Origin of the sequence: Paraburkholderia sediminicola (assembly GCF_046027355.1) — a bacterium.
Lineage (GTDB): Bacteria > Pseudomonadota > Gammaproteobacteria > Burkholderiales > Burkholderiaceae > Paraburkholderia > Paraburkholderia sediminicola_B.
The window spans coordinates 1-55,332 of the sequence record NZ_JAQQEK010000045.1; the positions used below are offsets into that span (position 1 = coordinate 1).

The 55,332-nt window shown below is 62.3% G+C and carries 54 protein-coding genes (1 of these 54 only partly in view); 26 read left to right on the top strand and 28 right to left on the bottom strand.

Going from position 1 to position 55,332, the window contains the following annotated elements; genetic code table 11:
* Positions 1-1,002 precede the first annotated feature (1,002 nt).
* Complete coding sequence (locus PQR42_RS40755) at positions 1,003-1,479, top strand: hypothetical protein (protein WP_408385528.1); 477 nt, start codon at positions 1,003-1,005, stop codon at positions 1,477-1,479.
* Between the two features lie 252 nt (positions 1,480-1,731).
* Here the strand turns inward: PQR42_RS40755 and PQR42_RS40760 are convergent, their stop codons facing one another.
* Positions 1,732-2,487, bottom strand: coding sequence for a sensor histidine kinase (locus PQR42_RS40760; RefSeq protein ID WP_408210100.1), 756 nt, complete (start codon positions 2,485-2,487; stop codon positions 1,732-1,734).
* A 469-nt stretch (positions 2,488-2,956) separates the two neighbouring features.
* Complete coding sequence (locus PQR42_RS40765) at positions 2,957-3,589, bottom strand: class I SAM-dependent methyltransferase (RefSeq protein ID WP_408210103.1); 633 nt, start codon at positions 3,587-3,589, stop codon at positions 2,957-2,959.
* Positions 3,590-4,338: 749 nt separating this feature from the next.
* On the opposite strand from PQR42_RS40765, the gene PQR42_RS40770 reads away from it, so the two are divergent.
* Positions 4,339-5,742 (top strand): GGDEF domain-containing protein, encoded by a 1,404-nt coding sequence (locus PQR42_RS40770; protein WP_408385530.1) that lies wholly within the window; start codon positions 4,339-4,341, stop codon positions 5,740-5,742.
* 322 nt (positions 5,743-6,064) lie between these two features.
* Here PQR42_RS40770 and PQR42_RS40775 read toward each other — a convergent pair whose 3' ends face one another.
* The 3 genes from PQR42_RS40775 to PQR42_RS40785 all read right to left on the bottom strand — a co-directional run bounded on the left by PQR42_RS40775 (position 6,065) and on the right by PQR42_RS40785 (position 9,783).
* Positions 6,065-7,384, bottom strand: coding sequence for an MFS transporter (locus tag PQR42_RS40775; protein WP_408385532.1), 1,320 nt, complete (start codon positions 7,382-7,384; stop codon positions 6,065-6,067).
* Positions 7,385-7,540: 156 nt separating this feature from the next.
* Complete coding sequence (locus PQR42_RS40780; protein ID WP_408210107.1) at positions 7,541-8,299, bottom strand: SDR family oxidoreductase; 759 nt, start codon at positions 8,297-8,299, stop codon at positions 7,541-7,543.
* Between the two features lie 44 nt (positions 8,300-8,343).
* Complete coding sequence (locus PQR42_RS40785) at positions 8,344-9,783, bottom strand: aldehyde dehydrogenase family protein (protein WP_408385534.1); 1,440 nt, start codon at positions 9,781-9,783, stop codon at positions 8,344-8,346.
* A 253-nt stretch (positions 9,784-10,036) separates the two neighbouring features.
* Between PQR42_RS40785 and ppa the strand changes: the two genes are divergently transcribed.
* On the top strand, positions 10,037-10,564 hold the full coding sequence (gene ppa, locus PQR42_RS40790) for an inorganic diphosphatase (protein ID WP_408210113.1): 528 nt from the start codon (positions 10,037-10,039) through the stop codon (positions 10,562-10,564).
* Positions 10,565-10,840: 276 nt separating this feature from the next.
* Positions 10,841-12,940 carry an FUSC family protein gene (locus PQR42_RS40795; RefSeq protein WP_408385536.1) on the top strand — a complete coding sequence of 700 codons (2,100 nt, stop codon included), beginning with the start codon at positions 10,841-10,843 and terminating at the stop codon, positions 12,938-12,940.
* A gap of 41 nt (positions 12,941-12,981) precedes the next feature.
* Here PQR42_RS40795 and PQR42_RS40800 read toward each other — a convergent pair whose 3' ends face one another.
* Positions 12,982-13,311, bottom strand: coding sequence for a GIY-YIG nuclease family protein (locus PQR42_RS40800; protein WP_408385538.1), 330 nt, complete (start codon positions 13,309-13,311; stop codon positions 12,982-12,984).
* A gap of 9 nt (positions 13,312-13,320) precedes the next feature.
* Entirely contained in the window at positions 13,321-14,490 is a 1,170-nt protein-coding gene (locus tag PQR42_RS40805; RefSeq protein ID WP_408385540.1) for a GNAT family N-acetyltransferase, read from the bottom strand.
* Positions 14,491-14,623: 133 nt separating this feature from the next.
* Between PQR42_RS40805 and PQR42_RS40810 the strand changes: the two genes are divergently transcribed.
* Both PQR42_RS40810 and glnK read left to right on the top strand, forming a co-directional pair.
* Complete coding sequence (locus PQR42_RS40810; RefSeq protein WP_408385542.1) at positions 14,624-16,312, top strand: NAD+ synthase; 1,689 nt, start codon at positions 14,624-14,626, stop codon at positions 16,310-16,312.
* A 125-nt stretch (positions 16,313-16,437) separates the two neighbouring features.
* A complete protein-coding gene (gene glnK / locus PQR42_RS40815; protein WP_006048444.1) occupies positions 16,438-16,776 on the top strand; it encodes a P-II family nitrogen regulator in 339 nt (112 codons plus the stop codon).
* A 258-nt stretch (positions 16,777-17,034) separates the two neighbouring features.
* Here glnK and PQR42_RS40820 read toward each other — a convergent pair whose 3' ends face one another.
* The 5 genes from PQR42_RS40820 to PQR42_RS40840 all read right to left on the bottom strand — a co-directional run bounded on the left by PQR42_RS40820 (position 17,035) and on the right by PQR42_RS40840 (position 22,089).
* On the bottom strand, positions 17,035-18,186 hold the full coding sequence (locus PQR42_RS40820; RefSeq protein ID WP_408210126.1) for a porin: 1,152 nt from the start codon (positions 18,184-18,186) through the stop codon (positions 17,035-17,037).
* Between the two features lie 600 nt (positions 18,187-18,786).
* Positions 18,787-19,566 carry an ABC transporter ATP-binding protein gene (locus PQR42_RS40825; protein ID WP_408385543.1) on the bottom strand — a complete coding sequence of 260 codons (780 nt, stop codon included), beginning with the start codon at positions 19,564-19,566 and terminating at the stop codon, positions 18,787-18,789.
* A gap of 46 nt (positions 19,567-19,612) precedes the next feature.
* Positions 19,613-20,326 carry an ABC transporter permease gene (locus PQR42_RS40830; protein ID WP_408210130.1) on the bottom strand — a complete coding sequence of 238 codons (714 nt, stop codon included), beginning with the start codon at positions 20,324-20,326 and terminating at the stop codon, positions 19,613-19,615.
* Positions 20,323-21,012, bottom strand: a complete 690-nt coding sequence (locus tag PQR42_RS40835) for an ABC transporter permease (RefSeq protein ID WP_012432163.1) — start codon at positions 21,010-21,012, stop codon at positions 20,323-20,325. The genes PQR42_RS40830 and PQR42_RS40835 overlap by 4 nt, the downstream gene beginning before the upstream one ends.
* 300 nt (positions 21,013-21,312) lie before the next feature.
* Complete coding sequence (locus PQR42_RS40840; RefSeq protein ID WP_408385545.1) at positions 21,313-22,089, bottom strand: ABC transporter substrate-binding protein; 777 nt, start codon at positions 22,087-22,089, stop codon at positions 21,313-21,315.
* Between the two features lie 595 nt (positions 22,090-22,684).
* On the opposite strand from PQR42_RS40840, the gene PQR42_RS40845 reads away from it, so the two are divergent.
* Entirely contained in the window at positions 22,685-23,395 is a 711-nt protein-coding gene (locus PQR42_RS40845) for a pirin family protein (RefSeq protein ID WP_408385547.1), read from the top strand.
* A gap of 190 nt (positions 23,396-23,585) precedes the next feature.
* On the opposite strand, the gene PQR42_RS40850 is transcribed toward PQR42_RS40845, so the two are convergent.
* Positions 23,586-24,113: a Spy/CpxP family protein refolding chaperone gene (locus tag PQR42_RS40850; protein WP_007175816.1), complete on the bottom strand. Its 528-nt coding sequence runs from the start codon at positions 24,111-24,113 to the stop codon at positions 23,586-23,588.
* A gap of 220 nt (positions 24,114-24,333) precedes the next feature.
* Between PQR42_RS40850 and PQR42_RS40855 the strand changes: the two genes are divergently transcribed.
* Together PQR42_RS40855 and PQR42_RS40860 are read left to right on the top strand one after the other, a co-directional pair.
* On the top strand, positions 24,334-25,059 hold the full coding sequence (locus PQR42_RS40855) for a response regulator (protein WP_012432166.1): 726 nt from the start codon (positions 24,334-24,336) through the stop codon (positions 25,057-25,059).
* On the top strand, positions 25,043-26,362 hold the full coding sequence (locus PQR42_RS40860) for an ATP-binding protein (RefSeq protein WP_408210142.1): 1,320 nt from the start codon (positions 25,043-25,045) through the stop codon (positions 26,360-26,362). Before PQR42_RS40855 ends, PQR42_RS40860 begins: the two co-directional genes overlap by 17 nt.
* An 87-nt stretch (positions 26,363-26,449) precedes the next feature.
* On the opposite strand, the gene PQR42_RS40865 is transcribed toward PQR42_RS40860, so the two are convergent.
* Together PQR42_RS40865 and PQR42_RS40870 are read right to left on the bottom strand one after the other, a co-directional pair.
* On the bottom strand, positions 26,450-26,716 hold the full coding sequence (locus tag PQR42_RS40865) for a hypothetical protein (protein ID WP_408210145.1): 267 nt from the start codon (positions 26,714-26,716) through the stop codon (positions 26,450-26,452).
* Between the two features lie 150 nt (positions 26,717-26,866).
* Entirely contained in the window at positions 26,867-28,558 is a 1,692-nt protein-coding gene (locus PQR42_RS40870) for a sensor domain-containing diguanylate cyclase (protein ID WP_408385549.1), read from the bottom strand.
* 714 nt (positions 28,559-29,272) lie between these two features.
* Here PQR42_RS40870 and PQR42_RS40875 point away from each other — a divergent pair.
* Positions 29,273-31,024, top strand: a complete 1,752-nt coding sequence (locus PQR42_RS40875; protein ID WP_408210151.1) for an ABC transporter permease — start codon at positions 29,273-29,275, stop codon at positions 31,022-31,024.
* A gap of 19 nt (positions 31,025-31,043) precedes the next feature.
* Positions 31,044-32,390 carry an ABC transporter ATP-binding protein gene (locus PQR42_RS40880; protein ID WP_408180376.1) on the top strand — a complete coding sequence of 449 codons (1,347 nt, stop codon included), beginning with the start codon at positions 31,044-31,046 and terminating at the stop codon, positions 32,388-32,390.
* 100 nt (positions 32,391-32,490) lie between these two features.
* Here PQR42_RS40880 and PQR42_RS40885 read toward each other — a convergent pair whose 3' ends face one another.
* The 3 genes from PQR42_RS40885 to PQR42_RS40895 form a co-directional block, all read right to left on the bottom strand.
* Positions 32,491-33,060, bottom strand: a complete 570-nt coding sequence (locus PQR42_RS40885) for a hypothetical protein (protein ID WP_408385551.1) — start codon at positions 33,058-33,060, stop codon at positions 32,491-32,493.
* On the bottom strand, positions 33,057-33,635 hold the full coding sequence (locus PQR42_RS40890) for a hypothetical protein (protein ID WP_408385553.1): 579 nt from the start codon (positions 33,633-33,635) through the stop codon (positions 33,057-33,059). Before PQR42_RS40890 ends, PQR42_RS40885 begins: the two co-directional genes overlap by 4 nt.
* A gap of 378 nt (positions 33,636-34,013) precedes the next feature.
* Positions 34,014-35,072 carry a sigma-54 interaction domain-containing protein gene (locus tag PQR42_RS40895; protein WP_408210161.1) on the bottom strand — a complete coding sequence of 353 codons (1,059 nt, stop codon included), beginning with the start codon at positions 35,070-35,072 and terminating at the stop codon, positions 34,014-34,016.
* A 384-nt stretch (positions 35,073-35,456) separates the two neighbouring features.
* Between PQR42_RS40895 and PQR42_RS40900 the strand changes: the two genes are divergently transcribed.
* The 6 genes from PQR42_RS40900 to otsA all read left to right on the top strand — a co-directional run bounded on the left by PQR42_RS40900 (position 35,457) and on the right by otsA (position 40,187).
* Positions 35,457-35,774: an ElaB/YgaM/YqjD family protein gene (locus tag PQR42_RS40900; protein ID WP_408385604.1), complete on the top strand. Its 318-nt coding sequence runs from the start codon at positions 35,457-35,459 to the stop codon at positions 35,772-35,774.
* A gap of 46 nt (positions 35,775-35,820) precedes the next feature.
* A complete protein-coding gene (locus PQR42_RS40905) occupies positions 35,821-36,096 on the top strand; it encodes a hypothetical protein (RefSeq protein WP_408385555.1) in 276 nt (91 codons plus the stop codon).
* Positions 36,097-36,404: 308 nt separating this feature from the next.
* The gene (locus tag PQR42_RS40910; protein ID WP_408385557.1) at positions 36,405-37,805 is read left to right on the top strand and encodes a sigma-54-dependent transcriptional regulator; all 1,401 of its coding nucleotides are present in this window, start codon (positions 36,405-36,407) and stop codon (positions 37,803-37,805) included.
* A gap of 107 nt (positions 37,806-37,912) precedes the next feature.
* A complete protein-coding gene (locus PQR42_RS40915; RefSeq protein ID WP_408385559.1) occupies positions 37,913-38,182 on the top strand; it encodes a hypothetical protein in 270 nt (89 codons plus the stop codon).
* A 152-nt stretch (positions 38,183-38,334) separates the two neighbouring features.
* Positions 38,335-38,547 carry a hypothetical protein gene (locus PQR42_RS40920; protein ID WP_408210173.1) on the top strand — a complete coding sequence of 71 codons (213 nt, stop codon included), beginning with the start codon at positions 38,335-38,337 and terminating at the stop codon, positions 38,545-38,547.
* A gap of 212 nt (positions 38,548-38,759) precedes the next feature.
* Positions 38,760-40,187, top strand: a complete 1,428-nt coding sequence (gene otsA / locus PQR42_RS40925; protein WP_408210176.1) for an alpha,alpha-trehalose-phosphate synthase (UDP-forming) — start codon at positions 38,760-38,762, stop codon at positions 40,185-40,187.
* A gap of 160 nt (positions 40,188-40,347) precedes the next feature.
* Here the strand turns inward: otsA and PQR42_RS40930 are convergent, their stop codons facing one another.
* The 5 genes from PQR42_RS40930 to PQR42_RS40950 form a co-directional block, all read right to left on the bottom strand.
* Positions 40,348-41,796: an MFS transporter gene (locus PQR42_RS40930; protein WP_408385561.1), complete on the bottom strand. Its 1,449-nt coding sequence runs from the start codon at positions 41,794-41,796 to the stop codon at positions 40,348-40,350.
* 126 nt (positions 41,797-41,922) lie between these two features.
* Entirely contained in the window at positions 41,923-42,426 is a 504-nt protein-coding gene (locus PQR42_RS40935; RefSeq protein WP_408385563.1) for a YbhB/YbcL family Raf kinase inhibitor-like protein, read from the bottom strand.
* A gap of 162 nt (positions 42,427-42,588) precedes the next feature.
* Positions 42,589-43,035 carry a very short patch repair endonuclease gene (locus PQR42_RS40940; protein ID WP_408177900.1) on the bottom strand — a complete coding sequence of 149 codons (447 nt, stop codon included), beginning with the start codon at positions 43,033-43,035 and terminating at the stop codon, positions 42,589-42,591.
* Between the two features lie 54 nt (positions 43,036-43,089).
* Positions 43,090-44,370 (bottom strand): DNA (cytosine-5-)-methyltransferase, encoded by a 1,281-nt coding sequence (dcm, locus tag PQR42_RS40945; protein WP_408385565.1) that lies wholly within the window; start codon positions 44,368-44,370, stop codon positions 43,090-43,092.
* A gap of 283 nt (positions 44,371-44,653) precedes the next feature.
* A complete protein-coding gene (locus tag PQR42_RS40950) occupies positions 44,654-44,980 on the bottom strand; it encodes a hypothetical protein (RefSeq protein ID WP_408210189.1) in 327 nt (108 codons plus the stop codon).
* Between the two features lie 175 nt (positions 44,981-45,155).
* Here PQR42_RS40950 and PQR42_RS40955 point away from each other — a divergent pair, with 175 nt between their 5' ends.
* From PQR42_RS40955 to PQR42_RS40965, 3 genes are all read left to right on the top strand, one after another.
* Positions 45,156-45,347 (top strand): CsbD family protein, encoded by a 192-nt coding sequence (locus tag PQR42_RS40955; protein ID WP_012432185.1) that lies wholly within the window; start codon positions 45,156-45,158, stop codon positions 45,345-45,347.
* A 196-nt stretch (positions 45,348-45,543) separates the two neighbouring features.
* The gene (locus PQR42_RS40960; protein WP_408210192.1) at positions 45,544-45,765 is read left to right on the top strand and encodes a hypothetical protein; all 222 of its coding nucleotides are present in this window, start codon (positions 45,544-45,546) and stop codon (positions 45,763-45,765) included.
* 228 nt (positions 45,766-45,993) lie between these two features.
* Positions 45,994-46,701, top strand: a complete 708-nt coding sequence (locus tag PQR42_RS40965; protein ID WP_408210195.1) for a glutathione S-transferase N-terminal domain-containing protein — start codon at positions 45,994-45,996, stop codon at positions 46,699-46,701.
* A gap of 108 nt (positions 46,702-46,809) precedes the next feature.
* Here the strand turns inward: PQR42_RS40965 and PQR42_RS40970 are convergent, their stop codons facing one another.
* From PQR42_RS40970 to PQR42_RS40980, 3 genes are all read right to left on the bottom strand, one after another.
* Positions 46,810-47,703, bottom strand: a complete 894-nt coding sequence (locus PQR42_RS40970) for a LysR family transcriptional regulator (protein ID WP_408385567.1) — start codon at positions 47,701-47,703, stop codon at positions 46,810-46,812.
* Positions 47,704-47,752: 49 nt separating this feature from the next.
* A complete protein-coding gene (locus PQR42_RS40975) occupies positions 47,753-47,881 on the bottom strand; it encodes a hypothetical protein (RefSeq protein ID WP_408385569.1) in 129 nt (42 codons plus the stop codon).
* Positions 47,882-47,966: 85 nt separating this feature from the next.
* Positions 47,967-48,575, bottom strand: a complete 609-nt coding sequence (locus tag PQR42_RS40980) for a cysteine hydrolase family protein (protein ID WP_408495401.1) — start codon at positions 48,573-48,575, stop codon at positions 47,967-47,969.
* 165 nt (positions 48,576-48,740) lie between these two features.
* Between PQR42_RS40980 and PQR42_RS40985 the strand changes: the two genes are divergently transcribed.
* The 5 genes from PQR42_RS40985 (at position 48,741) to PQR42_RS41005 (ending at position 54,554) form a co-directional block, all read left to right on the top strand.
* Positions 48,741-49,859, top strand: coding sequence for an acyltransferase family protein (locus tag PQR42_RS40985; RefSeq protein WP_408385571.1), 1,119 nt, complete (start codon positions 48,741-48,743; stop codon positions 49,857-49,859).
* Positions 49,860-50,021: 162 nt separating this feature from the next.
* A complete protein-coding gene (locus PQR42_RS40990) occupies positions 50,022-51,032 on the top strand; it encodes a class I SAM-dependent methyltransferase (protein WP_408385572.1) in 1,011 nt (336 codons plus the stop codon).
* Between the two features lie 204 nt (positions 51,033-51,236).
* On the top strand, positions 51,237-51,455 hold the full coding sequence (locus PQR42_RS40995) for a hypothetical protein (RefSeq protein WP_408385574.1): 219 nt from the start codon (positions 51,237-51,239) through the stop codon (positions 51,453-51,455).
* Positions 51,456-52,709: 1,254 nt separating this feature from the next.
* Positions 52,710-53,438 (top strand): DUF3800 domain-containing protein, encoded by a 729-nt coding sequence (locus tag PQR42_RS41000; RefSeq protein WP_408385576.1) that lies wholly within the window; start codon positions 52,710-52,712, stop codon positions 53,436-53,438.
* Between the two features lie 450 nt (positions 53,439-53,888).
* The gene (locus PQR42_RS41005) at positions 53,889-54,554 is read left to right on the top strand and encodes a hypothetical protein (protein ID WP_408385578.1); all 666 of its coding nucleotides are present in this window, start codon (positions 53,889-53,891) and stop codon (positions 54,552-54,554) included.
* A 40-nt stretch (positions 54,555-54,594) separates the two neighbouring features.
* Here PQR42_RS41005 and PQR42_RS41010 read toward each other — a convergent pair whose 3' ends face one another.
* Positions 54,595-54,843, bottom strand: coding sequence for a hypothetical protein (locus PQR42_RS41010; protein WP_408210221.1), 249 nt, complete (start codon positions 54,841-54,843; stop codon positions 54,595-54,597).
* A 29-nt stretch (positions 54,844-54,872) separates the two neighbouring features.
* Positions 54,873-55,151: a hypothetical protein gene (locus tag PQR42_RS41015; protein WP_408210224.1), complete on the bottom strand. Its 279-nt coding sequence runs from the start codon at positions 55,149-55,151 to the stop codon at positions 54,873-54,875.
* Positions 55,152-55,269: 118 nt separating this feature from the next.
* On the opposite strand from PQR42_RS41015, the gene PQR42_RS41020 reads away from it, so the two are divergent.
* On the top strand, positions 55,270-55,332 hold the 5' end (the start) of the coding sequence (locus tag PQR42_RS41020; RefSeq protein ID WP_408385581.1) for a hypothetical protein. 216 nt of this gene lie beyond the right edge of the window; the window shows 63 of its 279 coding nt (coding positions 1-63); its start codon is at positions 55,270-55,272; the stop codon falls past the right edge of the window.

Sequence of the window (55,332 nt, forward strand, 5' to 3'; positions counted from 1 at the left end):
ACGTATTTCGAAGATCCGAGCGGCCACAATCTCGAGATCATCACGCAGCCGTACGGCAGCGGCGCATAAGGAATCCAGTCGGCTTCCAGGCCGGACCGGGAGAGCGTGTTCGGCAGGATTGGCCTGCGGAGAAGTCGAGGGATTTCTCGGCATTCGCGCGCTGGTCGCCGATCGCACGTTGATCGAGCCCTGGTGTTCTCGCGACAGTCAGCACGCGGACCCTCTGCGGTCATACGCAACATGCCGCCGAATGTCGGTCGTTAAGCCTATTTCGGACAATTGTGAGCAGCCGTTGGTACTCCACCAGTCCGTGTTGGGAACACGTACCTCATCTGGTGGTGAGCCAACTGGACATTCTCGTCGGGACTGAATGTCGATCGTCAATCTCGTGCGCGACACCAAATAGCCCCACAACTGCGATTTGACGCCTCGGGTCGAAGTCATTAACCGTCACCGTACAGACATACCCCGTCAGTCGTGAGAACGTACGGCTACCAACTGTGCGCACCAACGATTTTCGGGCCGTTCTCGCGCGGCAAGCATTTGCGACAGTCGGAGACCGGCGCAACGTAGCACGCCCTTCTAGTGACAGAACGTCAGATGTCGCAAGACTTTTTGCCATTTGGTCGCGACCGACGCGTCGCGCGGCTGATGAAGGGGTATCGAACTTTAGGGAGGGTGTCATGAACAACATCATCTGGCTTGTAGGAGCCGTGGTTATCGTTCTGTTCGTACTCGGCTATTTCGGATTGAGGTAGGGCCTTCGTCGCAGGTGGGAAGCGTGGCCGGCGCGGTCCCATCGCGTGTGGACCAGACTAGGCGAAGACGGGGCCACGACTCACCGCCGGGACGAAGAAACGTCTCGGCCTCGAAGGTGCGCGTCAGTCGCAACTCAGTAAACGACACTGATTCGGGCCGGCGTTCGCATCCTTGGACGCTATCGGACCGTATTTGCATCTGCTGTGGTGCAGCATGAACCGTGGGCTACCGAATCAGGAGAACATGATGAGCGAATTGCATGACTTGAAGCGGGTGTTGTTCGTCGGCCAGGAGCCTGAAACGGTCGACTTCTCGGACCCTGCGCTACCGCCGGGGTTCGACGCGACGAAGATTCATGCCGGGATTTCAGTCGCCATGCAGCAAATGGCGGAGCATGGATGGCGTGCCGATCTTTGCCTGGTGCGACCAGACGAAACCGCCCCCATTGCGCTTGAACGCCAATTAACAACCGCAACTTATGATTGCGTTGTGATTGGCGGCGGGATACGCATTCCGCCAAAGAGCTTGATGCTCTTCGAGGCTCTCGTCAATACCGTGCACAAATGTGCTCCTAATGCGTCCATCGCGTTCAATACGCGACCCGAGGACACTGCGGACGCCGCGGCTCGCTGGTTTAAAAGTGAACAACCGCGGCCGACCGGTTCGCGGAGGTTGCGCAATGCTGTCTCGGAGCGCCAATCGCTCCCACCACCTGGGTAGTCGCGCGTGACGATCAAGTCACTCAGTCAGGTTGGAGGAGCTAGCGTGCACTATGCAAACATCGGGGCGGCGTATAAATCGGCGGGCGGCAACGTGGAGCGCCTCTCTCGCGATGCTATATCAAAGGCGGTCAATGATCCGATATGGATTGTCGACGGTCCAAGTGCCCATGTCGAATGACTGGCCGCGAACTGCCGGAACAGACCTTCAGATTTGCAAATAGCGGCCGTCAAAGTTCGATGAATACCGTCGTCAGACGAGCGCATCAGTCACACTCTGCTCCACCACGATGGGCAAACGGAGAGTGAATTCGCTACCGGCTCCGGGACCTGCACTGACCGCCGACACGGTTCCGCCATGCGACTCCGCCACAGCTTTTACGACGGCAAGACCTATTCCCAAGCCGCCTGCACTCGCTGAGATCGTTCTGCTTGATTGCGCAAAGAGATCAAAAACATGCGGCAGGAGCGCATCCGAAATACCGAGCCCGGTGTCCTTCACTGAGACGATGAGAACTTCCCGGTCTGCCAGCACGTTCACGGCGATGCGACCGTGTTCCGGCGTGTATTTCACGGCGTTATGCAGAAGATTGTTGACCGCCTGAGCGAGACGTATGGGATCGCCTGCAACGCGCAACGTGCTATCCGCGATCTGCACGTCGAGAGTTTGAGCGCGCCCGGCCGCTGCCAGTGCGGCTGCCGCGAGGGGTGCAGCCAGAAAATCGGCGACGTCTACAGAAACCATGCTCATGCGAAGTGCGCCGCGGCCGACCCGGGTTGCGTCCATCAAGTCGTCGGCAAGCCGGGTAATCTGGTGGAGTTGCCTATCGATCATGTCGACCGACCGTAGCACCTCCGGACGATCCGCCGACGCCCTGCGGATGAAATGGCTGGCGAGTTGAATCGGCGTCAACGGTCCGCGAAGTTCGTGCGCCACCATCGCAAGAATTTCGTCCTTGCGCCGTAATGCATCGAAGCGATAGCAGCCAGCTGAAGAGTAATCGGACAAGGAGCCGAACCCGCCCTGTGGGCGTTCCGCAACTCCGTCTGTGACATGCACACGACGCGCGGCGGGCGAGCCAATCGACCAACGGAACAACGATGGATGAGCTGACACAATGGCCTCTGTGTTGCGCCTTTCCGGCCCTGATGTACTTGTAATCTGCAGATTTCCGACGTCAGTACGGGAGACAGCGACATCGGCGATCACTGATACACGCAGATTTATAGGAAGAGCATCCCGCAGTCGGGACGGCAAGTCTGTACGGTAGCGTTCGCGGAAACGGTAAGGACGCCCGCATCGCCGATCCAGGGGCACCGGCACGTCTGCAGCGGCGCCCCGAATACCGACAGAGGCTCGATCCACGCTTGCCCTCGTCAATGGCTGCCCGTTGTGCGTCTGATCGCTGCATCAAAGCGGCTTGAACGCAAGCATCTGCCAAGCCCAACGCGGGCATACGGTGACAGCCCCTGGCGTTTCAGGCGACCGGCTTGCGCCACACGCTGGCTAGCCACGGCTGCCGCTCACGCGGCAAGCCGGCGGGCCGGTAATAGTGCTCAATTTCGACAAAACCCGCGCCCGCCATATATCGGCGCCATGCTTCGAGATCGTGGAAGACGCCGTAGCGGCCGTGGCTCCAGCCTTCCTGATCCGTGCCGCGCGGGTTGGAGCTGAACAGCACTCCGCCGAGCTTCAGTGTCGCGTGCAATTGCCGCAACACGCGCGGCAACGCCTGACTCGGGACATGGAACAGCGCGGCGTTGGCGAAAATGCCGTCAAAGTGCGCCGCCGGCAAATCGAGATGCAGGAAATCCTGCTGCCAGACGTCGCAGCCAGTCGCGTCACGCGCCATTGCAACGAAGCGCTCGGCGCCATCGAGGCCGACCGCGCAATGGCCGAGTGTAGTGAAGGCCTTGAGATCTCGCCCCGGCCCGCAGCCGAAATCCAGGATCGTAAAAGGGGGCTCGACTTCGATATGGTGCAGCAGCGCCGCGATGTTCTGCGTGACGTCGTGGTCGTACGTGCCGTCGCGGAAATCTTCCGCGTGCGCGTCGTAGTACTGCAACGTGACGGCACTGATTTCATCGAGGTCGCGGGGGTCGAGGTCCATGCAGGAAGTATATCTCGGGGCATTTCCCGCACGACTACGTCGTACCTCCGGTGTCATCGGCCGTGGTCGGTTGCGTGCCGAACAGGATGAACAACGCGATTCCGTGTGCGCAACTGATTCCTCTTGGGTTTCCGAGGAACGCGCACGGTATCAGGCGAACGGCTGGAGATGGGCCGTACCTTGCCCATCGTCGTGCGTTCGACCCGTGCGTGCCACGAGCGGCACCACGCGACCCGTTCCCGCCCTTCGACTCAGCGCATCATCGAGGACGGTTTCCAAAGGACAACGGTCATTTGCGCACCGGTGCGTTGCCGTCGATGCACCCATCTCACCAACTGAGTCGTCACCGCCCTGCCGCATCGCAACAGCGAAAACAACTATGCACAGCGCATAGAGGGTGCTCAAGACGCGATGCGTTGACGGCAGGTCGCGCAAGCCATCGCGGCTGGCGACCGTCGCCCAAGCGCCGGCCCCGATGCTGCTTCGAACAACCCCTCGTCGGTAATTGCCGCCATCCTCCTTGTCGTTGCGCTATGGGGGTGCCGTCAAGATTCGGATTCTTGGGTGCATCATTGGACGTCTTGTCAGATGAAACCTGACGCTTATACTTCCAATTGCCTGAAGGTAGTCCGCTGCGCGGTGTACTTGGCTCCGCACGACGGCGTGGTGCCGAGTCCGAGTCGGCCGATTTACGCGTCAAACGCTCGGCGATGCGAAAAACCATAGCAAATATTGTCGGAGACGGGCACATGAGCACAACTATTTCAATCGAAGAGCCGCCCCGCATCATCGGGAATGTGACCAAGGTCTACTCGAGTTTCCTGATCGTTGGTTTCGCGCTCGTTCCCGCCTACCTGATTGCTTATCTGGCTTTCTTTCAGGACCCGAGCCTGAGGTTCGAAAACCACGCGTTCCACGAAATCGCGATCGCCGCGGCGACGCTCGAGGGACTGTTTGTCACCTATGTGACCTGGCGTTGTTATCGGTCGTCGGGTGAACCGCTGTTGCGGTGGCTGACTTTGGGCTTTCTAGGCTTCGTGCTGATCTATGCACTGCACGGCGCGTTCACCGGCATGGCTCACCACAATATCTGGCTGTTCCTGCTCTACGGACCGGCATCGCGTCTGGTGATGTCAGTGCTGCTGCTGGTCGGGCTTCTCTCGTACCACCGCGCGCCGGACGAGGTCGAGCGTCGCTCGAACCCGCGTCCGTGGCTGACGTGGATCGCCGTGTTCGTCCTGATCGACCTGGTCGTGGCACTCATCGCGAACTCGCCGATCGCAGGTAACCTCTGGGTGCGACTGTCGATGGAGGGCGGGGCGCTCATCTTCTCGACACTAAACGTCATCGCGCTGATGCTGCGTCGCATTCGCTCGCCGCTGATGGTGATCTACGGCATCTCGATCACTTCCTTCGCGCTCGCGTCGCTCGCGTTCATTCTCGGTAAGCCCTGGAATCACATGTGGTGGCTGGCGCACACGATCTTCGCCGCCGGCTTTTTCCTGCTGAGTTATGGCGTCGTTCAAGCGTTTCGCACGACGCGGTCCTTTTCGACGATCTACGGCCAGGAAGAACTGATGGCTCGCCTCGCCGAGGCGATGGCACGCACGGAAAGCGCGCTGCAGGAGCTCCAACGCACCAATCACAAGCTCGAACATCTCGCCTCGACCGATCCGCTGACGGGTGCCGCGAACCGGCGCGAGTTTATTCAGCAAGTGGAGGCGGAAATCGCACGTGCCAAGCGAGGCGGTGCGCCGTTTTCGCTGCTGGCGCTGGATCTCGACCACTTCAAATTGATCAACGACAACTACGGCCATCAGGTGGGTGACGAGGTGCTGCAGCGATTCGTGCAGAAATGCCTTGATGCCATTCGCCCCTATGACGGCGTGGCGCGGGTCGGTGGCGAGGAGTTTATGGTGCTGCTGCCCAAAGCCGCGCTAAGCGTGGCCCGTTCGATCGCGGAGCGCGTCCGGGGCGCCGTGGCTACCGAGGAGTTCTATACCGGAACCGGGCGGGCCGTCGCCGTTACCGTCAGTGTTGGCATCTCCGAGTTCGGCCGCGACGGCGACACGATCGACATCCTCCTACGAGTCGCCGATGAGCGACTTTACCAGGCCAAGCACGATGGCCGCAACCGCGTGGTGGCCGGATAGAAGCGTTTAACTATCCACGGTAGCTGTAGCAGCTTGCAATCGGCGGCCATGCTCGCAATCAGCGCAGTTTTCGACTCAGAATAGTTGCAGCTGACATAGTCCGCGCCTGAAGGGCCGGTGTCCGGGGCGCAGCCGACGTTCGACCGTCCGAATGAAAGCACGAGCCAACGACCGCTCCTGGCCGACTACCGCCCCACGCCCTTGGCAGCAGTCGGCCAACATGTGTCGAAACCACCGTATTCAGCGGTGAAGTGGCCGCTCCCTCGCACACAAACGCAAAGCCTCAGCAGTGAATCACCGCCAAGGCCCGCAACTCAACCCCTCACTTATTCACCATCTTCGCCGGCACACTGATCGCCAGCAAACCGCCGAGCACCAAGAATGCCGCCAGCATATACATGCCGGAGTCATTCGCGGCCGTCACCTGTTTGAGCCAGCCCACCGCATACGGACTCAAAAAACCCGCCAGATTGCCGATCGAATTGATCATGGCGATGCCGGCCGCGGCGCCCGTGCCGGCGAGGATCGCCGTCGGCAGACTCCAGAACAGCGGGAGCGTGGTCAGAATGCCCATGGTCGCGAGGGTGAGCGACGCCATCGCCAGCACGGTGTTGTGCGCCCACACCACGGAGAGCACCAGGCCGATCGCGCCCGCGAACGCCGGCAACGCAATATGCCAGCGCCGCTCGCGCTTGCGGTCCGCGCTGCGCGACACGAACACCATCGCCACCACGGCGGCGGCGAACGGAACCGCCGAGAGCAGGCCGATCATGAACGCATCCGTCACGCCGGTCGCCTTGATGATGGTCGGCAGCCAGAAGCTCACGCCGTACAAACCCATCACGAACGAGAAGTACGTGAGGCTCAGCATCAACACGCGGCCGCTCGTGAGCACCTGGCGAATCGGCATGTCGTGCTTGGTGGCTTCTTCGGCGGAGACGTGGCGTTCGAGCAATTGCTGCTCTTCCTTGGTGAGCCACTTCGCTTTCGAGATACGGTCGTCCAGCATGACGAAGACCATGATCCCGACGATCACCGACGGAATCCCTTCGAGCAAAAACAGCCACTGCCAGCCATGCCACCCGTTCACGCCGTTGAAGCTCTTCAGGATATAACCCGACACCGGCCCGCCGATCACACCCGACAGCGCAATCGCCGTCATGAACCACGTGGTCATGCGGCCGCGCCTATGCGACGGATACCAATAGGTGAGATACAGAATGATGCCAGGGAAGAACCCCGCTTCAGCGAGACCGAGCAGGAAGCGCATCACGTAGAACATGGTCGTCGTGGTGACGAACATGGTCAGCATGGAGATCACGCCCCACGACACCATGATCCGCGCGATCCACACGCGTGCGCCGACTTTGTGCAGGATCACATTGCTCGGAATTTCGAAGATGAAATAGCCGAGAAAGAAAATCCCCGCGCCGAAACCGTACACCGCGTCGCTCAGACCGAGGTCGCTGGTCATTTGCAGCTTGGCGAAACCGACGTTGACGCGATCCAGATACGCGACCACGTAACAGAGCATCAACAGCGGCGCGAGCCGCCAGGTGACCTTGCGATAGGTCGCCTCTTCGAAGGTGGAAGGCGGCGCACCCGCGCCGGGATGGTGGAGCGGATTTGCGGGACTAGCCATAGGTGTCTCCTCTTTTCTTGTGGAAATGACGTACCGCCGTCGATCGATTCTATCCGCGCCGGGTGGCTTGCATGACGAATCGATACCGGGGGAAAACACTGACTGCGGCGAGGGCCGCTGCACACGAAACCCTCGCAGACCGGACGCGGCGCGGCGCTACACGCAGCGCCCGCCGTCTACCTCGAGACACACGCCGGTGATGAACTCCGCCTCGTCCGAAGCCAGATAAAGCGCGGCGTTGGCGATGTCCTGCGGCGTCGAGAACCGCCCGAGCGGAATGCCGGCGAGAAAGCGCTGGCGATTTTCCGGCGTATCCTCGACGCCCATGAATTCGGACAGCAGCGCCGTCTCGCCAATCACCGGATTCACGCAGTTCACACGAATGCGGTCCGGACCGAGTTCGACCGCCAGCGACTTGCTCGCGATGATCACCGCGCCCTTGCTGCCGTTGTACCAGACGAGTCCGGGGCGCGGCCGCACGCCGGCCGTGGACGCGATATTGATGAAGCAGCCGCCGCCTTGCTCGCGAAAATACGGCACGAATTCCTGCACGCTCCAGTAGATGCTCTTCACGTTGACCGCATAAACGCGGTCGAATTCGGCCTCCGTCACTTCCAGCACCGGCTTGTTGCGATGCGTGGTGCCCGCGTTGTTGACGACGATCTGCACGCTACCGAAGTCTTCGAGCGCGGCCTCGCGCAGTTTGTGCCAGTCGTCGCGTTGAGTGACGTTGCCCGCCACCGCGATGGCCTTGCCGCCGGCCAGCGCGATTTCGCTTGCCACGCGCTCGGCGGCCGGCCCGTTCAGATCGTTGACCACGACGTTCGCGCCTTCGCGCGCGTAGGTCTTCGCAATGCCTTCGCCGAAACCCGAGCCGCCACCCGTGACGATGGCTGTTTTACCTGTCAACCGCATGATGTCTCCGCTGTTTTGTTGTGGATGGTGATGCGTGTGCCTGACTAACCGTGCTTGATCGCGATGGTCTTGAGCACCGTGAAGCCGTACAGCGCCTCGAAGCCCTTTTCGCGTCCGTGGCCCGAATGCTTGACGCCGCCGAACGGCAATTCGACCCCGCCGCCCGCGCCATAGTTGTTGATGAACACCTGGCCGGAGCGCAGCCGTCGGGCGAGACGCATCTGCCGCGCGCCGTCGCGTGTCCAGATGCCCGCGACCAAACCAAATGGTGTGCCGTTGGCGAGCGCGAGCGCTTCGTCTTCGTCGGCAAAGGACATGGCGGCGAGCACGGGTCCGAACACTTCGTCGCGTGCGAGGCGGTGGCTGGCGGGCACGTCGCGCAGCAGCGTCGGCGCCTGATAGAAGCCGCTTTCGGGCGCTTCGGGAATCACCTCGCCGTGCGCCGCCATGGCGATGCCGTCGTGTTGCGCGTCCGAGAGAAAATCCCACACGCGCCGCTGCTGTTTCGCGCTGATCAGCGGCCCGCAGTCGAGATCGGCATGCGAGGGGCCCACGCGCAAGGCCTGAAACGCGCCGCTCAGCCGGTCGAGCAAGGGTTCGTAAATGGCCCGGTCGATCAGCACACGGCTGCCCGCCGAGCAGGTTTGCCCCGCGTTTTGCACGATCGCCGACACCAGCACGGGCAGCGCTGCGTCGAGGTCCGCGTCAGCGAAAACGATTTGCGGCGACTTGCCGCCGAGTTCCAGCGTGACCGGCACGTGATTCTCGGCGGCCATCTGCGTGACGATCTTGCCGGTTTCCGGCGACCCGGTGAACGAAATGTGATCGATGCCGGGATGACGCGCGAGCGCCGCGCCCGCTTCATGCCCATAGCCGGTGACGATATTCAGCGCGCCGGCAGGCAAACCCGCCTCGGCGGCCAGTTCGGCCACGCGCAACACGGACAGGCAGGCATCCTCGGCCGGCTTGACGACGCAGGCATTGCCGGTTGCAAGCGCCGCGCCCACGCTGCGGCCGAAAATCTGCATGGGGTAATTCCACGGCACGATATGGCCGGTCACGCCGTGCGGCTCGCGGATCGTCAGCACCGTGTAGCCGGTCTGGTAAGGCAGCGTTTCGCCGTGCAGCTTGTCCGCCGCGCCGGCGTAGAACTCGAAATATCGGACGAGGGCGGCCGAATCGGCGCGCGCCTGCTTGAGCGGCTTGCCGGTGTCGCGCGCTTCGAGCAGGGCAAGTTCTTCCTGGCGCGCGGCCACCAGCATGGACAGCCGGTACAGCACGCGGCCGCGTTCGGCGGCACTCGCCTGGCCCCACGCGCCTTCGAAGGCGCGGCGCGCGGCGTGTACGGCGGCGTCGATATCCGCGGCGGTGCCGCGTGCGAGTTGGGTGAAGGGCTGGCCGTCCGAGGGATCGAGCACGGCGATCGTTTCGCCGCCTGAAGCGGCGGACCACTCGCCGCCGATGAAATGTCGAGCTTCTTCCATGCATGCTCCTTGAGGTGTCACGTGAGCCGTGGCGCGGTTACGTGGTGTTCACAAACGAGAGGCACAATCGAGAGACGTCAGATGATTATCGCGCCGATCCAACGAAGGATGCCATCGGCCAATTGGCTATAATGACGTATTCCGCACTGTCCGGCCGCGGCGCCAGTGCTCGAGGCGAGTTTCACGAAGCATGCCGTTCGAGCCAACGCACCGCACGCCGTGTTCCGAATTCCATCCTGATCAGAGAGCGCTCATGAGCTTCAATCACGTCCCCGCAGGCAAAGACCTTCCGCAAGATTTCAACGTCATCATCGAAATCCCGGCGCAAAGCGATCCGGTGAAGTACGAAGCCGATAAGGAAACGGGCCTGCTCCACGTTGACCGTTTCATCAGCACGGGCATGCGCTATCCGGCGAATTACGGCTACATTCCGCAAACGCTGTCGGGCGACGGCGACCCGGTCGACGTGCTGGTCATCACGCCGTTCCCGCTGCTGGCTGGCTCGGTGGTGCGTGCCCGCGCACTCGGCATGCTGCAAATGACCGACGAATCCGGCGTGGACGCGAAGCTGGTCGCCGTCGCGCACGACAAGGTCTGCCCGATGACGGCCGATCTGAAGTCGATCGACGACGTCCCCGCGTACCTGAAGGACCAGATCAAGCACTTCTTCGAGCAATACAAGGCGCTCGAGAAGGGCAAGTGGGTGAAGGTCGAGGGCTGGGCGGGCATCGAAGCCGCGCACAAGGAAATCACGGAAGGCGCGGCGAACTACAAGAAATAAGCTGCGTCACACTGGATTTGCTTGAAAAAAAACCGCGCGAGTCTGCCAAGGCCGCGCGGTTTTTTCATGGCTTGTCGAAACATGAGGCCGTCGCGCGCCGCCTGGCCTTGCATTTGGGCACATAGACGCAGTGCATCGAAAGGATGAACCGAAGCCATTTTTATATCTAGGCGTAAACCCTTATGATTGGCCGCTTGCATGCGTCTGCATGCCGCTGGCTAGCGGCGATCCGCTTACGCGGCGCCAATCCGCGTTTCCTGGGAGCACACCGTCCGGATGCTGAATCGCAAGTCCAACCCGTCGTCTTCATCGCAACGCTGGTCGAACTGGCTGTATGCCGTCGTCAGCGCGATCTACCGCAAGCGGCCGGTATGGATGGTGTCGTTTTCGACCAGCGAGGCCAGTCTGTCGGAAGGCTTGAGGGCGGCCTGCGCCTCGACGGCCATGCTCGCGCTCGGCAATCTGCTGCACGAACCGGCCTTCGCGTGGGCCGCGATCGGCGCGTTCTGGACCTGCCTCGCCGACGCGGCCGGCTCCAACCGCGCGCGCTTTGCATCGATGATGGGCTTCGCCGTGCTGTCCACGCTGTGCGGCGGCCTGACCGCTTACGCTTCCGGAGCCGGGGCTGTGTTCGCCGCGCTCGCGGTACTGGTATTCACGACGCTCGGCGCGTTCGGCAGGATCTGGGGCGCGGCCACGTCGCAGGTGACGATTCTCGCGGCCACCGCATGCGTCGTGATGGTCGACCGGCCGATGCACAGTGTTCGGCAAGGCGTGGCGTTTCTCGGCATCTATCTGGTCGGATGTCTGTTTGCCGTGGCGCTGAGTCTGACGGTCTGGCGCATTCATCCGTTCGGCACGAGCCGCTCGTCGCTGCGCGCCGTGTACCTGCGTCTCGCCGATATCGCGGTGGACAGCGCGCGGCTGCTCGAACGGCGCGCGGCACGCGGCGAATGGGCCACGCATGCCGCGAAATTTCGTGCCGATGCCCGCGCCGCGCTGGAGCGCTCGCGCAAAGTGCTGGCGCGCGTGCCCGCGTCGAGAACGGGCGGCCGCGAAACCTACGACACGCTGCTCGGCTTGCTGACCGACAGCGAAGCGTTGTTCGCGTATCTGATCGCCGTCTCCGGCGCATGTGAACGAGTGCCCGACGACGCATGGCGCGCGAAACGCGCGGCCCGGCTGCTGACGGTCATGGGCGACGTGCTGCGCGGCATCGGCGCGGCCGCCAACGACGCACAGTGGGCGCGGCTCGCCGATTTGCAACTGCGCTTGCGACGTTTTGCGCGGCGGCTCGAAACCGCCTTGATGGAACCCGTGAAGCTGAAGTCCGATTTCGAACTGGTCGATTTCACGCCGGTGCATGCGCAGCCCGAAGGCTGGCGTGACAGCGCCGCGCGGCTCTTCACGCGCATCTGGTCCACGTTCAAGGCCAACCTGTCGGTCGAATCCGTGGGGTTGCGGCACGCGGCCCGCGTCGGCGTGACGACGACCACTGGCTTTCTCGTGATCCGCGCGCTCGGTCTGCCGTTCGGCTACTGGGCCACCATGGCGACGCTGCTGATCCTGCAACCGTCGATTGCCGCGACCTGGCCGCGCAGTATCGAGCGGGCGGCGGGCAGCATCGTCGGCGGCGTGCTGGCGGCGGCTATCGGTTACGCGATTCATTCGCCGCTCGGCATTTCGCTCGCGGTGTTTCCGCTGGTGATGGCGACCATGGCGCTGCGTCCCGTCAGCTATAGCCTCTTCGTGCTGTTCCTCACGCCGACTTTCGTGCTGGTGGCCGACTTCGCGACGCCGGGCGCGAGCGAATTCGCCTATGCGCTCACGCGGCTCGGCAATAACGTGCTCGGCTGCGTGTTGGCGCTGCTGGCCACGTTCTATCTCTGGCCGACACGCGAAAAGATCGACTATCGCGCGTATCTGGGCGAGGCGGTGCGCGCCAATCTCGCCTATCTGAGAGCCGCGCTGGAGTCGCCTCGCCGCAGCGAGAAGGACATGGAGCGCTTGCGCCGCGCCGCGGGTCTGGGCAGCAATAACGCGGAGGAAGCCATCGGCCGGATTCGCCTTGAAAAACTCGAGGACACGATGGTCGACACCGTGACGCTGACGGTGTTGAGTCTGCTGCGAAGAATGGCCGGCACGGCGACGCAACTGCGCCTGAGTACGAACCGGCGCGACATGCACGATGAACTCGGCGCGTGGGTCGCGACCGTGAGCGCGGACATCGACGCCGCGTTGAGTCGAACCTTGCGGCCGGTGCGGATTGCGCTTCCCGCGCGAGATGGGTTGACTTCGTTGGAAGCCGATGCGGTGGGCGAGCTTTCGCTGATGCATCGGCTGCTCAATGAGCGGATGCGCGAGGCGAGGGGATAGCTCGCGGCGGCGCAAAGAAGAAGGACGAAGCCGAAGCGCGTTCAGGACGCGCCGGTTTTTTCCTCAGCTTGCTCTTGTTCGGCAACGGCCTCGGGTTCAGGCAACGGCATCACCGATTCGAGCGTGCGCATGCCCGCTGCAAGCGCACGCTTCTCGGACGGCGACAGCCGCTTGACCCAATACTCCGCGCGCGACGCGCTTGACCGATCCGTCAATTCGAACGACGCCAGCACCTGCACCGGCTTGCGCGAACGCGTATAACGCGCGCCCTCGCCGCTGACGTGCTTGTCGAAGCGCGCCTGCACGTCGACGGCGATGCCGGTGTAGACGCTGCCGTCCGAGCATTCGAGCAGATAGAGAAACCACGCCATGGGTGCGCTTCAGCCTTTGAACGGATTGTGTTCGCGCAGCTCATCCACATACGCGTGGATGCTGTTCTTTTCGTTGTCGAGAAAGTGGCCGACCGCATCGGCGAAAGCGGGGCGCGCGAGCCAGTGCGCCGAGCGCGTCACCGTGGGCAGGAACCCGCGAGCCATCTTGTGCTCGCCTTGGGCGCCGCCTTCGAACGCGCCGAGCTTTTCCTCGATGCAGAATTCGAGCGGCTGGTAGTACGCCGTTTCGAAGTGCAGGCACGGCACGTGTTCGAGCGCGCCCCAATAGCGGCCATATAGCGTGCCGCCGGTTTTTGCGTCGCGCTGATACACCACCAGCGAACTCGCGATCGGCTTGCCTTCGTATTCGGCGATCACAAGTAGCAGATTCTCCGGCATCGACGCGCCGATCATGCGGAAGAAATCGAGGTTCAGATACGGACTCGAAAAGTGCTCGCGGTACGTCTGCCGATAACACTTGCTGAAGAAGCGCCAGTCCGCGTCCTGGATGTCCTCGCCGCGAATCCGGCGCATCGTCACGCCGGCCTCGTGCACTTTGCGACGCTCGGCGCGAATGTTCTTGCGCTTCTTCTGTTCGAGCGTGGAGAGGAAATCGTCGAAGTCGCGATAGCCGTCGTTCAGCCAGTGAAACTGCACGCCTTCGCGTTGCATCATGCCCATGTCGGTGAGCGCATCCGCTTCCGTTTCGGTTGGAAACAACACGTGCAGCGACGATACGTCGGCCTGTTCGGCAAACGCCATCAGCGTCGCGGCCAGGTGCCTGAGCGCATGCGTATCCGCCGACAACAACCGGTTGCCTTGCACCGGCGTGAACGGCACCGCGCACAGCAGCTTCGGGTAATACGGCAAACCGTTGCGCTTGTAGGCGTCGGCCCAGGCCCAGTCGAACACGTACTCGCCGTATGAGTGCCCTTTCAGATACACGGGCGCGGCGGCCACGAGCTTGTCCGTGCGCGGGTCGGTCAGCGTGACGAATTGCGGCGCCCAGCCGCTATCCGCGACCGCGCAACGGGTCGCATGCAGGGCGCTCAAGAACTCATGCCGCAGAAACGGCGTGGGCTGCGACTGCTGCGCGAGAAGGGCATTCCATTCGGCGGCGTCCACCTCGGAGGGCGACGCCAGAATGCCCGTGCGATAATCAAAGCGTTCCTGGTTCAATCTGTGTGACTGTTCCCAATGAGCGGCGCGGCGCTCTGAGCGCCACGCCGTTCGTTTATCCGATTTGTCCATTCCGTCGAGCTAACCAGCCGCGGTACTCGCAAGCCACGTCGGCTTGCCTGTCGATCCTGCCATGAAGACCCGAATCGCTCTTGCTCAAATCAATGTCACCGTCGGCGACTTCGCCGGCAACGTCGCGAAGATCGTCGCTGCCGCGCGTGCCGCGCACAACGATGGTGCGAAGCTGCTAGTCGCGCCTGAACTCGCGCTGTCCGGCTATCCGCCCGAAGATCTGCTGCTGCGTCCCGCGTTCTATGCCGCGAGCGCGGCGGCGCTGGCCGACCTCGCCACGCAACTGAAGCCGTTCGCCGGCCTGCATGTGATCGTCGGCCATCCCCTACGTGACGCGGCGCACGGCCATGGTAATGCAAACGCGCCGATCGAGCGCGGCGTGCCGCCGGTCGATACCTTCAACGCGGCCTCGCTGATCGTCGACGGAGAAGTGCGCGGCACCTATCGCAAGCAGGATTTGCCCAACACCGAGGTGTTCGACGAGAAACGCTACTTCGCGTCGGACCCGCAGCCGTTCGTGTTCGAACTCGATGGCGTGAAGTACGGCGTGGTGATCTGCGAGGACGCGTGGCATGCGTCGGCTGCGCAAATGGCGAAGGCGGCGGGCGCGCAAGTGGTGCTGATTCCGAACGGCTCGCCGTATCACCTGAACAAGGAAGCGGTGCGCTTCGACATTCTGCGCGCGCGGATTCGCGAGACCGGACTGCCGATGGTCTACGTGAACATGGTCGGCGCGCAGGACGAACTGGTGTTCGACGGCGGTTCCTTCGTGCTCGACGCACAAGGCGAACTGGTCGCGAAGATGGCGCAGTTCGAGGAAGCGACCGCGATCGTCGAATTCGAAGACGGCAAGCCATTGCCCGCGGCGATCGCGCCGGAGCTGTCGATCGAGGCTCAGGTTTATGCCGGGCTCGTGATGGGTGTGCGCGACTACATCAACAAGAACGGTTTCCCGGGCGCGCTGATCGGCCTGTCCGGCGGCGTGGATTCGGCGCTGGTGCTGGCCGTCGCGTGCGACGCGCTCGGCGCGGATCGCGTGCGTGCGGTGATGATGCCGTCGCGCTACACGGCGGACATTTCCACCACGGACGCCGCCGAAATGGCACGCCGCGTCGGCGTGCGCTACGACGAAATCGCGATCGCGCCGATGTTCGACGCGTTCCGCGGCTCGCTCGCGGAAGAATTCGCGGGCCGCGCCGAAGACGCCACCGAAGAAAACATTCAGGCGCGCATTCGCGGCACCTTGCTGATGGCCCTCTCGAACAAGTTCGGCTCGATCGTGCTGACCACCGGCAACAAGAGCGAAATGGCGGTGGGCTACTGCACGTTGTACGGCGACATGGCCGGCGGCTTCGCGGTCATCAAGGACATTGCGAAAACGCTCGTCTACCGGCTGTGCCACTACCGCAACCAGGCCACCACCTTCGACAAGCAGGACGTCATTCCCGAACGGATTCTGACGCGCGCGCCGTCGGCGGAACTGCGCGAGAACCAGACCGATCAGGACAGCTTGCCGGAGTACGAAGTCCTCGACGCGATCATGCGCATGTACATGGAAGAGGACCGCTCGCTCGCGGAAATCATCGCGGCGGGCTATGCGGTCGACGACGTCAAACGCGTCACGCGCCTCATCAAGATCAACGAATACAAGCGGCGCCAGGCGCCGATCGGCATTCGCGTCACGCATCGCGCGTTCGGGCGCGACTGGCGTTATCCGATCACGTCGCGCTACACCGAACCGGTGGAGTGAGCCGCGGCGAACGAATGCGGACTAACCCGAAGCACGCGCCGGATTGCCGCAACGCATCCGGCGCGGCGTAGAATAAAAATCATCCATTTCCCTTTCACTCTTCCAGACACGAGACGAGGTCCGCCATGAAGCGCATCACTGCAGTCATCAAACCGTTCAAACTCGACGAAGTGCGCGAGGCGCTTGCTGAAGTGGGCCTCACCGGGCTGACCGTGACCGAGGTCAAAGGCTTTGGTCGGCAAAAAGGCCATACCGAGCTCTATCGTGGTGCAGAGTACGTGGTCGACTTTCTGCCGAAAGTGAAGATCGAAGTGGTGGTGGCGGACAATCAGTGCGACCAGGTGATCGACGCGATCATCGGCGCGGCGCGCACCGGCAAGATCGGCGACGGCAAGATTTTCGTCGCGGACGTCGAGCGCGTGATTCGCATTCGTACCGGCGAAGAAAACGAAGCAGCGGTTTGAAGCAGCTGAGTTCGTTGTCTTAAAGCAGGAATTGAGCGGCGGAATTTGCCCACCGCAGTCAGCTGCACAACATCAGCCATGAATGCACCGCGCCGGTGCGCTCAGGCCGTGGCAGAACCGTGCGCTCAAATAAAAAACGGTGCGATACCCTTTCGGACATCGCACCGATACGCGCCTCTCGCAGCAGCGTGAAAAAGATTCTCTTGAAGAACTCTGGACTACACCCCGAAGGAAGTCCCTTCGGGGAACACCGTTCGATTAGAACGAGTGTTGAATACCTGCGTACACGCCGGTTTGGCTATGGCCCGGCAGCGGGTTGTCCGTGCTGGTTGCCGTACCTGCGTTGTTTGCATTCAGGCCGTAGTTAGCCGTCTTGCTGTTTTGCGTCGTCGCGACCTGGATGTCCAGCAGCGTGCGCTTGGACAGGTTGTACGAGCCGCCGACCGTGTAGATCGTCGCGTTGCCTGCGCCATTGTTGCCGTTCACGTGGTAGACCGCCGCAATCAGCGCCGCAGCCGGCGTTGCTTGCCACGTCACACCGCCCCATTCGTGATCGAGAGTCGTCGGCTGGCCCGGCAGAACGTTCTGTGCACCTGCCGAACGGACAGCCTGGTAAGCAGCCTGAATCTTGAACTGGCCGAGGAACACGTTCACGAGAGCCGAGTATTCACGCGATGCCGCGAATACACCGTTGCCGACGTTGGCCGTATTGACCGCGCTCGGGTTCGGGCCGTACAGCACGCCGTTAGCCGGATTGCGGATTTCGTCGTAAATACCGCGAATCTGGAACAGCGAGGTCGTGTAGGTGACCTGCGCGCCAGCTTCACGACCTTGAGGGGTCGTGCCGTTGCCGTTCCAGCTCGTTGCGTTCGACAGCGCGTATTGACCGTAGAAGTCAAAGCCCGCGATCTTCGGCGACTGGTAAGCGAAGTTGTTGCTCGATTGCGGCCAGTTGCGGCCACGCACCAGCGATGCCGACGACCAGTTCGATTGACCGAACGGGTCGAAGTCCCACACGCCGTTCGAGATGTACAGCATGCGGCCCATCGTGAACGTACCGTACTGGTCGTTCGACAAGCCGACAGTTGCCCAACGATTGAAGAGACCGCCGCCGCCAGGGCCTGCACCCGTCATGGTGTTGAAGGAGCCTTCCAACTGGAACAGGACCTTGTTGCCGCCACCGATGTCCTCAACGCCCTTCAAGCCCCACAGGCTGGTACCCCAGTCGCCGCTTTCCGCGCGCCAACGGTTCGTGCTGCCCGTTGCCGAGCCAGCTGCGTTCGAGCCTTGCGGAACGCCCGTCATGTATTCGATACCGGCGTCAAGGCGGCCGTACAGCGTCACGCTGCTTTGGGCGTGCGCAACAACACCGGCTGTCATCAGCGCAGCGGCGAGCAAAGCTTTCTTCATCTTCTCCTCCATACCCTGTCAAAAAGTGAAACCCAGTACTGCGAATGGTGCTCGGCCGCGATTTGCGCCGAACAGAAATCGGTACCAGGGAGATTAGCGGGTGGATTGGGTCTCCTGCCGTGACGTGTAGCCTTGGGGCTATCTGGTCGCCATGCCGATCCCTCGCCGACCGGTTCTCCTCTGTGCTTTGAAGTGAAACTACTTTTAATGAACTTTGTTTTGCTACTTTGGTTACTAATTTATCAAAAATACCCTGAACTGGGAGAAGAAATTAGTACCTGCCTTGATCGATGTCTCCAAATTGCAATACGAATGTGCGCGACGACCCGTTACAAGACCTTCGAAAAACGCGGAAACCCTTATGCGACAAGGGAATCACGGATCAGCGCGGGCAACGTTAAGGATTGCCACTATTGACGCTTTAAATGCGGCAGAGTATGGCGAAAAGGCGGGAGTTCGAGGCTTGCGGGGAGCGGTTTTCGCGGCCGAAATCGCCGGAATGTGCAGGTGAGCGAAACAAAAAAGGCGCCGGTAAGCGCCTTGTAATGCTACTTTGACTACAACCCAAATAGCGGGTTGATTCGGTTCTGTGTCGAGCTTCTATTTGAGGCTTCCAGAGAGGAACTGCTTGAGCCGGTCGCTCTTCGTGTTCCTGAATACTTCGTCGGGATGGCCTTCTTCTTCCACCCGGCCTTGATGCAGAAACATCACGTGATTCGACACGTTGCGCGCGAAGGCCATTTCATGCGTGACGACGATCATCGTGCGGCCCTCCTCGGCGAGCGTCTGCATGACCTTGAGCACTTCGCCGACCAGTTCGGGGTCGAGCGCGGAAGTCGGCTCATCGAACAGCATCACATCCGGATGCATGGCCAACGCGCGCGCGATCGCCACACGCTGCTGCTGGCCGCCCGACAGATGCGACGGATACTGTTTCTCCAAACGCGGCGCGAGCCCCACCTTTTCCAGATATTCACGCGCGCGGTCTTCGGCTTCCTTGCGCTTCAGACCCAGCACGTTGACGGGCGCCTCGATGATGTTCTCGAGCACATTCATGTGCGACCACAGGTTGAAGTGCTGGAACACCATCGACAGCCTGGTGCGCACGCGCTGCAACTGCTTCGGGTCCGACACGCGCAGCCCGCCGTTCTTGCCGATCTGCGTGCGCACTTCCTCACCGTCGACAAAGATGCGCCCGGCGTTCGGCTGCTCGAGAAAGTTGATACAGCGAAGCATCGTGCTCTTGCCCGAACCGGACGAGCCGATCACGCTGATTACGTCGCCGGCGTTGGCCTTGAGCGACACGCCCTTGAGAACTTCGTTGTCGCCGTACTGTTTGTGAAGCTCGTCGACGAAGAGCTTTTGCTTCTTGGTGGTCATCAGGATCCTTGGGCATGCTTACTTGCTGAGGGCGTGGTGCCCCGGATTACTTGCCTTGCGGCCGCAGGTAAGCGAGCCAGCGGCGCTCGGCGCGGCGGAACAGCCACACGAGCGCGAAAGATATGCACAGATAGAGCAGGGCGGCGATGCCGAACGCATTGAACGACTGATACGTCGCCGAGTTCACATCGCGCGCGATCTTGAGGATGTCCGGCACGGTCGCGGTAAACGCGACGGTGGTGGCGTGCAGCATCAGGATCACTTCATTGCTGTAGTAGGGCAATGCGCGGCGCAGCGCCGACGGCAGAATCACGCGCCGGTACAGCGTGAACGACGACATGCCATACGCGCGTGCCGCTTCGATTTCGCCGTACGGCGTCGCCTTGATCGCGCCGGCGAAAATCTCGGTGGTGTATGCGCAGGTGTTCAGCGTGAAAGCGAGCAGCGTGCAATGCATGCCGTCGCGGAAGAACGCATTGGTGAGTTCGTGATTGCGAATGATCTCGAGACTGTACAAGCCGGTGTAGCACAGCAGCAGTTGCACATACAACGGTGTGCCGCGGAAGATGTACGTATACAGCCACACGAGACGGGAGAGCCACTTCTTCTTCGACACGCGCGCCACCGAGAGCGGAATCGACAGACAGAAGCCGAACCCGATCGACACCACCAGCAGCCACAGCGTGATCGCGACGCCGGTGATGCGATAGCCGTCGGTGTAGAGATAATTGCGCCAGTATTCCTGAATGATCTCGATCATAGATCCGCCTTTCGCACGCCGGTCGAGTAACGCTTTTCGAGGTACATCAGCACGAAGTTGGACACTGTGGTGATGACGAGATAGATCGCCCCTGCGAACAGGGTGAAGAAGAAGAACCGCAGCGTGCCCTTGCCCGCGTCCTGCGAAGCCTTGACCACGTCGGCGAGACCGATGATCGATACCAGCGCGGTGGCCTTCACCATCACCTGCCAGTTGTTGCCGATGCCGGGCAGCGCGAAGCGCATCATCTGCGGGAACATCACGCGGGTGAACACCTGCCAGCCGGTCATGCCGTAAGCGGCGCCGGCTTCGAGCTGGCCGCGCGGCACCGCCAGAAACGCGCCGCGGAAGGTCTCGGTGAAGTACGCGCCGTAAATGAAGCCGAGCACCGCGACGCCGGCCACGAAGGGATCGATGTCGATCTGGTCCCAGCCGAGCAGATCGGTCAGGTTGTTCAGCCAGATCTGGATGCTATAGAAGAGCAGCAGCATCAGCACCAGGTCGGGCACGCCGCGCACGAGCGTGGTGTAGACCGTGCCGACGCCGTAGGAGAAACGGTTTTTCGACAGTTTCGCCGCCGCGCCGAGCAGGCCCAGCACGAAAGCGAACGCCAGCGACAACACCGCCAGTTTGACGGTTTGCCAGGTGCCGTTGAGGAGCAGCGGGCCGTAGCCTTGAAGGAACATAGGGGGTCCTTGACGATGTGTTTGCGACACACCGCGAAAGACGCGGCCAACTCTGCGCCGCGTTTGCCGCGAGCCTGGGGCTCGCTGTGACCTGCGGCGCACAGCGCACCGCTGTGCAAATCATGACTGCATGGCCGTTACCGGTCTTGCAGCGCGCTTTTCGACTCTCGTTGTGAAACTGCGGGTGAATCTACTCTTGAATCTACTGCCGACTGTATTACGAAGCCTCGCGAAAGCCCATGCGGGCGAGCCCCGAGTTTCGTGGGTGCCACGTGTGTTTCCCGGACTCAGTGTCCAGACTCAATGGGCAGGATAGATGTCGAAGTCGAAGTACTGCTTCTCGAGCTTCCTGAACGTGCCGTCCTGGTGAACCTGCGCCAGCGCCCGGTTGAACATCGCCTTGAGCTCGGTGTCGTCCTTGCGCAGGCCGATGGCCGTGCCTTCGCCGATCGTCTTCGGGTCCTTCACTTCCGGGCCCGCCCAGCCGAAGCCTTTGCCGCGCGGCGTCTTCAGGAAACCGGCGTCGGCTTGCACTTCGTCCTGCAACGCGGCGTCCAGACGCCCCGAAGCGAGGTCGGCGTACACCTGATCCTGATTCTGGTAAGGCACCACGGTCACGCCTTTGGGCTCCCACCAGACCTTGGCGTAGGCTTCCTGAGTCGAACCCTGCTCGACGCCGACGCGTTTGCCCTTCAGCGATTCAGCCGTGGGCAGAAGCGGCGAACCTGCCTTGGCAATCATGCGGGCCGGGGCGTCGAACAGCTTGCCGGAGAAGTCGATCTGCTCGCGGCGCTTGTCCGTGATGGTCAGCGACGACACGATCGCGTCGTACTTCTTGCCCTTCAACGCCGGAATGATGCCGTCGAGGTCCTGCTCGACCCACACGCATTTCACGTTCATCTTCGCGCACAGCGCGCGGGTCAGATCGGCGTCGAAGCCGACCACCTGGCCGTTGGGTGCCTTGGATTCGAACGGCGGATAGCTGGCGTCCACCCCGATTCGCACGGTTTTCCACTCTTTCGCCATCGCGCCGGTGGCCATGACCGCGAGCGCCACGCAGAGTGCGAACTTCTTCATGTTTCTCCTGGGTCAAACTGATCGTCGTGGTGCTTCGATCTCGACGACCGCCGGCTCGTGGCCGGCCGTCGCTATTCTAGGCGGTCAAAATTGTCGCGCCGCTCGGGGTTGCTGCTTCGGAGCGGGGCGCGTGCATTCGATGCATCGAGGGAGTCCGGCGCGGGTCTGAAACCGGCTGCCAACCCATCGCGGCTCGCCATGTCGGGCTCGCCGGTACGCCTTTGGCGCCCACGCAATCTCGAAAAGCGCGGTATTTTACCCGAACAGGGACGGGGCGCCAGTCCGGGACGCCGGCGGCGGCAAACCGGCGTGCGCGGACGTTGTGCGGGCGCGACGCTGTTGCGTTCTTTCCAGACCGTACGGGGCCGGTCGCGCTTGCGGCGAATGCGCGACTCATGTGCAGTGCGTTTGTCGTACCTATGCCGAGGTCGGAATCGCAGCCGCGGTCTTGCATGCGCGGCCGGACCAGCGCCGGACGCGCCAACGCCCGATTGCACGGATTTATGGAACGATCCGGTGCACCCGCGCCGATTGTTTAGTGCAGGCCATGCCCATACGTTCTGTGCATCGCTATTTACTCACCAGGAGTACTTCCATGTTCGAGATTCGCCGCTCCGAAGAGCGCGGTCACGCCAACCACGGCTGGCTCGACTCGTATCACAGCTTCTCGTTTGCCGACTATCGCGATCCCCAGCACGTGCATTTCGGCCCGCTGCGGGTCATCAACGAAGACCGTATCGCCGGCGGCGAGGGCTTCGGCACGCACGGCCATCGCGACATGGAAATCGTCACGTATGTGCTCGAAGGCGCGCTGGCCCACCGCGACAGCATGGGCAACGGCTCGACGATCCGTCCCGGCGACGTGCAGCGCATGAGCGCCGGCACCGGCGTGCAGCACAGCGAGTTCAACGCGTCGCAGGACGAATCCGCGCACCTGCTGCAGATCTGGGTGATTCCGCAGCGTGCGGGCGATCAGCCGAGCTACGAGGAAAAGCGCTTCGACGCCGCCGACAAGCGCGGCCGCCTGCGCGTGGTCGCGTCGCCCGACGGCCGCGACGGCTCGGTGACGATTCATGCTGATGCGTCGATTTACGCGGCGTTGATCGACGGCGAAGAAACGGCGACGTTCGCGCTGCCCAAAGGACGCCTGGCGTATGTGCACGTGGCGCGCGGCGCGCTGACGGTAAACGGCAAGGTGCTCCGTGCGGGCGACGCCGCCAAGCTCAGCGACACGGACACGGTGACGCTGGAGAAGGGCGAGAACGCCGAAGTGCTGCTGTTCGATTTGGGGCAACTGAACGGCTAAGTCGTGATCGTTCGGTTGCGCTTCCACTGAAGAAATAGTTGAAGTCGCAACGAGCGAGCGTCGCGCACGCATCGCGCCGCTCCGCACCGCGTAGTCAAAAAAACGCCACGGAAGTCCAACCTCCGTGGCGTTTTTGCATCCAGCAACGCAGACGGCCGCGCAGGCCGCCTGTGCATCTACACCGGGCCGCTTACTGATTGGCCGCCGGCGCCGATGCCGCGCCCTTGCGATGCTCCCAGCGCTCGTGCATCTTTTCATGACGCGACTCCATCTTCGCAAAGCGCTGCTTGAGCGCCGTGCTGACGGTAGTCTTCTGCTGGTCGTTCAGGCCGTTGTAGAACTTGAGCCAGGCATCCGAGGTTTGCTGACGCAGTTGCGCGTCTTTCTGCTCGACCTGCTGGTGCGCGGCCGCCATGGCGTTCAGATCCAGGATCGGCTGTTGCTGCGCGGCCTTGAACTGGTTCTTGATCTGCTCATGATTGGCGCGCATGGCCTCGTGGTTCTGCTTCATGGTGTCGAGCGCGGCTTGCCACTGCTTTTCCTGATCCGCGTTCAGCTTCAACTGATCATGGAGTTGCGTCAATTGCTTCATGAAGTGGCCGTGCCAGCCGCCGGGGCCGCCGTGTTCGGCGGGTTGTGCGGCATAGGCAGCGCCCGCGCCAATGGCGAGAGCAGTGGCGGCAACGGCGAGAACGCGCGACATCTTTTTGGTAGACATGTGAGACTCCCTGTAATGGAATAGCCGACGATGCAACCGGTTAAAGTGGACGGCGTGCATTCGGTAAGAGACAGCGTAGAGAACTGCGCAGCTCGCTGTGTTACGTGGCAGGATGCGGCTGTTACGGGGGATTACGCACACCTTTCACCGTAACACCCGGTAACCCTTGGGGCCGGTTTGAAATCGAAAACCCATCCTGCTGCGCGTTAAACTTCATCCCATGGCTACTCAAATACTTGTTGTCGACGACGACGTCGAATTGCGCGATCTGCTCCGCGACTATCTGGCCCGCCAGGGCATCGAGGTTTCGGTGCTGCACGACGCGGGCTCGCTCGAGCGCCGGCTCGAACGCGAGCGCCCGGATCTGATCGTGCTCGACCTGATGATGCCGGGCGTCGACGGGCTCACGGCGCTGCGTAAGCTGCGCGCGTCGGGCGACGATATCCCCGTGATCATGCTCACGGCGCGGGCGGACGACGTCGACCGCATCGTCGGTCTGGAGCTCGGCGCGGACGACTACCTCGGTAAGCCGTTCAATCCGCGCGAGTTGCTGGCACGCGTGCAGGCGGTGCTGCGGCGCCGCCGCACGCTGCCGTCGGCGGCGGCGCCGGAGCAGCGCGAGCCGTTCAACTTTGGCCGCTTCACGCTGGACTTCCAGTCGCGCACGCTGCATCTGGAAGACAAGCCGCTCACGTTGTCGGGCAGCGAATTCGCGTTGCTGAAGATTTTCGTCAATCACCCCATGCGCACGCTCACGCGCGAGCGCCTGCTCGAACTGCTGCACGGTCCGGAATACGACGGCACCGACCGCGGCATCGACGTGCAGGTTTGGCGTCTGCGGCGCATTCTAGAAACCGACCCGTCCACGCCGCGCTTCATTCAAACAGTGCGCGGCCGCGGCTACGTGTTCGTGCCCGACGGCGAACAGCATGCGCCGGCCCATTGATTCGCTGTTCGGGCGGCTGGCGCTGCTAGTCGTCGCGGTGCTGCTGCTGTCGCATTTCGCGTGGTACGCGCTCATGCGCCTCGAGCGCAGTCAACTGCAAACGCGCTACGCGGTCGAGGAAGCGACCTTCCTCGTCGACGCGGTGCGTCAGCACGTCGCCCGAACGCCGGATCAGCCGTTGCCGTCGCGCGTCAAACTGGTCGACCCGGCGAGCCCTGAAGTGCCGCCGGAGGCTGCGGATATGCCGCCGCCGCTCGAACGTTTCATCGAAGACGTGCGTGACCGCATGCCGTCCGGCACGCAGGTGCGCGTCGGTTTGCCGGGCCGTCCGCCCACGCTGTGGGTGCGTGCCACCTCCGACCGCAGCTGGATCGTCGTGCCGGTGCAGCCGTTGCGTACGCCGCGCTCGCTCGACCGCACGGTGCTGTGGCTTGCCATTATTTTCTCGTTCGCGGTCATGGCGGCGCTGTTCGCCGCGTGGGCGCTGCAGCAACCATTGCGCTCGCTCGCCCAGGCGGTGGCGCGCTTCGGCCGCGGCTTGCCGGTGCCGCCGGTGCCGGAGCGCGGGCCGCGCGAGTTGCGTCAGCTCACGCACGGATTCAACCAGATGGTCCAGGAAGTGGCGCGCACGGAAAACGACCGTGCCGTGATGCTGGCGGGTGTGGCGCACGATCTGAAAACGCCGCTCGCGCGTTTGCGGCTGCGCGCCGAAATGATGGACGAAGTGAAGATGCGCGACGGCGTGGTGCGCGACGTCGATTCCATGACGCACATCGTCGAACAGTTTCTGGTGTTCGCTCATGACGGCGCCGATCGCAGCGAGGCAGTCGAAGTGGACGCGCAGTGCGAGCGGGTGGTGCGCAGCTATCGCGCGGTGGCCTCCGGTGCGTCCACCGTGCAGACCGAACTCAACGCGGGGCCGGCGTTCCTGTTGCCCGCCGCCACGCTCGACCGGATTCTGTCGAACCTGCTCGACAACGCGCATGCATACGGTGCGCCGCCGATCGTCGTCGCCACAGCGCGTACCTCGCAAGGCTTCACCTTGTCGGTGAGCGACAGCGGCAGCGGGATCGCGGCTCAGGATCTGATCAACGCCAGCCGGCCTTTCGTGCGGCTCGATCCGGCGCGCGGCGGCAACGGTCATAGCGGCCTCGGGCTCGCCATTGTCGAACGGCTGGTGCGGCGTGCGGGCGGGGAGTGGGAGATCGGCAACCACGGCGGCCGTGGTTTGCGAGTCTTGATGAGCTTTCCGTTCGACGTGTTGCCGCGCGTCGCGGCGGCTTCGGAGAGTGCCTGGAGTTAATAGGTGCACGGAGCGGGCTTCGGCAGTCTGTGCCGCGTCTCGGGATCCAAACGCAAGGTTCGGAAGACGCGGCCAGCAGCCGGCTCGCTAGTCCGAGAACAACGTATTCAGCGCATTCGCCGCGTCGCCATCCACCGTATTCCACGTCACCGTTTCGGCTTCGAAAATATAGTGCGTGGTGTATTTACCGAGACGCGCCAGGATCTCTTCCTGAATCAGTTCCGGCGCCACGTCCAGTTTCAGATACCACGCGGTGGACGACAAGCGCGTCTGGAACGCGCCGTATTCAGCCAGCAGATGGTCGAACGCGTCAGCATCCTGATCGCGACAGACGATCACCAAATTTCCCTTCATGCGAATCTCCCGTTAAAGCGGTAGCGGCAACCTCGATCCATATCAGGGTCGATCATACCTGCTTCGTTACGGGATGCCCGACGGCCGCGCTTGCCTTGCATCAGCTTGCGTGCTGATTGACGCGCCGGTGGCCAACGTCTGGCGAACGTGTCACCAGACGTTGGCCACCGTGCGGGTAGGCGGCGCGGTGTCGTCGGGCGGCAAGGCTTCGGTGCGGTCGCGGCCGCCCGATTTTGCCGCGTACAGGGCCATGTCGGCGCGGCTCATGATCCGCTCGGGCAGATCGTCGGGAGAAAGTTCGGTGATGCCGATGCTCACGCTCAAGCCCACCGAAGCGGGTAGCTTCGGCGAAGGGACCGCTTTCAGACGCAGCCGCAAGCGTTCGACGACTTCGTGGCCGCCGGCCAGATCCGTGGCCGGCAGCAGCAGGCCGAACTCTTCGCCGCCTAGGCGGCCGATCGCATCGGCGCCGCGCAGCTCGGCGCGGCAGGTGTCGACGAAATGTTCGAGCGCGCGGTCGCCGGCGGCGTGGCCGAAGCGGTCGTTGATCTGCTTGAAGTGGTCGAGGTCGGCGATCGCCATGCACAGCGGCTCGTTGCCCGCATGCGCGCGTTCGATCTCATGGCGCAACAGGTCGAGAAAATAGCGCCGCGACAGCGCGCCGGTCAGCGCGTCGTGGCGCGCCTCGGCCGACAGCAACGTATTGGCGGATTGCAGTTGTTCGGCGAGATCGCGCGTGGCGCGATGGTGGCGCCGCTCGCGCACATACGACACCGTGATCACCCACGCCAGCGCGACCGTGCCGGCCAGCGTCAGAAACACCAGCAAATGATCGCGCTTGTGATTGCGCAGCAGTTCCGGCCACGCCACGAGCGGATCGACCAGATGCGCCGACAGGCCCGAGTTCAGGCCGCCGCGCGTCTGATAGAGCGACGGCATGGGTCGCTCGGACATGCCGAACAGTTGCCCAGCCACGGCGGACGGCACCCACGGCGCCTGTTCGCGCACTTGCGAGTCCACGCTGATATGGATGTCGGGAATCGCGTCGCGCAGGTAGATGGTCTTGCGCTCGGCAGGCGTCATCTGTGTGACGCGTGAGTTCGGCAGCGCGCGGCCTTCGAGCTCGCTGTTGTGCGCCATGATGATGACGCCGTTGTCGTCGGCGACGAAGGTGCCGGCGTGCGCGACCCAGTGGCGCAGCCGGGCGATGCCGACCTTGGCGACGACCACGCCGACCAGCAGGCCGTCCGCGTAAGCCGGCGCGGCGATGAAGATGCCGGGCTCGCCGCTCGAGCGGCCGACGCCGTAGGCTTCGGAGAACGCGCCGAGCAGCGCGTTCGTCAGGTAGCCGCGCACGCGCATGTCGGTGCCGACGAAGGAGCGCTCGGCCGCGAGCGGATTGTTGATGGAGTTGCTCGAGGCGACGCAGACACCGTTGGCGTTGACGAGCCAGATCTGGTCGAGCCCGGAGAAGCCTTGCGCGTCGTGCAGGAAGTTGCTCACGGCGCTCATCTGCTTGTCTTTCAGCAACGCGGCGCGCAGGACGGGTTCCGTCGCTTCGCCGTTCACGGCATAATTCTGGGATTGCACCAGAGCGCGCTGGACCACGTCCATTTCGGCCATGGTTGCGGGGATGGCGCGAGACATCGCAAGGTCGCTGGCGATCACCTCCGCCATGTTGTCCACGATCGACGCGGACATTTGCCGCTGCGCACGCAGGGCCGCGTCCAGCTCTTGCTGTACCATCCGGTCCGCAACCATGCCGGCCACGATCCAGCAAACCAGGACGATCAGCATAAAGCTGACCGGCCCGGTTGCCTGGCGCAAGGTTGTCCTGTTCATCGACCCTCTGATCCGTCTGGCTGTGACATGCAACTAGCTCAATCGTGGCAGCGCGCTCGCGCTGTTTCGCCCCTGTGGAAGCGGTCGGCAATACGCCGTCGCTGTGGCCCGGGATAAACCGATAACAGGCGTCGTCTCCTGATTTTAACCGTCATGGGGCCAGACGCCACCGTTATTGCGGGAATGCGAAGTGCGACTGCCGCGTCCATCAGGTTCTTAACGGCAGGCCGACCGGATTTCTTGATGGTTGTTCGGGTTTTTCGGGTGGGCTCCTGGGCCATCGCGGCAGCCGCCGCGAGGGTCGAAGATGTGGTCGGCGCGCCGCGATAAAAAGTCATCAGCGCGATCGGCGCTCGCCGGCCCGGGGGGCGGTAGCAGGGCGTTTTGCGCTATTTATCGCTATTTGCCGCGAAAGGTTGTGCCTGAAACATAGGATGGTGTAGTGTCGTGCCGTCCAAAACAAGGAAAGCTCGCCAGCCCTTTTGGGCGGCGCCTGCGGCGACAGGAGTCTGGCTTGACGGATGCGGTCCAGGGCGGGTTCGTCCACGGGCACATTCGTCACCGGTTCACGTGTCTCCAACGCTAACGATTTACCGCGCCCACGCGTTTTGCCATGCCTGATTTCCGCTTTCCGGACCGATCTTCAGACCGCCGCGCCGAAGCCGCGGCCTCCTTGCCGTGCTTGAACGCCTGGTTCGACGGGGAGGGCATCTGATGGACTTCAGCTTCAACCTGAAGCGCACCGCCAATGCATCGGCATGGCGGGTGTTGCCCAACCGCTGGGACTTCGTCGCCTTCCCGCTGATCATCTGTGTGATCGCCATGGCGGCGATCGGCTTTCACGAGACCTTGGCGCCCATGTCGACGCTCAAGACTCAAGCCATCTCGCTCGATCCGGCGAACCTGCCTGAATATGCCATGCGCACCACGCTGCGCATGCTCGCGGCCATGGTCGCCTCGCTGACCTTCACGCTGGTGTACGGCACGCTGGCGGCCAAGAGCCGTCGCGCCGGCCTCGTGCTGGTGCCGATTCTCGACATCCTGCAGTCGGTGCCGGTGCTGGGCTACATTTCGTTTACGGTCACCTTCTTTCTAGCACTGTTCCCGGGGCGCGTGCTCGGTGCCGAACTCGCGGCGATCTTCGCGATCTTCACGAGCCAGGCGTGGAATATGACGTTCAGCTTCTATCAGTCGCTGCGCACTGTGCCGCGCGATCTGGACGAAGTCTCGCGCGGCTTTCACCTGACTTCATGGCAGCGCTTCTGGAAGCTGGAAGTCCCGTTCTCGATGCCGGGCCTCATCTGGAACATGATGATGTCGATGTCGGGCGGCTGGTTCTTCGTGGTCGCCTCCGAGGCGATCACGGTCGGCAACAGAACGATCATCTTGCCGGGGATCGGCGCCTATCTCGCGCAGGCGATCTCGGACAAGAACCTGCACGCGATCGGCTGGGTGATCCTCGCGATGACGGTCGTGATTCTCGCCTACGACCAGTTGCTGTTCCGTCCGCTCGTGGCGTGGGCCGACAAGTTCCGCATGGAAAACACCAGTTCGGGCGACGCGCCGGAATCGTGGCTGCTCGATCTGATTCGCCGCACCCGCCTGATCCACCGGCTGCTGGTGCCGCTCGGCTGGATGTTCGCCAAGGCCGCGCGCGTGCCGTTGCGGCTGCCGGCGTTGCAGGGCCCGCGCTTCCAGATCCCGCAGAGGCAGAAGAGTTCGCGCGTCGGCGATATCGTATGGGCGACGCTGGTGCTGCTCACGACCGTCTACGTGGTGTATCGCGTCGTGATCTATGTGCGCACCGGCGTGTCGCTGGATGAAGTCTGGCACGTGTTCGTGCTTGGGCTGATCACGCTGCTGCGGGTGGTGGTGCTGATTGCGATCGCGTCTGTGATCTGGGTGCCGGTGGGTGTGCTGATCGGCTTGCGCCCGGCGCTCGCCGAAAAGATCCAGCCGCTCGCGCAGTTTCTCGCCGCGTTCCCGGCCAATCTGCTGTTCCCGGTGTTCGTGATCGCGATCGTGCGCTTCCATCTGAACCCGGACATCTGGCTCTCGCCGCTGATCGTGCTCGGCACGCAGTGGTATATCCTGTTCAACGTGATTGCCGGTGCGACGTCGTATCCGAACGACTATCGCGAGGCGGCCAAGAACTTCCATATCCGCGGCTGGCAGTGGTGGCGTCAGGCGATTCTGCCGGGCATTTTCCCGTACTACGTCACGGGCGCGATCACCGCGTCGGGCGGCGCGTGGAATGCGAGCATCGTCGCGGAATTCGTGCAGTGGGGCGACACCAAGGTGGCCGCGCACGGTCTGGGCGCCTACATTGCGCAGTCCACCGCCGCGGGCGACTATCCGAAGATCATTGTGGGCATCGCCGTGATGTCCCTGTTCGTGACACTGTTCAACCGCCTGCTGTGGCGTCCGATGTACGCCTACGCCGAAGCCAAGCTCCGGCTCGATTGAGTATTAAAGGCAAAACGCGATGCAAAATCCTAAAGCTGCTATGACCGCCGCGCCGATCCAGACCCCGCCGAAGCCGCCGCGTCTCGGCGAAGAGATCCTGCTCGTCAAGGACGTGTGCCGCGGGTTCAATAAGTCGCAGGGCGAACTGCTCGTCCTCGACGACGCGAACCTGTCGCTGCGCGAAGGCGAGATCGTCGGACTGCTGGGCCGTTCGGGCTCGGGCAAGTCGACGCTGCTGCGCATCATCGCCGGTCTGATCGAGCCGACCGACGGCGAAGTTACCTATATGGGCAAGCCGCTCGACGGTCCAGCCAAGGGCGTCGCGATGGTGTTCCAAACCTTCGCGCTGTTCCCGTGGCTGACCGTGCTGCAAAACGTCGAAGCAGGTCTCGAAGCGCAAGGCGTCGGCGCGAGCGAGCGGCGCACGCGCGCGCTGGCGGCGATCGACCTGATCGGTCTGGACGGTTTCGAAAACGCCTATCCGCGCGAGCTGTCGGGCGGCATGCGCCAGCGCGTCGGCTTTGCGCGCGCGCTGGTGGTCGACCCCACGCTGCTGCTGATGGACGAGCCGTTCTCCGCGCTCGACGTGCTGACCGCCGAAACGCTGCGTACCGACCTGCTCGATCTGTGGACGCAAGGCCGCATGCCGATCAAGGCCGTGCTGATCGTCACGCACAACATCGAGGAAGCGGTGTTCATGTGCGACCGCATCCTGGTGTTGTCGTCGAATCCGGGCCGCGTGATCGCCGAAATCAAGGTGCCGTTCAAGCATCCGCGTAATCGTCTGGACCCGGCGTTCCGCCGGCTGGTGGACGACATCTACGCGAAGATGACCGCGCGTCAGACGGACGAAAAGACCAAGAAGGGTCTCGAACTGCATAGCTGGCTGCCGCATGTGTCGACCAACCTGATGGCCGGTCTGATCGAAACGCTGGCCGCGGCGCCGTACCATGGCCGTGCTGACATGCCGGAAATCGCCCGTTCGCTGCATCTGGAGGTGGACGATCTGTTCCCGGTCGCCGAAGTGCTGCAGCACCTCGGTTTCGCCGACATCCGCGAAGGCGACATTTTCCTGACGCCGCCGGCGCGCGTGTTCTCCGAATTCGGCACTCAGGAGCGCAAGATGATGTTCGCCGAGCATCTGCTGCGGCACGTGCCGCTCGCCGCGCGAATCAAGAAAGTGCTCAACGAGCGGCCGGGGCATCGCGCGCCGCGCGTGCGCTTCGAGCAGGAGCTGGAGGATTTTCTGTCGGACAGCGCTGCGGAAGAGACGCTCGACGCGGTCATCAACTGGGGTCGTTATGGCGAGATCTTCTCGTACAACGACCAGACCGAAATCTTCAGTCTGGAAGACGTGGAGTCTTAAGCGCGCGGGAGTTGCGCGTTTGAGTTGATTAAGACGTGCGAAGCCAGTTCAAAGCAAAAACGGCAGGTGAGACCCTGCCGTTTTTTTCATTGCCGCGCATTTATTGCAGACTGCCCCAGCGCGCGACGGCCGGTTCCGCGGACGCCCACTTCCAACCTTTGTCCTGCTGACACGCGCTCGCCGTGTACCAGTCCTCATGCGCGTTCGGGCCGTCGCCGTCCTGCACCGAGAACACGAATTCCTTGCAGAGCGCGAGAGCCGAACCGAACGCGCGCGTCACGCGCACCTGGCCGTGGCCGTTCTCGATCGGCAACGTGTGCTTGACTGCCCAAGGACGAGCCTCGCCGACCGGCATGGCGCCCGCCAACGCGGCGATCATGTTCTGCTGATCGGTGTGCATGGTGCGCATGTAGCGGCCGACGGCCTCGTCGGTCGCGGCCTGCACGGCAATGCCAACGCCGATGCCGATTGCCGGATTCGACGTCACCAGCCCGGACGCGACGCCCGCCGCCGCGCCGCTCGCCGCGCCCACCGACGAGCAGCCGCTCGTCAGCACGCTTGCGCCGACGCAGAGCGCGCCGGCCAGCACCAGCCTCAGCCGGCTGCCGGACCAGGCAGCGAGACGAGGGCGGCGCGCCGTGAGGGCAGCCGTATGCGAACGCGCCGTCATTGCAACGCGCCCCAACGTTCGGTAGCGGGTTCGGCCGACGCCCACTTCCAGTTGTTGCCGTCGCGGCAGATCGATGCCACGTAAAACGCGCTGCTCGCCGGCACGTTCTTGGTGGCGGTCTGATCGACGGAGAAGACGATTTCCTTGCAGTCGAGCGCGCCCGCGCTGATCGTGCGGCTCACAGTGACGCGGCCGTGCTCGTCGTCTTCGATCGGCATCGAATGGGTCACGCTCCATGGCGCGACTGCGCCGACGTCGAGCGGCCCGGCAATTTTGGCGATGCCGTCCTGCGTATTCGTGTGAACCACGCGCTCCGAGTACTGCACGCCGGCACGCGCCGCGGCCACTGCGCCGAGGCCGATGCCGGTGGCGACGGCCGCGTTGCTGGTGACTTTCGCCGCGAGCGCGGCGCCTGCGATACCGGCGCCGGCGGTGGCCCCTTCCGAATAGAACGAGCTACAGCCGCTCAACGCCGACGAGATCGCCACAGCAAGAACAACAAGCGCCGTTGCATTGGGACGTCCACGTCCGGCTGTTCGTTTTGCCCATTCGGCCCACACCATACTTTTTTGCATTTCCCTGTCTCTGCTCCTGCAAGTGCCTTTCGTTCGCGCTCGATAACGACTGTGCGAACGAGTAACACGCGTTCCCCACCTAGCAATGCGTGTGCCGCATTTTGCAGGATGCTATTTGTAATTGGCAGAGGGAAAATGCAAGCAATTGCAAAAGATGGTGCGAGACAAATCGGTTTCTGTTGGGTTGCGGCCGATTTTTGATTGGTGGTGCGAAGGGATTTAGTTTGAGATTCAAGGCGCGCGGCACAGGCTTTTTGCAACTGGCTGCAACTGGCTGCAACTGGCGCTCAGACGCCGAAGCACGCATGCGTCTCTGGACATTCAGGCGCCGTCGCAAGCACTCACGCGGCTTCGCCACCTGAGTGCCGCGTCGTGATGTTATTGCTCGGGCTCTTCTTCCGCCCCTTCGTCGCCGTATGCGCTCAAGCGGTTGTACAGGGTTTTGAGACTCACGCCGAGGGCTTTCGCCGCGCGTCGTTTGTCGCCGCCGCAATATTTGAGCGTGCCGAGAATGATCTGCTTTTGCGCGTCGGCGAGTGGTGTGCCGATCCATACGCTCATCGCGTCGCCCTGCGTCATGGGTTTTTTCACGCGCGACGCGAGATGCGGATGCGGCAACTCCACGATCTTCTCCGCGAGAATGAACGCGCGGTACACGGCGTTCTTCAACTCGCGCACGTTACCCGGCCACGACCAGGTGCGCAGTGTTTCGATCGAGCGTTTGCTGAAGCTTTTGCTCGTACCTTCCTGCTGATTCAGCAGCGCGAGGAAGTGCTGCGCAAGCAGTTCGCGATCGCCCTCGCGCTCGCGCAGCGGCGGCGCGCGCAGCGGGAAAACCGCGAGGCGGTACATGAGGTCTTCACGCAGACCGTTTTCCTTGACCGCGACCGCGGGGTCGCGATTGGTCGCGGCGATCACGCGCACGTTGCCGCTGATCAGGTCATTGCCGCCGACGCGGTAGAAGGTGCCGGTTTCCAGCGCGCGCAGCAACTTCACCTGGCGCACCGGCGCCATTTCGGTAATTTCGTCGAGGAACAGCGTGCCGCCGTTCGCGTGTTCGAAGTAGCCGATGCGGCCCTGGACCGCGCCTGTGAAACTGCCTTTCTCGTGGCCGAACAGTTCGGCTTCGATGAGTTCGTCGGGAATCGCGCCGCAATTGACGGCGACGAACGGTGCGTCCTTGCGGCTGCTTTGATCGTGAATCGTGCGGGCAATCAGTTCCTTGCCAGTGCCGGATTCGCCGATGATCAGCGCGGTCGCGTCGGTGCCGGCGACACGTTCGATCTGCTGGTACAGATCCAGCATCACCGGCGACGAGCCGTACAGCAGCCCGTACGATTTCAGTCCCACGATGCCGTCCGCGACGCGCTGCTTCGCCATTGCCGAAGCATTGCCGCCAGCGGAGACGGTGGGCGAGGCCAGGTCGATTGACGCCATAAACGGGGGTCCTGTGCAAATGAGTTCGTTGTTACGGCGCGCAGGCCTGGGGAACGAGATAAACCAGCAGTGCCGCTATCTCTCAAAGATCGATTTAACCACTTTGACACCGTTTTCGGCAAACGATGTGAGGGCCTAAGAAATACATTTATGCACGGTCGGTCGAAACTGCCTGGCTTGGTGTTTGCTTGAGCTGCGCGAGGCAAACTTACCGGGCACGGCGTTTGCGACTTCCACCCGACACGCGTGTGCTTTTTTTGGGCGCGATGGCGTTGCCTATCGGCATGTTGCGCGACGGCGGCGATTACCGTTCGCCAATTTGCAGCGATATGCGCACTCGCCGGAACGCACACGCGAACGCCGAACTCAGACCAGGAGTGAATGATGACTGACACCACGCAACAGCTTGCACTCGGCGGCCAGAAGATTGTCGATGATCTGCGGGTGCTGCTGAAGGACTCGGAAGAAATGCTGCGGCTTGCCGCCAACGTGCCGGGCGAAGGCGTCGGCGCGCTGCGTGACAAACTCGGCACGCATGTCGAAACCCTGCAGTCGGCGCTTGGCGATGCGCAGCAGAACGCGCAGCGGCGTTATCGGGCGGCGACCGTCAATACCGAGCGCTACGTGCGGCACAACCCGTGGCGTTCGATCGGCATTGCCGCGGGCGTCGGCTTTTTGCTCGGCGTGCTGACCGCGCGCTGAGGCGTAATCCAGGACCAATCCGCTTCATGACGACAAGGAGTTCACGATGGCACGACCCAAAATCGGCATCTTCGGCGCACTGATGGCGCTCGGCGGCTTTCTGGCGGTGCGCTACGTGCAGCAGCGCAACCGCGCCGCACAAGTTCCTGTGGCGCGCGAATTGAGCCGCTGGGAAAACGAGGGCGGCACGGTCGCGGCACCGGCCACGCCGACGGCCAATCAGGCGACCACGGCGGGCGGCGCGAACCCGAGCGCACATGGCGCCAACGGATCCGCTTATCCCAACGGCAATGGCGGCGCATGGCCGTTCCCGCGCAGTTGAGCAAGCTTGCCTGCACGGCCTCGCCGGCGCGCCGCGCTGACCGGCCGGCGCCCGGTACACCTTGCTAATTTGTCTCGATAAAGCCTTATAATAGGCAAATAAACAACAATGACGCTTTGGGCGGGTGGGTTTGCCCTCGTATTGTTGCAAGTTTGAATCAAGTCGTTGGCTTGGCGCGTTGACTTAAAGTTGGTGGGTGCTCACATTGGAGCCCGCGGCAACGGCGCAGCGCCAGGTCGACGGCACGCTTTTCAGCATGCGCCTTTGCATGTTTTCCCATACCCACGCTTGCAGGCTTTCGAGACGCGATGCCACATGTACTGATTGTCGATGACGATGCGGGTACCCGCGAGGCGCTTTCCGCCATCATCGGGGAAGACGGCCTGACCACCGCCACCGCGGGCGATTTGCGCGAAGCGCGCATTCAACTGGTCCGGCAGATGCCGGACGTCGTTTTTACGGACCTGAAGCTGCCCGACGGCAGCGGGGTCGATCTGTTCGAAGATCTGGATCCGCGCTCCGGCGTGGAAGTGATCGTGATTACCGGGCATGCCACGGTGGAGTCGGCCGTCAACGCGCTGAAGATGGGCGCCACCGACTATCTGGTGAAGCCAATCAACATGCAGCGCGTGAAGGCGATCCTCTCGCGCCTGCCGCGCGCCGGCGACCTGAAGGCGGAAATCGGCACGTTGCGCGGCGAGTTGCGCCGCATGGGCCGCTTCGGTCTCATGCTCGGCAATTCGCCGGCCATGCAGGAGGTCTACGACCAGATCGGCCGCGTCGCGCCGACGGCGGCCTCGGTCATGCTGGTGGGCGAGTCGGGCACCGGCAAGGAAGTCGCCGCGCAGACGCTGCACCAGCTCAGCTTGCGTCGCAAGCACGCGTTTCTCGCGGTGAACTGCGGCGCGATCTCGCCGAACCTGATCGAATCGGAAATGTTCGGCCACGAACGCGGCTCGTTCACCGGCGCGGACCGTCAGCACAAGGGCTATTTCGAGCGCGCGAACGGCGGCACGCTGTTCCTCGACGAAATCACCGAGATGCCGATCGAGTTGCAGGTGAAGCTGCTGCGCGTGCTGGAAACCGGCATGTTCATGCGGGTCGGCACGACCAAGGAAATCGAAACGGACGTGCGCCTGATTGCGGCGACCAACCGCGATCCCGAGCAGGCCGTGCTGGAAGGCAAGCTGCGGCTCGACTTGTACCATCGGTTGAACGTGTTCCCGATCAGCCTGCCGCCGTTGCGCGACCGGGGCAAGGACGTGGATCTGCTGGCCCAGGCGTTCCTCGACGAACTCAACGAACGCCACAGCACCAAGAAGCATTTCCCCGCTGCCGTGAAGGATATGCTGATGTCCTATCCGTGGCCGGGCAATGTGCGCGAGCTGAAGAACTACGTGCAGCGCGCGCACATCATGTCGGGTACGGACTCGGACAGCACGGCGACGGTGCCGTTGCAGATCACGCTGTCAAAGCCTGCCGCCGGTACGGCGATCACGATTCCGTTCGGCACGTCGCTCGCCGAAGCGGACCGTCAGTTGATCGTGGCTACGCTCGAGCAGTGCGGCGGTGTGAAGACGCGGGCCGCCGAGATTCTCGGCATCAGCCTGAAGACGCTGTACAACCGCCTCGTCGAGTACGGCAACGACGCGCGTGATGACGGCGACGCCGCCGACGAATCACGCGCACTGGGCGGCGCCGACGCTTAACGCTAGCGCGCGCCGCTAATACCTCACTGACGCCATCCAGCCGGGAGCGCAACGTAACGGCACAGGCCTTGCTGCGAGCCAATGGAACGCAAACGAGGATAAATAACATGCCGGACTACGCTGCCGCTCCCGCGCTTCCCCTGCCGATGCACGCTCACCGTCCCGAGCCGATCGAGCCGCCGTCACCGCCCCCGGTCGCGCCGCCGAGCCCCGGCGAGCCCGACACCGTTCCCGATCCGAGCCCCGATCCGAGTCCGCAACCGATCGAACCCATCGAACCGGTCGCTCCGCCGATCGGCGATCCGCCGCCGCAGCCCACGCAAACGCCACAAGCCAGTCAGCATCAGACGTCGCAGCCACTACGCATGCAACTCTGACTCGTTCTGTGCGTTGCGACACAGTCCGGCGCGGGGAATTTATGTACTTGTTACAAAGCCGGCGCATCTTTTACCGGCAATTTACCGTCGTGACCCCTAGACTGTATGGATGCCGCAATGTTGGCGGCGGGCTTCCCCTGGAGGCGTGGATCATGAGACATCCAGCACTGCGACGTTCAGCGCGCCATTCGAAGCGCGATTCCCGGCCGGGCGGCAGCAAGGATAGCCCACCGGCGTCGCCCGATCCGGCAGGGCAGAACCGCGTCGCGCCCGATGCGCCGCCGGACGGCGAGCACAACCAGGGCGGCGTGCGTCAGGAAGGGCTGGAATACCAGCGCGACCTCGGCTCGGAACAGGATGCCTGAGCCGATTTGACGGCCGGTAAGAGGCCTTCCGGTTTTGTCATACAAAGCAGAATAAATTTCTTCGCGGCGAGCCAGGGTCGCGTGTTTCTGCTCGTCTGTCACATTTGCATACATTTTTATTTCTAGCATCTCTAAAAACGGCACGCGACTTGCATGCACCTTTTTGGCCCATATCCGTATGCAACGAAGCAACTGAACTAGGTGGAGAACCAATGAGCAGACTGATCGTGGTATCGAATCGTGTCGCGCCGACGCAGGAAGGCCGTCCCGCAGCGGGCGGTCTCGCTATCGGCGTGCTGGACGCGCTGAAGGAAAGCGGCGGAGTCTGGTTCGGCTGGAGCGGCGAGACGGTGAGTGAACCGAGCGCTCCGGTGATCGAGAAACAAGGCAATGTGACCTACGCGACGGTGGGCCTCACCAAGCGCGACTATGACCAGTACTACCGCGGTTTTTCCAATGCGACGCTGTGGCCGACGTTCCACTATCGCAATGACCTGTCACGCTACGACCGGCAGGAATATGCGGGCTATCAGCGTGTGAACGCGACGCTGGCGAAGCAGCTCAAGGCGTTGCTCAAGCCCGACGACATCATCTGGGTCCACGACTATCACCTGCTGCCGTTCGCGCGCTGCCTGCGCGAGCTCGGCGTGAAGAATCCGATCGGCTTCTTCCTGCATATTCCGTTTCCGGTGCCGGAAGTGCTGCGAACCATTCCGCCGCACGAAGAACTGGTCAAGGCCATGTGCAGCTACGACGTGATCGGCTTCCAGACCGACGCGGATCGCCAGTCGTTCGTCGACTTTATCGAGCGCGGCCAGCACGGCACCTCGAGCGAGGACGGCATGGTGCACGCGTATAACCGCTTCCTGAAAGTGGGCGCGTATCCGATCGGAATCTATCCGGACGCGATTGCCAAAGCCGCCGAGCAGTTCACCGACCGCAAGCCGGTGCGCAGCCTGCGTGACGGCATGCGCGGACGCAAGCTGATCATGAGCGTGGACCGCCTCGATTATTCGAAGGGTCTGGTGGAGCGCTTCCAGGCGTTCGAGCGGCTGTTGCTGAACGCACCGGGATGGCACGGCCGCGTGTCGCTAGTGCAGATCGCGCCGCCGACGCGCGCCGACGTGACGACTTACCAGCGGATTCGTCAGACGCTCGAGGGCGAAGCGGGCCGCATCAACGGCCGGTTCGCGCAGCTCGACTGGACGCCGATCCAGTACCTGAACCGTAAATACGAACGCAATCTGCTGATGGCGCTGTTCCGTCAATCGCAGGTCGGCTACGTGACGCCGCTGCGCGACGGCATGAATCTCGTCGCGAAGGAATATGTCGCGTCGCAGGATCCGGCCGATCCGGGCGTGCTGGTGCTGTCGCAATTTGCCGGCGCCGCCGAGCAACTGCCGGGCGCGCTGGTCGTCAATCCGTTCGATCTGTCGCAGATGGCCGAAGCGCTGGAACGCGCGCTGTCGATGCCGCTCGCCGAGCGTCAGGCGCGCCATGCCGACATGATGGCGCCGATGCGCGAGAACAATCTGTCGGTCTGGCGCGATACCTTCCTTGCCGATCTGCGCAATGTCGCGACCGCATCTTCGGTGACGGCCAAAGCGGTAAAGCTCGCTGACGTGACCGCGTCGTCGTAGCCGGATCAACGGTCGCGCGGCTTGCAGTACGGCCGCGTGTGCTGGTCACGTCTTCTCAGCAGAGCCAGAGCAGCGCTTGTGAACCTGGGAGAGCGAGGCGCGAATCGCGTAATGCGAGTCGCGCCTTTTTTATTGTGTCGCGGAGACGCCGTTCAAGCGCTCAGGCCGGTTGCGCGTTGGCCCGCTGCATGACGCGCATCGTACTGATCACCGCGGCGACGGCCGAGAAGCACGCGGCCACATAGAGCGCGATGGTCGGTCCGTGTTGTGGCGCAATGCCGAAGATCAGCGCGACCAGCGCCGCGCCGAGCGTCTGGCCGGTCAGACGCGCGGTGCCCAGCATGCCGCTCGCGCCGCCGCTGCGCTCGCGCGGCGCCGCGGACAGCATGGTGCGATTGTTCGGCGACTGGAAGATGCCGAAGCCGGCGCCGCACAAGGCCATGCGCCACGCGATCTGCATGGCGTCCGGATGCGCGCCGAGCGTGGCGAGCAGCAACAGCCCGGCCGTCATCGCCGCAAGTCCGACGCCGCCCAGCCATCCGGACGACACCTTGTCCGACAGCACGCCCGCAATCGGCGCCGCGATGATGATCACGGCGGGCCAGGGCGTCATGAGCAGCCCGGTTTCTACTTGCGACAACCCCAGCGTATCCTGCAACAGAAAGGGCAGCGACACGAAGGCGAGCATCTGCGCGCAAAACGAACAGACCGAGGTGCCGATCGAGAGCGCGAAGATGGGAATCCTGAGCAAATCGATCGGCAGCAAGGGCGCCGGCTGCGTCAACTGACGGCGCACGAAGAAATAGCCGATCACCGCTGCGCCGATCGCTTCGAGCGCGACGTAGCCGAATCCCTCGCCATGGCCGAGGCCGTCGACCGCAAAAATCAGCAGGCCGAAGACGAACGCGTTCAGCACCGCGCTCAGGTAGTCGTAGGGCGATTCGTGGCCGGGGTTCATCGGCAGCGCCTTGAAGCCGCCGACGATAGCCGCGATGCCGATCGGCACGTTGATCGCGAACAGCCACGGCCACGAAGCGACGGCGAGCACGCCGGAAGCGACGGTCGGCCCGACCGCCGATGATACGGCGACCACCATTGCGTTGATCGAGATGCCACGCCCGAGCTGCGCGGGCGGATAGATCATGCGCACCAGCGCCGTGTTCACGCTCATGATGCCCGCCGCGCCGAAGCCTTGGATCACGCGAGCGAGCGCGAGAGTCGGCAGCGAAGTCGACAAGGCGCAACCGAACGACGCCACCGTGAACAGGATCAGCCCGGACAGATAGATACGCCGGTAGCCGATGCGGTCGCCGAGCGAGGCGAGCGGCAGCAGCGAGATGGTGATCGCCAGCTGATAGGCGTTGACGACCCAGATCGAGCCGGCCGCGCTGGCGTGCAGGTTGCGCGCGATAGTCGGCAGGGCCACGTTGGCAATCGCGCTGTCGAGCACCGCCAGCGTGAGGGCGAGTGCGATAACCAGCATCGCCCAGTAGCGCTGCGGTATCGGCAAGCCTTGTTCGGTGGTGTCGGAGAACGAGCTGTCGGGGGCGAGCGTGTCGGCCGCTTCGGCGGGTACGGCGCCGTCCTTGCGCGGTGGTTGTGCGTGCATCGATTGTTCGAGTTGTAGTGGGGCGGCTCGCCGCGCGCGCGTGCCGCGTGCCGTCGTGAAAGAACCGGCAGCCGCAGCGACGATGGCGGGCGCCGCTTGTGCGCCCCGGCCATCGCGTCTCCCGCGCTATTTGAGTTCGTACAGGCCGGTGTGAGTGGTCGAGTCGAGCTCGTTCAGATGCGTCATGAAGCGCGCCACCGCGTTGGTGGTGTCCGCGTTGATCGGCAGATGCGGCACCCGCAGCGCATGCAGACGGAAAATGTAGCGATGCGCCTTGTCGCCGCGCGGCGGCGCGGCGCCGCCGAAGCCGACCGTGCCGTAGTCGTTGCGCACCTGCAGCGCGCCTTGCGGCAGCAACGCGCCGTCAGCCTTGCCGGCGTTGCGCGGCAGCGAGCGGGCGTCACTCGGAATGTTCACCACCACCCAGTGCCAGAAGCCGCTGCCGGTGGGCGCGTCGGGATCGTGAACGGTGAGCGCGAAGCTCTGCGTGTCGGGCGGCGGCGCCTCCCATTGCAACGCGGGCGAGATGTTCTCGCCGTCCACGCCGAAGGCCTTGTCGTGGTATTCGTGGGCTTTCGGCATGAAGCCGTTGGTGGGAAATTCGTCGGACCAGAGACGGAAATCTGCCATGATGTGCCTCCCTTCTTGAGTGGTTCTGGGATGGTCGGGGCGTGCGGTTTTGCAACCGGTTTGCAGGGCAGGGCGCCGTGCGGAAGTACCCCGAGTTAGCCAATCGAGTGTATCACCAGCGGCCTTCGAATTCGTGCGAACCGGGCGGACTACAAGCGGCTTTCAGCCGCGCTCCTCGAAGCTCGGCGCGTCGCTCTTCAGCCATTCGACGAGCCGCTGCAAGACGCCCTCGATATCGCGATTGGCGCCACGCAAAGCGCATTCCCATACCACCGCGACGCGCCAGCCGTTGGCGAGCAGCGCCGCGCGAACCTTGTCGTCGTTGCTGCGATTGCGGCCGATCTTGTCGCGCCAGAACTCCGGCCGCGTTTGTGGCCATTTGAAAAGATGACAGTCGTGGCCGTGCCAGAAACAGCCGTGCACCAACACGACGGCGCGGTAGCGCGGCAAGACGATGTCGGGGCGTCCCGGCAGATCGCGCGCATCCAGACGGAAGCGGAAGCCCTGCCGGTGCAGCAGGCTGCGGATCAGGATTTCCGGTTTGGTATTACGGCCGCGGATGCCGGACATCATCCGGCTGCGCGTCGCACTGTCGACGATATCGACCATCTTCAACGCTTGGCTAACGTTTCGACGCGCCGGCCACCGACACAAGCTGACCGCTCACGCGTAGAGCGAGAGCGTTTGCTTCGAACCATGGCGCGTCTCCTCGGCGAGCAGGGTTTGCACATGCGGCAGCATGATGCGCGCCACTTCGCGCATCACCGGCATCACGACGCTGTTGCCGAACTGCCGGTAGGCCTGCGTGTCGCTCACCGGGATCCGGAAGCTGTCGGGAAAGCCCATCAGCCGCGCGCATTCACGTGGCGTGAGGCGGCGCGGACGCAGTGCCTCGCCCTGGTAGACCAGGATTTCGGACCCGTCCTTGTGATAACGCGCCGACAGCGTGCGCGTCACGCTGGTCGGATAAGCCATGCCGAAGCCGAAACCGTTGCCCGCCGCACGGTGTTTCTCCGCGTAGTTCTGCAGATAAGTCCAGAGGTTCGGCGTGAGCGTGTACTTGGGCTGGACGCGCCGGCTCGTGTGGTCGAAGAAGCGGTCGTTGTCCCACGGCAGCACCGGCTCGCTGCCGTCCGTGCGATGCAGGATCGAGCCGAGGCGCGGGCCGTCTTCCGGCAGATGCAGGTCGTCCCAGGAGAACGAAGTCTTGCCGCGAAAGCCGACGATGATGATTCGTTCCCGATGTTGCGGCGTGAAATGCTGGCCGTCGACCACGCGATAGTGCACTTCGTAGCCGAGTTCGTCGCGCAAGGTTTGCAGGATCACGTCGAAGGTGCGGCCCTTGTCGTGCGAGAGCAGGTTCTTCACGTTCTCCAGCAGGAACGAGGCGGGGCGCTTGGCCGCGATGATCCGCGCGACGTCGAAAAAGAGCGTGCCCTGGGTCGTGCATTCGAAACCGTGAGGCCGGCCCAGCGCGTTCTTCTTGCTCACGCCGGCGATCGAAAACGGCTGGCACGGGAAGCCGCCGAGCAGCACGTCGTGGCTCGGCACGTCTTCAGCCGGAAACGAGACGATGTCGCCGATCAGCGCGTGCTCGCCGCCGCCAGGGTAATTCTCGCGATAGGTCTTGGTCGAAAAGTCGTTCCACTCGCTCGTGAAGACGCAGTCGCCGCCATGCGCCTCGAAGCCCATGCGAATCCCGCCGATGCCGGCGAACAGATCGATGAAGCGGAACTGGGCGTCGCCGCCCGCGCTGCGTTTGGCCCGCGCGCGGTTTTGCAGCAGATCGCGCAGGGCCGGTTCCAGCATCGCCGGGCACTGCGTTTCGCCTTTTTCCCAGCGGCGTACCGTCTTGATGTCCTTGCCGACATGTGCGGCGATTTCGCGTTGAGTGAAGCGGGCGCGCGCTTGCTTGAGCAGTGCGAGCGGTGCGGCGAGGGTCACGGGCGTCCTTGCTGGGAATTTTTGCGGACATTATGACCTAAGGTCGTCCCATTTCCCTATTTTTTGCGTAGCTTGGGCAGAAAATTTCCAGGTTCGGAACGCCGGTTTGGGGCAAGTCCACAACTAAATGTGGCTGTCACAGTTGCGTGTGACGCTTCCAGTGTGACGCGAATTCCCCGCGTTGCGACGTGTTGAGGCCGCGACGTGTTTCGCGGCCTTTTTTTAACTCGTGCAAATGGGCTGCCGCCGGCCCGGAAAGGGCCGGGTTCAGGATCGCAGCGCGTCAGACCGGGTGGCTGGCGTTGGCCGGATAGGGCGGTGGGAACAGGGCGGCGGTGGCCGGCGCCAATTCATCCCAGGCCAGTTGAGGTTCGGCTTCGTACTGATCGAGCTGGAGCAGGAGGCTGTCGACCGTGCACAGTTGCGCGTGGGACAGGTTGCCGGCGTCGAGCAGTTGGTACAGACGCTTGCGCCAATACGCGGCCGGCAGGATCGGGCCGCCCAGATCGCCGTGTAAAGACGGCCGCATCACACGCGCAATGTGCGCGATGTCCCGGTCGATCAATGCGGCTTGGGATGATCCCGAAAGCGTAATGAGTGTGCGATCCATGGCTCCTCCTTGGCACCATTACGGCAGGCGGTGGCGGGACTTTAGGCCTTTTTGAAAATATTTTTTCGCGGCACGTGCTGGAAAAACCAGTCCGTGCGCAGGTACGGGCACACCCGTTGCTGAGTACGGATACTGGCGTAATGTCGCGCCGGCATTCCAAATAGTGGAGCCGAACATGAACAAGGACCAGGTGAAGGGTGTGGCCGAACAGGTCAAGGGCAAGGTCAATGAAGCGGTCGGCAAGGCCACGGACAACCCGGGCAAGGAAATAAAGGGCGATCTGCAACAAGGCGCGGGCAAGGTGCAGAAGGCCTATGGCGACGCTAAGGAAGACGCCAAGGACAATGCCAAGCGCAACGCGCCGTAATCCGGCTTGCGACGGGGTTCGAAGGAAAAGGCGCTTCGGCGCCTTTTCCTTTTTTGCAGCCGCTTTTGCGTGGAGCAAAGGACTTTTTCGACCGATGGCGGATTTTGCCTGGGAGTAACCCGGGGTTGGCGTCGAGAGCATTCCGCACGCGGTGCGCCGCCTTTAGACTGGCGCATCCAACACGGAGACGGCGCCCATGACACCCGAAAAAATTCTTTCGATGTTCGAACGGCAATACCTCGAGGGCAAAACGCCCGTCGACCTGGAACAGACCTGCGCGAGCTTCGCCAGTTGGCTGGCGACGGCGTGGGAACTGCTCGACGGCGAGCAGAAGACGCTGTTGCTGACGGTCGGCGCGTCCTTGTGGCGCGAAGGTTATAACTTGCGCGCCGGCACGGCGACCAAGGATTTGTGGTGACTGCCGCCTGGCGTGCGTTTTTTCGTTAGCGGGCCACCGCTTACACGTACGTCGACTATAAAACTTGCGCGCCCATAGGACCGTTGAGCCGCGCTCGCACGCGTTGCGCCGAGTCGGTTTATATTTGGCGATCTTGCGTTGGGATCTTCGCCGCCGGTCGTCCGGCCGGCTGCCGAGGCCCGATTCCCATTTCAAGCCGCCACTTTCGCACAAGGGTTACACCGCCACATGACCGAACTATCCGCTTTTCCGATCACGAAGAAATGGCCTGCCGAGCATCCGGACCGGATTCAGCTCTACTCGCTGCCCACGCCCAATGGCGTGAAGGTGTCGATCATGCTCGAGGAAACGGGTTTACCGTACGAGCCGCATCTCGTGCGCTTCGATGCCAACGATCAGATGACGCCGGAGTTTATGTCGCTCAATCCGAACAACAAGATTCCGGCGATCATCGATCCGAATGGGCCTGACGGCAAGCCGTTGCCGCTGTTCGAATCCGGTGCGATCCTGATCTATCTCGCGGACAAAAGCGGCCAGTTCATTCCGCAGGATGCCGTCGGCCGCTATGAAGCGATCCAGTGGGTGATGTTCCAGATGGGCGGCATCGGGCCGATGTTCGGCCAGGTGGGTTTCTTCCACAAGTTCGCCGGCAGGGAGTACGAAGACAAGCGTCCGCGCGATCGCTATATCGGCGAATCGAAACGGTTGCTCGGCGTGTTGGATCGGCAACTCGAAGGACGTGACTGGATTCTGGGCGATACGTATTCGATCGCCGATATCGCCACGTTTCCTTGGGTGCGCAATCTGATCGGCTTCTATGAAGCGGGCGATCTCGTCGGCATTCAGGACTTCCCGAACGTGACACGCGCACTGGCTGCGTTCGTCGCGCGTCCGGCCGTGGCGAAGGGACTGGATATTCCGAAGCGTCCGTCGTAATCGATTCATGCGGCCGGGCGGCGGGGTTCGTCGGCCGGTCGTCGTTCAACTTGCACCCGCCGCGCTCTCTTCTATTTGCGTTCGCTTAATGCCGCGTCGACCGTATCATCATCGTGCGCGATAGTGCTCGGCCATGTGATCGACGAACGCCCGTACCTTGGGCGCCACATAACGCGTTTGCGGATACAGCGCGTAGTAGTGGCGGCTTCCAAGCGTGTAGCCTGGCAAGACCTGAACGAGACGGCCGCTTCTGATGTCCGTCTGAACCGTCTGCCACGTGAAGGCGGCAATACCCGCGCCCGCGAGCGTCGCGGAGTAGAGCGCGGTGATAGCGTCCGTTCTCAGCCGGCCGCGCGGCAAGACGTGAATTGGCGCGCCTTGCTCGGACGTCAGCACCCACTCCGCCGCTTCGAGCGCGCCGGTAAAAGACAATAACTCGTGCTCGGCGACTTGGCCGGCGGTGTGCGGGAGCCCATGTCGCGCCAGATAGGTTGGCGATGCGACCAGAACGACGTCCGAGACGGCCAAGGTCTTCGCAACCAGTGTCGTGTCAGCCAATGGTCCGCTGATGCGTAGCGCTACGTCGAAACCCTCTGCAACGAGGTCGACGAACTGATCGCTGCACGACAATTCCAGTTGGATGTCGGGATAACGCTTCTGGAAATCCGGAAGCCAGTCAGCCAGTTCCAGTGTGCCGATGGCAAGCGGCGCGGTGACGCGCAGCAAGCCGGCCGCCTGTTGATGTTCGTCCGCCATGGCCTGCGCCGCTGCTTCGACGCGATCGAGAATATCGACGCTGGCCTTGTAGTAGCGTTCGCCCGCAGCCGTCAGCGTAAAGCGCCGCGTGTTACGGTTGAGCAACTGAACGCCGAGCGAAACCTCAAGCTGTTTCAACTGACGCGACACGCTCGAATGCGTGGTGTCGAGCCTCTCGGCCGCAGCCGAAAACCCTTGCGCTTCGACGATGAAGCGGAAGGCGCGCATTGCAAGCAACTGGTCCATGGGCGAGATTGGCGCTGCGCGGCGTCACCACGAAGGTGCGGGTCAATGCTTAGCGCAGCGGTAAGTGAATGATTTCCGACGTGCTCATCACGTCGCCAAACGGTTCCTCGATTTCGGCCGGTGACGCACGATGCATGCAGTGCACCGCCGAGGCGTCCGATGTTAACACGATGTCCATGCGGTCACCAACGAATCACCTCGATCGATAATCATTAGGATGGCGGATTATCTGAATGGCCTGATGATGAGCTTCGTGCCGTCCGTTAGGCCGTCAGCGACAGTACGTCGGCGGTGCTCATCACGGAGCCGAAGGTGTCGGCGATTTCAGCCAGCGCCGACCGATGCAGCATATCGTGCCCGACGCGCAATTCGCTATCGACGACGATGTCGCGGGTCGCGCATGCATCGGCGGCCACGACAACCTCAAAGCCTGCCGGCACCGCATCTCGCGCGGCACCGGCTACGCAGGCGTGCGTCATGAGGCCACCAATGACGAGACGCGTGATGCCATCGTCTTTCAGCTTCTGCGCGAGGTCCGTGCCGGCAAACACGCTCACGGAGCTTTTCTCGACCACGCGATGGGCGGGCTTCGGTTGCATGTCGGCGTGAATCTCGACTTGCCGGCCACCGGCAGCAAACAAAGGTGAGCCGACCGGCGCAACGTGCTGCACGTGGACGACGCGCCACCCATGACGGTCGGCGCATTCGACAAGTTGGCGCGCGTTTTGCAATGCCGTCGCGCCATCGGGAATGGGCAGCGAACCCGTGAAGTATTCGTTCTGAAAGTCGATCAACAGCAACGCGGTGGTGCGAGCCGGCAGTGAAGCCGGTGAGCGGGCACCGAGGATGCTACGAAGTGTGGGGCTGGACATGGTTCTTTTCGGTGTTAATTGGAGAGGAACCGAGTCTACGGTGAGCGAAGTGTCGCCACAACGCTGCGGGCGAGACAAAGCCTGTGCGTGATTTGCACAGTTCGATGCCGCCGCGGCGGCCTTCTAGCGTAGTGGGATATCCGCCACACGTCCCCGGAATAGGCAATGAATCGACCTCAGCACGTCCGGATTGCCGGCCTCGACGGCTTACGCACGCTTTCTGTCATAGCGGTATTTCTTGCGCATACCGGTCTTGCAGGCGTTGTGGGAGGCGGGTATGTCGGTGTCGATGTATTTTTCGTTTTGAGCGGCTACCTGATCACAAGCCTGCTCGTGGCGGAGCATTTGCGCACCGGCCGGATCGATTTGCCGGCGTTTTATTGGCGGCGCGCCCGGAGGCTGTACCCGGCCTTATTGCTGATGCTTGCCGGCGTCACCGTCTATTGTCTAATATTTCCTGCTCCGTTGAGATGGGCTCTGGAAGTCCTGCCGGCTTTCTTCTATGCGATGAATTGGGTGCGTGCGTTCGAGATCTATGACGCGCATCTCACCGGACATACATGGACGATCGCGATCGAGGAGCAGTTTTACCTCGTTTGGCCGCTGATCCTGCTGGGCGTGTTGAAAATTTGGCCACGCCGCATCCTGATCGCGGTTGCGCTTCTCACCGTCGCCGTGATTGGGTGGCGTTCGTTTCTGATGTCGCATGACTTCCCGATGGTCCGCGTTTATTGTGGTTTCGATACCCACTCCGACGGTCTTCTGATCGGTGCGTTGCTGGCGGTGGCGCCTCGCCGCTGGACATTCTGGGCCGGCAAGTTGTGGCCGGTTGCCGTTGCCTATCTCTCTTTCGTGCTGCTGAGCGAGACCGGCGTCGAGTTTTCGTTGCAGGCGTTGGGTTACCCGCTGACGCCGTTAGCGGCAGCACTCATCATTGCGAAGGTCGTGACGGATCAGCGTTCCAGGTTGGTTCGTGTGCTCAATATCACGCCGTTGGTGGGACTGGGGCGAGTTTCGTACGGCTTTTACCTATGGCACTACGTCGTCCTGCAGTCGATGCTCTACGGCGGGCATGACACGATGGGCGCATTTTTCGGTGGCTTCTCCCACCCGGATATCGCCATGGTGACGATCACCTTCGTCATGTCGATGGCACTGACCTTGTTCTCATGGTTTGTCGTCGAGAAACCAGCGATGCGATTGCGGTTCCCGTGGCGGCGACGCGGTGATGGCCTGAGCCAAAGCCGCTGCGCGAGATACGCGGCCGACGACAACGCCCATTAGCGTAGTGGGCGATGTTTGCCGCGTCTGCGACTCCGAATAGTCGAGGGCATAGCCATCGATTGTTTAGTTTTCGTGTCAGCCAATAGTTAATTGATTTGTTCGGCGGCCGTGCAAGACATGGTAAGTTGCTTAGTTACCAGTCCCTACACTGAGAGGTAGTTCATGAATCTGGTCACGACGCTGCGCCGCGGACATCTTCTGAAACATGCCAATCTGTCGGGAGTCGGTCTCGAGATAGGGCCGTACGATCAGCCGACCGTCTTCAAGTCGGAAGCCGATGTGCGATATCTGGACTGGAAAGATAAAGAGCAGCTGGTTCGGGAGTGCACGCACCCGGACATGATCGTCGACATACCCGAAATCGATTACGTGGTTCATTCGAACCGGTACGGCGACTACATCAGCGATAAGTTTGATTACATCATCGCGAATCATGTGATGGAACACGCGCCCAACATGATTCAATGGCTGTCCGATCTATGCGACATGATGCAGCCGGGCGGAATCCTGTTTCTTGCCTTGCCCGACAAGAAGTTCAGTTTCGACAAATATAGGCAGGACACGGCGTTGAGCCATTTCGTGGCCGAGTATCTGGCGGGTGTTGAGGAAATCCCGCGCGAACATCAAATCGAATGCGAGATCTATTACGACGAAGCGTTCGTCAACAAGCCGATGCATGTGGCCGACAAGCTGGATATGAACCGTATCAGGCAGAAGCTGGAGGCGCCTCCGCATGTCGGTATTCACAGCCACGTTTTCGAGAGCGGCACGATCGTGTCCAAGGTCTTGAAGCCGATTCTGAAGATGGGCTTCGTGGAATTCAATCTCGTCGACTTCGTGCCTGCGCGCGGAGAAACCGGCGGAGAGATGATCATTGTTTTTCGCAAGGAACCTCCTCGCGTGGAGCTCACAACCGAGGAGTTCTACAGTGCTCCGGTGGGTACGAGGCCGGTGAACACGAGCGCCGACCCGGCGGAACGGCTCGCCGAAGCCGAAAAAGCCCTTGCGGAAATGCGAGCCAAGGTCGCGATGATGCAAGAGGAGATCGCATCACGGACTTCGACGATCAGGGCGCTCGAGTCGTCGACCTCCTGGCGAATCACGGCGCCGCTGCGTGCCGCGGTGACGAAGCTTCGCGGGCTCGGCGCGAGGGGGCGAAACGTATCGTATTGAGTGCGTGCATCGAAGCCGCTACTTACCCCGGTGTATCCGGCAGCCGCGTCGCAATCGACGCAGATAACCGCTTCGAGATCAAGGCGGCAGCCTGACAATCAATCTCGTGAAAAAACTCTCCGGCACCTAGGCGCTGCTGACACGGCCACAGCGCTTCTTTGTATGATGTTCGTCAGATGCCCTTCACCATTTGTCGGAGATCCTATGAAACCGATCAGATTGCGTGTGCCGCGCGAGGAAGCCGCCGACCTGCCGGACGATCTCACCGCGTGGGCGAGCCTCTCTGGCGTTGATCCGGGACTGACGGTATTGAGCGAGCCCGGTTCCACGACCGACAGCAGCTCGCCGGTCCTGTACCAGGTCTACGTGAGCCAAAGCTTCTTCGAGCAGTTCCCGGAATGGCGGATGTATATCGAGCAGTAGGGGATCACGGCTCGATGCGCCGGGATCGCGGTCAGAAAATCGCTTTGTGATTGATCCGACGAGCCATGTGCCGTCGGTAAGCGGTTTTTGAAAACATCGTACGAAATCCCTGGTTATATTCGTCGACAGGTGTCTGTAAGATAGCGATTCACCAGCGCCCCGAGCGCGGTGTGTGTTTTGAGCCGCAGCGTTGCCTGCGGCTTTTTTTTACTCGGCTTTTCTGAGCGGGGTAGTAGTTTCCCTGGCGGTTCACCCGGGGGCATGGCAGTTGCGCATACTGGCTACATACGCGGACCATCGCGTCAGGAGAGTGATCATGGCTTGCCAATCCTATGCTCCGTATCGTGGGTTCACAATCGACGTTCAGGTCACGACCGGGAAGACGTTGTGTTTACACAGTGTCGGACGCCGGTACAGGGTGTCTTGGGCTATCAGTTCGTCCAGTCAACCTGCACAAAAGGTTGCAAGTTTTCCAGAGCAACTGGAATTCGTCTCTGAGCAAGACGCGTTCAGATATGCCGAGAAGCGAGCGCACACGTTTATCGACTGTATGCACTCGGAAGACTCCGCCATGTATTCCCTTCGTGATGTTGGGGGCGGGCGGGAGGAAGCGCCTCGCGCCTAAGGGAGTGATGCTTGGGGTGATGCCTGTTTGGCCGGTGCCCGGCGCTGCGTTGCACGCGTCATCTCGCATCTTGCGGTGAGCGGACGATTCCGCCTTGGCAGTCTTGGGCGATGCCGAAATCGCGATTTTTATGCCCCACCAGTACCCCCTAAAATTCGTCTCCTGAGGAAATACGGGGGCGATTCCCGTTGCGCGCGGTCGCGTCGGGCTCGCCGATTAGCGTACAGCGACATTCGTGACGGCGGCAACCGGGCCTGACACCGGCCGCTGATGCCGCGGTGGGGAGCTATCTAAAAAACAGGCATAATTCAGGTCCAGAACCGAGTGGCCGCTGACTGTCGAGGCGGTAGACCCGCCGTGTGGACCGATAGCTTGTTTAGTCCACAGGCGGGCAGCAGCGTTATGCTTAACAATCAAAGGCTTATAGAAGTATATTCGGGCGCAAGTTTATCTTGCAAACCATGGTTGCAGACCCCATAATTGAGTTGTAGCGGCGTTGCGGTTTAAATAGGCCCCGCCCGGACCAACCTGCGACAAATCAACGCCGACAATCGTAAGCGTACTCTTAAGTACGTCAGGCCCGGGTACCGCACCATTCCATAGCCTCCCAATAGGGAGGCTATTTTTATATGGCGAAAACAATCTATCTGGACGAAAGCGGGTGTTTGGGGTGGAAGCTGGACGAAGCGTATAGGCGCGGCGGATCTAGCAGGCATTTCACACTCGCTGCAGCGGTGCTTCCCGATGGAGATGATGCCGTCTTGAATCGCGTGGTCCGCGGCATTTATAAGCAGCGTGGCCGGTCCGTCAAGAACGAAATAAAATCCGTGGCGCTCTCACCTGCCGAGCGCGAACATTTCGCCCGGCAACTAGCCGCCATCAAGCGGGACAAGGTAAGTTTTCAATTTGCGACCATAACGGTCAGGAAAGAGAACGTTTCTGCTGGGTTCAGGCGACACCCGAACGGGCTCTACAACTACATGGTTGGGCTTCTGTTGCTCGAGCTTATGGCGCGCGAGCCGGCTGTCGCCTTCATCCCAGACGCCCGTACTGTCCGCATTGAGCTCAAGCATGCCATGCACGATTATCTCTGCACGAAGCTATCGGCATTAGGCGCAGACACATTCCTGGAGACGACGCCATGGGAAAGCAAGGATTCTCTGTGCCTCCAGTTCGTCGACATATTGGCTGGCATCGTTTGGGGAAACCATGAATTCAGGACCGGCAACGCCTACAAGATAGTTTCTCCTCATGTCAGGCAGAAGCGGTTGTTCTTTGATCCACCCCAAAAGGCGACTCTAATTCATGCCGAGTGGGCGACCTATCAGGCGCTCGACTTCGACCCAAACGACACTTAGCCCTGACCAAACAGCCCAGCCCCGCGCTGGGCTTTTTCATGTCTGCACCGATGAGCAACGGGCTGGCGTGGGCGCGAACTAGGACGCACTCAGCGCCCGTGACCGCCGCCGTGGCCACCACCATGTCCGCCGCCGCGGCCACCTTCCCAGTGTCCCCGCCCGTAGCCGTGGTCCCAACCGCCGTGGTGGTAATTCCCGTGATGGTAACCGCCGCCTCCAGCCCAGACATTGATGCTTCCGTAGCCGTATGCGGGCACATAGTCGGGACCGTATCCCGGATCGGCGTACCCGTAGCCCGCAGGATATGCGACGCAGCCCGACAGAGCGGCCGCCAAACTGGTAACTGCGATAAGCCTGAGCATGTTGCACCCCCTTAAAAGATCAGAGTGGGGGTGCAAAATGAAGTTCGAGCCGAATTGTGTCCGCAGATTACCGGCGCGCCGAGACCGCGTGCTGAAAAAACTGTTAGACGACCTCCCGGCCTTCCGACGCCGCATACGTGCCGCCGACAATTGCGCCATTCAGCACGCTCTTGATCGTTGCGAGGACTCGCGCGATGATGCTGTGAAAATAAAACGGGGTGACGATGACGACTGCGGCAGGAAAAAAACAGCGAATTATGGAAGCTGGGCTTTCGCGACATCGGCGGTGGGTCTTGTGCTGCTGGTGGCCGCAATTCCACCGACCTCGTATCCAAAAGTGCAGATCGACAAATGTCCCTTCGACTCAGCGGGAAGGGTGATACCCGATCGAACCGCAGATGGTTTGCTAACGCTGGCGGCCGGCATTTACTTCGTGCATAGGGACGGCGTCGACGATTCAATAGTGGCGGCCTACCGCGGGCGATGGGCTGGCTCAAGCCCATTGCGCAAGGTAGAGGGCCATGTCGGCGAAGCTGTTCATGTTGAATATTGCGGCCGCACTGTAACTGACGTCACAGCGTCGGGAGTGACAATATTCGAAGTGCGTCCTGATACTCAGGCGACGATAAATTCCCAGGCAGATTCGGAGAGGCGGTCGAGCGTCATTATGGGCGCCGGTTGGCTGCTCTTAGGCGTGCTCTTTTTTTTCAAGTGGCGCCTTCTGAAGCGTGAGGCTGATTACACCATCGGATAGCAGAGCAGCTCGGCGCGGGCGTCGTCGAAAGTCGGCACCTTCATGATTCGTCGATGGGGATATTGAATTGCGTTCTGCATGCAGGGCACTTCACCGGTTCGACGCTACCCTGAGCCGGTAACGCGGCAAGTGGTTGTTCTTCGCCCGCGAGAAAGCAGACGGGGCAGGGGAACGCCTCGTGCGGTCGTAGGCGGTGCCAGCGGTCGACGAATCGTTGGATCTCCATTTGCGGCGCGTCGATCGCCTCAAGATGATCCAGCAAGACGTGGAAAAGCGGGGCATTCTGCATGTCGCCTCCATGGGCGGTATGCGAACATGTTACGCGGACGTACATGAGAACGTGAGTTCCGCCTCCTGCGGCGTCCACCCACGAACGCCGTGCGTCTGCATGTCGACCTGATGCATCTGCTTCCCCTGTTGGATGCAGTACTCGTCGGCACGCTTCAGGCTGGACGCTTTCACTTCCCCCCAAGGCGTCATGCCGCCGCGGACCTGCGTCGTTACAGTGTAGTTGCCATCGCCGGCCGGCGTGACATCCGATATCGATGTGCATGCAGCGAGCATGCTCAGTGCAGCTAAGGTTGTTTTCGCTTTCATGCGGTCCCCGTTATTTGCGAGTCGATTGTGCCAGGACCCAGGTAAATTCCCCGCCTGACCGGCCTGGCGCTAGGCCTACGCTGCGCTGTACGATCGCGGTTTTCCTCTGGATGATCGCATGGATGTCAAACGGGACGCTTCATTCTTCGCGCGTTTGATTGCCCCAATGCTGAAGCGGTTG

What these genes read in the sequence shown, in the direction of transcription:
- PQR42_RS40755 (WP_408385528.1), top strand. Translation starts at nt 1,003, where the DNA reads ATGATGAGCGAATTGCATGACTTGAAGCGGGTGTTGTTCGTCGGCCAG.
- PQR42_RS40765 (WP_408210103.1), bottom strand. Translation starts at nt 3,589, where the DNA reads ATGGACCTCGACCCCCGCGACCTCGATGAAATCAGTGCCGTCACGTTG.
- PQR42_RS40770 (WP_408385530.1), top strand. Translation starts at nt 4,339, where the DNA reads ATGAGCACAACTATTTCAATCGAAGAGCCGCCCCGCATCATCGGGAAT.
- PQR42_RS40775 (WP_408385532.1), bottom strand. Translation starts at nt 7,384, where the DNA reads ATGGCTAGTCCCGCAAATCCGCTCCACCATCCCGGCGCGGGTGCGCCG.
- PQR42_RS40780 (WP_408210107.1), bottom strand. Translation starts at nt 8,299, where the DNA reads ATGCGGTTGACAGGTAAAACAGCCATCGTCACGGGTGGCGGCTCGGGT.
- PQR42_RS40785 (WP_408385534.1), bottom strand. Translation starts at nt 9,783, where the DNA reads ATGGAAGAAGCTCGACATTTCATCGGCGGCGAGTGGTCCGCCGCTTCA.
- ppa (WP_408210113.1), top strand. Translation starts at nt 10,037, where the DNA reads ATGAGCTTCAATCACGTCCCCGCAGGCAAAGACCTTCCGCAAGATTTC.
- PQR42_RS40795 (WP_408385536.1), top strand. Translation starts at nt 10,841, where the DNA reads ATGCTGAATCGCAAGTCCAACCCGTCGTCTTCATCGCAACGCTGGTCG.
- PQR42_RS40800 (WP_408385538.1), bottom strand. Translation starts at nt 13,311, where the DNA reads ATGGCGTGGTTTCTCTATCTGCTCGAATGCTCGGACGGCAGCGTCTAC.
- PQR42_RS40810 (WP_408385542.1), top strand. Translation starts at nt 14,624, where the DNA reads ATGAAGACCCGAATCGCTCTTGCTCAAATCAATGTCACCGTCGGCGAC.
- glnK (WP_006048444.1), top strand. Translation starts at nt 16,438, where the DNA reads ATGAAGCGCATCACTGCAGTCATCAAACCGTTCAAACTCGACGAAGTG.
- PQR42_RS40820 (WP_408210126.1), bottom strand. Translation starts at nt 18,186, where the DNA reads ATGAAGAAAGCTTTGCTCGCCGCTGCGCTGATGACAGCCGGTGTTGTT.
- PQR42_RS40825 (WP_408385543.1), bottom strand. Translation starts at nt 19,566, where the DNA reads ATGACCACCAAGAAGCAAAAGCTCTTCGTCGACGAGCTTCACAAACAG.
- PQR42_RS40830 (WP_408210130.1), bottom strand. Translation starts at nt 20,326, where the DNA reads ATGATCGAGATCATTCAGGAATACTGGCGCAATTATCTCTACACCGAC.
- PQR42_RS40835 (WP_012432163.1), bottom strand. Translation starts at nt 21,012, where the DNA reads ATGTTCCTTCAAGGCTACGGCCCGCTGCTCCTCAACGGCACCTGGCAA.
- PQR42_RS40840 (WP_408385545.1), bottom strand. Translation starts at nt 22,089, where the DNA reads ATGAAGAAGTTCGCACTCTGCGTGGCGCTCGCGGTCATGGCCACCGGC.
- PQR42_RS40845 (WP_408385547.1), top strand. Translation starts at nt 22,685, where the DNA reads ATGTTCGAGATTCGCCGCTCCGAAGAGCGCGGTCACGCCAACCACGGC.
- PQR42_RS40850 (WP_007175816.1), bottom strand. Translation starts at nt 24,113, where the DNA reads ATGTCTACCAAAAAGATGTCGCGCGTTCTCGCCGTTGCCGCCACTGCT.
- PQR42_RS40855 (WP_012432166.1), top strand. Translation starts at nt 24,334, where the DNA reads ATGGCTACTCAAATACTTGTTGTCGACGACGACGTCGAATTGCGCGAT.
- PQR42_RS40860 (WP_408210142.1), top strand. Translation starts at nt 25,043, where the DNA reads ATGCGCCGGCCCATTGATTCGCTGTTCGGGCGGCTGGCGCTGCTAGTC.
- PQR42_RS40865 (WP_408210145.1), bottom strand. Translation starts at nt 26,716, where the DNA reads ATGAAGGGAAATTTGGTGATCGTCTGTCGCGATCAGGATGCTGACGCG.
- PQR42_RS40870 (WP_408385549.1), bottom strand. Translation starts at nt 28,558, where the DNA reads ATGAACAGGACAACCTTGCGCCAGGCAACCGGGCCGGTCAGCTTTATG.
- PQR42_RS40875 (WP_408210151.1), top strand. Translation starts at nt 29,273, where the DNA reads ATGGACTTCAGCTTCAACCTGAAGCGCACCGCCAATGCATCGGCATGG.
- PQR42_RS40880 (WP_408180376.1), top strand. Translation starts at nt 31,044, where the DNA reads ATGCAAAATCCTAAAGCTGCTATGACCGCCGCGCCGATCCAGACCCCG.
- PQR42_RS40885 (WP_408385551.1), bottom strand. Translation starts at nt 33,060, where the DNA reads ATGACGGCGCGTTCGCATACGGCTGCCCTCACGGCGCGCCGCCCTCGT.
- PQR42_RS40890 (WP_408385553.1), bottom strand. Translation starts at nt 33,635, where the DNA reads ATGCAAAAAAGTATGGTGTGGGCCGAATGGGCAAAACGAACAGCCGGA.
- PQR42_RS40895 (WP_408210161.1), bottom strand. Translation starts at nt 35,072, where the DNA reads ATGGCGTCAATCGACCTGGCCTCGCCCACCGTCTCCGCTGGCGGCAAT.
- PQR42_RS40900 (WP_408385604.1), top strand. Translation starts at nt 35,457, where the DNA reads ATGACTGACACCACGCAACAGCTTGCACTCGGCGGCCAGAAGATTGTC.
- PQR42_RS40905 (WP_408385555.1), top strand. Translation starts at nt 35,821, where the DNA reads ATGGCACGACCCAAAATCGGCATCTTCGGCGCACTGATGGCGCTCGGC.
- PQR42_RS40910 (WP_408385557.1), top strand. Translation starts at nt 36,405, where the DNA reads ATGCCACATGTACTGATTGTCGATGACGATGCGGGTACCCGCGAGGCG.
- PQR42_RS40915 (WP_408385559.1), top strand. Translation starts at nt 37,913, where the DNA reads ATGCCGGACTACGCTGCCGCTCCCGCGCTTCCCCTGCCGATGCACGCT.
- PQR42_RS40920 (WP_408210173.1), top strand. Translation starts at nt 38,335, where the DNA reads ATGAGACATCCAGCACTGCGACGTTCAGCGCGCCATTCGAAGCGCGAT.
- otsA (WP_408210176.1), top strand. Translation starts at nt 38,760, where the DNA reads ATGAGCAGACTGATCGTGGTATCGAATCGTGTCGCGCCGACGCAGGAA.
- PQR42_RS40930 (WP_408385561.1), bottom strand. Translation starts at nt 41,796, where the DNA reads ATGCACGCACAACCACCGCGCAAGGACGGCGCCGTACCCGCCGAAGCG.
- PQR42_RS40935 (WP_408385563.1), bottom strand. Translation starts at nt 42,426, where the DNA reads ATGGCAGATTTCCGTCTCTGGTCCGACGAATTTCCCACCAACGGCTTC.
- PQR42_RS40940 (WP_408177900.1), bottom strand. Translation starts at nt 43,035, where the DNA reads ATGGTCGATATCGTCGACAGTGCGACGCGCAGCCGGATGATGTCCGGC.
- PQR42_RS40950 (WP_408210189.1), bottom strand. Translation starts at nt 44,980, where the DNA reads ATGGATCGCACACTCATTACGCTTTCGGGATCATCCCAAGCCGCATTG.
- PQR42_RS40955 (WP_012432185.1), top strand. Translation starts at nt 45,156, where the DNA reads ATGAACAAGGACCAGGTGAAGGGTGTGGCCGAACAGGTCAAGGGCAAG.
- PQR42_RS40960 (WP_408210192.1), top strand. Translation starts at nt 45,544, where the DNA reads ATGACACCCGAAAAAATTCTTTCGATGTTCGAACGGCAATACCTCGAG.
- PQR42_RS40965 (WP_408210195.1), top strand. Translation starts at nt 45,994, where the DNA reads ATGACCGAACTATCCGCTTTTCCGATCACGAAGAAATGGCCTGCCGAG.
- PQR42_RS40970 (WP_408385567.1), bottom strand. Translation starts at nt 47,703, where the DNA reads ATGGACCAGTTGCTTGCAATGCGCGCCTTCCGCTTCATCGTCGAAGCG.
- PQR42_RS40975 (WP_408385569.1), bottom strand. Translation starts at nt 47,881, where the DNA reads ATGGACATCGTGTTAACATCGGACGCCTCGGCGGTGCACTGCATGCAT.
- PQR42_RS40980 (WP_408495401.1), bottom strand. Translation starts at nt 48,575, where the DNA reads ATGTCCAGCCCCACACTTCGTAGCATCCTCGGTGCCCGCTCACCGGCT.
- PQR42_RS40985 (WP_408385571.1), top strand. Translation starts at nt 48,741, where the DNA reads ATGAATCGACCTCAGCACGTCCGGATTGCCGGCCTCGACGGCTTACGC.
- PQR42_RS40990 (WP_408385572.1), top strand. Translation starts at nt 50,022, where the DNA reads ATGAATCTGGTCACGACGCTGCGCCGCGGACATCTTCTGAAACATGCC.
- PQR42_RS40995 (WP_408385574.1), top strand. Translation starts at nt 51,237, where the DNA reads ATGAAACCGATCAGATTGCGTGTGCCGCGCGAGGAAGCCGCCGACCTG.
- PQR42_RS41000 (WP_408385576.1), top strand. Translation starts at nt 52,710, where the DNA reads ATGGCGAAAACAATCTATCTGGACGAAAGCGGGTGTTTGGGGTGGAAG.
- PQR42_RS41010 (WP_408210221.1), bottom strand. Translation starts at nt 54,843, where the DNA reads ATGCAGAATGCCCCGCTTTTCCACGTCTTGCTGGATCATCTTGAGGCG.
- PQR42_RS41015 (WP_408210224.1), bottom strand. Translation starts at nt 55,151, where the DNA reads ATGAAAGCGAAAACAACCTTAGCTGCACTGAGCATGCTCGCTGCATGC.